At 59.0% G+C, this 55,787-nt stretch carries 55 protein-coding genes, 5 tRNA genes and 1 riboswitch (2 of these 61 running past the window's edge); of the genes, 25 read left to right on the top strand and 35 right to left on the bottom strand.

The window, feature by feature from the left end:
* Positions 1–924, top strand: the 3' portion of a protein-coding gene (locus NWP14_RS10935; protein WP_095095314.1) for an ABC transporter permease. The gene continues 183 nt to the left of window position 1, outside the view; only the last 924 of its 1,107 coding nucleotides appear in the window; its start codon lies beyond the left edge, outside the window; the stop codon is at positions 922–924.
* 65 nt (positions 925–989) lie between these two features.
* Here the strand turns inward: NWP14_RS10935 and NWP14_RS10930 are convergent, their stop codons facing one another.
* Entirely contained in the window at positions 990–1,427 is a 438-nt protein-coding gene (locus NWP14_RS10930; protein ID WP_095095307.1) for a YbhQ family protein, read from the bottom strand.
* 131 nt (positions 1,428–1,558) lie between these two features.
* On the opposite strand from NWP14_RS10930, the gene NWP14_RS10925 reads away from it, so the two are divergent.
* Genes NWP14_RS10925 through NWP14_RS10915 form a run of 3 tightly spaced genes read left to right on the top strand, consistent with a single transcriptional unit; the run spans position 1,559 to position 4,526 of the window.
* On the top strand, positions 1,559–2,320 hold the full coding sequence (locus NWP14_RS10925) for an endonuclease/exonuclease/phosphatase family protein (RefSeq protein WP_331835729.1): 762 nt from the start codon (positions 1,559–1,561) through the stop codon (positions 2,318–2,320).
* The gene (gene clsB / locus NWP14_RS10920; protein ID WP_095095304.1) at positions 2,317–3,561 is read left to right on the top strand and encodes a cardiolipin synthase ClsB; all 1,245 of its coding nucleotides are present in this window, start codon (positions 2,317–2,319) and stop codon (positions 3,559–3,561) included. Before NWP14_RS10925 ends, clsB begins: the two co-directional genes overlap by 4 nt.
* On the top strand, positions 3,561–4,526 hold the full coding sequence (locus tag NWP14_RS10915; protein WP_331835730.1) for a lysylphosphatidylglycerol synthase domain-containing protein: 966 nt from the start codon (positions 3,561–3,563) through the stop codon (positions 4,524–4,526). The genes clsB and NWP14_RS10915 overlap by 1 nt, the downstream gene beginning before the upstream one ends.
* 62 nt (positions 4,527–4,588) lie before the next feature.
* Here NWP14_RS10915 and NWP14_RS10910 read toward each other — a convergent pair whose 3' ends face one another.
* The 6 genes from NWP14_RS10910 to moaA form a co-directional block, all read right to left on the bottom strand.
* Positions 4,589–5,293: a Bax inhibitor-1/YccA family protein gene (locus tag NWP14_RS10910; RefSeq protein WP_095095297.1), complete on the bottom strand. Its 705-nt coding sequence runs from the start codon at positions 5,291–5,293 to the stop codon at positions 4,589–4,591.
* A gap of 44 nt (positions 5,294–5,337) precedes the next feature.
* A complete protein-coding gene (gene moaE, locus NWP14_RS10905) occupies positions 5,338–5,790 on the bottom strand; it encodes a molybdopterin synthase catalytic subunit MoaE (protein WP_095095294.1) in 453 nt (150 codons plus the stop codon).
* Position 5,791: 1 nt separating this feature from the next.
* Positions 5,792–6,040, bottom strand: a complete 249-nt coding sequence (gene moaD / locus NWP14_RS10900; protein WP_095095292.1) for a molybdopterin synthase sulfur carrier subunit — start codon at positions 6,038–6,040, stop codon at positions 5,792–5,794.
* The gene (gene moaC / locus NWP14_RS10895; protein ID WP_095095289.1) at positions 6,033–6,521 is read right to left on the bottom strand and encodes a cyclic pyranopterin monophosphate synthase MoaC; all 489 of its coding nucleotides are present in this window, start codon (positions 6,519–6,521) and stop codon (positions 6,033–6,035) included. Before moaC ends, moaD begins: the two co-directional genes overlap by 8 nt.
* A 3-nt stretch (positions 6,522–6,524) precedes the next feature.
* Positions 6,525–7,037 (bottom strand): molybdenum cofactor biosynthesis protein B, encoded by a 513-nt coding sequence (gene moaB / locus NWP14_RS10890; protein ID WP_095095286.1) that lies wholly within the window; start codon positions 7,035–7,037, stop codon positions 6,525–6,527.
* A gap of 22 nt (positions 7,038–7,059) precedes the next feature.
* A complete protein-coding gene (gene moaA / locus NWP14_RS10885; RefSeq protein WP_375215310.1) occupies positions 7,060–8,049 on the bottom strand; it encodes a GTP 3',8-cyclase MoaA in 990 nt (329 codons plus the stop codon).
* Positions 8,037–8,175: riboswitch (molybdenum cofactor riboswitch) on the bottom strand. Its footprint overlaps the gene before it by 13 nt.
* A gap of 209 nt (positions 8,176–8,384) precedes the next feature.
* Here moaA and yvcK point away from each other — a divergent pair.
* From yvcK to pmrB, 4 genes are all read left to right on the top strand, one after another.
* A complete protein-coding gene (yvcK, locus tag NWP14_RS10880; protein ID WP_095095277.1) occupies positions 8,385–9,290 on the top strand; it encodes a uridine diphosphate-N-acetylglucosamine-binding protein YvcK in 906 nt (301 codons plus the stop codon).
* Positions 9,291–9,402: 112 nt separating this feature from the next.
* Positions 9,403–11,049: a phosphoethanolamine transferase EptA gene (gene eptA / locus NWP14_RS10875; protein WP_331835732.1), complete on the top strand. Its 1,647-nt coding sequence runs from the start codon at positions 9,403–9,405 to the stop codon at positions 11,047–11,049.
* Positions 11,046–11,720: a two-component system response regulator PmrA gene (pmrA, locus tag NWP14_RS10870; RefSeq protein ID WP_375215309.1), complete on the top strand. Its 675-nt coding sequence runs from the start codon at positions 11,046–11,048 to the stop codon at positions 11,718–11,720. Before eptA ends, pmrA begins: the two co-directional genes overlap by 4 nt.
* A 2-nt stretch (positions 11,721–11,722) precedes the next feature.
* Positions 11,723–12,820 carry a two-component system sensor histidine kinase PmrB gene (gene pmrB / locus NWP14_RS10865; RefSeq protein ID WP_375215308.1) on the top strand — a complete coding sequence of 366 codons (1,098 nt, stop codon included), beginning with the start codon at positions 11,723–11,725 and terminating at the stop codon, positions 12,818–12,820.
* A 268-nt stretch (positions 12,821–13,088) separates the two neighbouring features.
* Here pmrB and uvrB read toward each other — a convergent pair whose 3' ends face one another.
* Positions 13,089–15,104, bottom strand: coding sequence for an excinuclease ABC subunit UvrB (uvrB, locus tag NWP14_RS10860; protein WP_095095262.1), 2,016 nt, complete (start codon positions 15,102–15,104; stop codon positions 13,089–13,091).
* 737 nt (positions 15,105–15,841) lie between these two features.
* On the opposite strand from uvrB, the gene NWP14_RS10855 reads away from it, so the two are divergent.
* Positions 15,842–16,564: an ABC transporter ATP-binding protein gene (locus NWP14_RS10855; RefSeq protein ID WP_095097988.1), complete on the top strand. Its 723-nt coding sequence runs from the start codon at positions 15,842–15,844 to the stop codon at positions 16,562–16,564.
* On the opposite strand, the gene bioD is transcribed toward NWP14_RS10855, so the two are convergent.
* The 4 genes from bioD to bioB are packed head-to-tail and all read right to left on the bottom strand — an operon-like array spanning position 16,506 to position 20,154.
* The gene (gene bioD / locus NWP14_RS10850; RefSeq protein WP_331835734.1) at positions 16,506–17,228 is read right to left on the bottom strand and encodes a dethiobiotin synthase; all 723 of its coding nucleotides are present in this window, start codon (positions 17,226–17,228) and stop codon (positions 16,506–16,508) included. The two genes, NWP14_RS10855 and bioD, sit on opposite strands and share 59 nt — an antisense overlap.
* The gene (bioC, locus tag NWP14_RS10845; protein ID WP_375215307.1) at positions 17,221–17,976 is read right to left on the bottom strand and encodes a malonyl-ACP O-methyltransferase BioC; all 756 of its coding nucleotides are present in this window, start codon (positions 17,974–17,976) and stop codon (positions 17,221–17,223) included. The genes bioD and bioC overlap by 8 nt, the downstream gene beginning before the upstream one ends.
* Positions 17,960–19,117, bottom strand: a complete 1,158-nt coding sequence (gene bioF / locus NWP14_RS10840) for an 8-amino-7-oxononanoate synthase (protein ID WP_375215306.1) — start codon at positions 19,115–19,117, stop codon at positions 17,960–17,962. Before bioF ends, bioC begins: the two co-directional genes overlap by 17 nt.
* On the bottom strand, positions 19,114–20,154 hold the full coding sequence (bioB, locus tag NWP14_RS10835; protein ID WP_159237248.1) for a biotin synthase BioB: 1,041 nt from the start codon (positions 20,152–20,154) through the stop codon (positions 19,114–19,116). The genes bioF and bioB overlap by 4 nt, the downstream gene beginning before the upstream one ends.
* Before the next feature lie 85 nt (positions 20,155–20,239).
* Between bioB and bioA the strand changes: the two genes are divergently transcribed.
* Together bioA and NWP14_RS10825 are read left to right on the top strand one after the other, a co-directional pair.
* Positions 20,240–21,529, top strand: coding sequence for an adenosylmethionine--8-amino-7-oxononanoate transaminase (bioA, locus tag NWP14_RS10830; protein ID WP_095095248.1), 1,290 nt, complete (start codon positions 20,240–20,242; stop codon positions 21,527–21,529).
* Positions 21,530–21,598: 69 nt separating this feature from the next.
* Positions 21,599–22,075, top strand: coding sequence for a kinase inhibitor (locus NWP14_RS10825; RefSeq protein WP_375215305.1), 477 nt, complete (start codon positions 21,599–21,601; stop codon positions 22,073–22,075).
* Positions 22,076–22,125: 50 nt separating this feature from the next.
* Here the strand turns inward: NWP14_RS10825 and NWP14_RS10820 are convergent, their stop codons facing one another.
* The 6 genes from NWP14_RS10820 to hutI all read right to left on the bottom strand — a co-directional run bounded on the left by NWP14_RS10820 (position 22,126) and on the right by hutI (position 29,971).
* The gene (locus NWP14_RS10820) at positions 22,126–23,514 is read right to left on the bottom strand and encodes an amino acid permease (protein WP_375215304.1); all 1,389 of its coding nucleotides are present in this window, start codon (positions 23,512–23,514) and stop codon (positions 22,126–22,128) included.
* A 100-nt stretch (positions 23,515–23,614) separates the two neighbouring features.
* A complete protein-coding gene (gene hutH / locus NWP14_RS10815; protein ID WP_375215303.1) occupies positions 23,615–25,147 on the bottom strand; it encodes a histidine ammonia-lyase in 1,533 nt (510 codons plus the stop codon).
* Between the two features lies 1 nt (position 25,148).
* Positions 25,149–26,834 carry a urocanate hydratase gene (gene hutU / locus NWP14_RS10810; RefSeq protein WP_045854530.1) on the bottom strand — a complete coding sequence of 562 codons (1,686 nt, stop codon included), beginning with the start codon at positions 26,832–26,834 and terminating at the stop codon, positions 25,149–25,151.
* A 142-nt stretch (positions 26,835–26,976) separates the two neighbouring features.
* Complete coding sequence (locus tag NWP14_RS10805; RefSeq protein ID WP_375215302.1) at positions 26,977–27,702, bottom strand: histidine utilization repressor; 726 nt, start codon at positions 27,700–27,702, stop codon at positions 26,977–26,979.
* Positions 27,703–27,758: 56 nt separating this feature from the next.
* Complete coding sequence (gene hutG, locus NWP14_RS10800) at positions 27,759–28,715, bottom strand: formimidoylglutamase (protein WP_375215301.1); 957 nt, start codon at positions 28,713–28,715, stop codon at positions 27,759–27,761.
* Positions 28,712–29,971, bottom strand: coding sequence for an imidazolonepropionase (gene hutI / locus NWP14_RS10795; RefSeq protein ID WP_375215300.1), 1,260 nt, complete (start codon positions 29,969–29,971; stop codon positions 28,712–28,714). Before hutI ends, hutG begins: the two co-directional genes overlap by 4 nt.
* Before the next feature lie 275 nt (positions 29,972–30,246).
* On the opposite strand from hutI, the gene NWP14_RS10790 reads away from it, so the two are divergent.
* The 4 genes from NWP14_RS10790 to NWP14_RS10775 all read left to right on the top strand — a co-directional run bounded on the left by NWP14_RS10790 (position 30,247) and on the right by NWP14_RS10775 (position 33,617).
* Entirely contained in the window at positions 30,247–31,530 is a 1,284-nt protein-coding gene (locus NWP14_RS10790; protein ID WP_095095229.1) for a putative acyl-CoA thioester hydrolase, read from the top strand.
* A gap of 203 nt (positions 31,531–31,733) precedes the next feature.
* On the top strand, positions 31,734–32,285 hold the full coding sequence (locus NWP14_RS10785) for a tetratricopeptide repeat protein (RefSeq protein ID WP_375215299.1): 552 nt from the start codon (positions 31,734–31,736) through the stop codon (positions 32,283–32,285).
* Positions 32,286–32,307: 22 nt separating this feature from the next.
* Positions 32,308–32,823 carry a sigma-70 family RNA polymerase sigma factor gene (locus NWP14_RS10780; RefSeq protein ID WP_375215414.1) on the top strand — a complete coding sequence of 172 codons (516 nt, stop codon included), beginning with the start codon at positions 32,308–32,310 and terminating at the stop codon, positions 32,821–32,823.
* Positions 32,820–33,617, top strand: a complete 798-nt coding sequence (locus NWP14_RS10775; protein ID WP_375215298.1) for an anti-sigma factor family protein — start codon at positions 32,820–32,822, stop codon at positions 33,615–33,617. Before NWP14_RS10780 ends, NWP14_RS10775 begins: the two co-directional genes overlap by 4 nt.
* Positions 33,618–33,706: 89 nt before the next feature.
* On the opposite strand, the gene pgl is transcribed toward NWP14_RS10775, so the two are convergent.
* Positions 33,707–34,702, bottom strand: coding sequence for a 6-phosphogluconolactonase (gene pgl / locus NWP14_RS10770; protein ID WP_346431863.1), 996 nt, complete (start codon positions 34,700–34,702; stop codon positions 33,707–33,709).
* Between the two features lie 173 nt (positions 34,703–34,875).
* On the opposite strand from pgl, the gene NWP14_RS10765 reads away from it, so the two are divergent.
* Positions 34,876–35,694 carry a pyridoxal phosphatase gene (locus tag NWP14_RS10765; protein WP_346431864.1) on the top strand — a complete coding sequence of 273 codons (819 nt, stop codon included), beginning with the start codon at positions 34,876–34,878 and terminating at the stop codon, positions 35,692–35,694.
* Here the strand turns inward: NWP14_RS10765 and modC are convergent, their stop codons facing one another.
* The 4 genes from modC to NWP14_RS10745 all read right to left on the bottom strand — a co-directional run bounded on the left by modC (position 35,695) and on the right by NWP14_RS10745 (position 38,507).
* Positions 35,695–36,753 (bottom strand): molybdenum ABC transporter ATP-binding protein ModC, encoded by a 1,059-nt coding sequence (gene modC / locus NWP14_RS10760; RefSeq protein WP_375215297.1) that lies wholly within the window; start codon positions 36,751–36,753, stop codon positions 35,695–35,697. It abuts the gene before it with no gap.
* Positions 36,754–36,755: 2 nt separating this feature from the next.
* Positions 36,756–37,445: a molybdate ABC transporter permease subunit gene (gene modB, locus NWP14_RS10755; RefSeq protein ID WP_095095212.1), complete on the bottom strand. Its 690-nt coding sequence runs from the start codon at positions 37,443–37,445 to the stop codon at positions 36,756–36,758.
* Entirely contained in the window at positions 37,442–38,218 is a 777-nt protein-coding gene (modA, locus tag NWP14_RS10750) for a molybdate ABC transporter substrate-binding protein (RefSeq protein WP_095095211.1), read from the bottom strand. The genes modB and modA overlap by 4 nt, the downstream gene beginning before the upstream one ends.
* A 139-nt stretch (positions 38,219–38,357) precedes the next feature.
* Positions 38,358–38,507 carry an AcrZ family multidrug efflux pump-associated protein gene (locus NWP14_RS10745; protein WP_041144659.1) on the bottom strand — a complete coding sequence of 50 codons (150 nt, stop codon included), beginning with the start codon at positions 38,505–38,507 and terminating at the stop codon, positions 38,358–38,360.
* Positions 38,508–38,659: 152 nt separating this feature from the next.
* Here NWP14_RS10745 and modE point away from each other — a divergent pair, with 152 nt between their 5' ends.
* From modE to gpmA, 7 genes are all read left to right on the top strand, one after another.
* Positions 38,660–39,448: a molybdenum-dependent transcriptional regulator gene (gene modE / locus NWP14_RS10740; protein ID WP_095095209.1), complete on the top strand. Its 789-nt coding sequence runs from the start codon at positions 38,660–38,662 to the stop codon at positions 39,446–39,448.
* Between the two features lie 67 nt (positions 39,449–39,515).
* On the top strand, positions 39,516–40,991 hold the full coding sequence (gene modF / locus NWP14_RS10735) for a molybdate ABC transporter ATP-binding protein ModF (RefSeq protein ID WP_375215296.1): 1,476 nt from the start codon (positions 39,516–39,518) through the stop codon (positions 40,989–40,991).
* 206 nt (positions 40,992–41,197) lie between these two features.
* Positions 41,198–42,214 (top strand): UDP-glucose 4-epimerase GalE, encoded by a 1,017-nt coding sequence (galE, locus tag NWP14_RS10730; protein ID WP_095095203.1) that lies wholly within the window; start codon positions 41,198–41,200, stop codon positions 42,212–42,214.
* 9 nt (positions 42,215–42,223) lie between these two features.
* The gene (gene galT, locus NWP14_RS10725) at positions 42,224–43,270 is read left to right on the top strand and encodes a galactose-1-phosphate uridylyltransferase (RefSeq protein WP_095095201.1); all 1,047 of its coding nucleotides are present in this window, start codon (positions 42,224–42,226) and stop codon (positions 43,268–43,270) included.
* 2 nt (positions 43,271–43,272) lie between these two features.
* Positions 43,273–44,421: a galactokinase gene (galK, locus tag NWP14_RS10720; RefSeq protein ID WP_095095200.1), complete on the top strand. Its 1,149-nt coding sequence runs from the start codon at positions 43,273–43,275 to the stop codon at positions 44,419–44,421.
* Positions 44,415–45,458 carry a galactose-1-epimerase gene (galM, locus tag NWP14_RS10715; protein WP_375215295.1) on the top strand — a complete coding sequence of 348 codons (1,044 nt, stop codon included), beginning with the start codon at positions 44,415–44,417 and terminating at the stop codon, positions 45,456–45,458. Before galK ends, galM begins: the two co-directional genes overlap by 7 nt.
* A gap of 334 nt (positions 45,459–45,792) precedes the next feature.
* On the top strand, positions 45,793–46,545 hold the full coding sequence (gene gpmA, locus NWP14_RS10710; protein WP_331850534.1) for a 2,3-diphosphoglycerate-dependent phosphoglycerate mutase: 753 nt from the start codon (positions 45,793–45,795) through the stop codon (positions 46,543–46,545).
* A 93-nt stretch (positions 46,546–46,638) separates the two neighbouring features.
* On the opposite strand, the gene aroG is transcribed toward gpmA, so the two are convergent.
* Complete coding sequence (gene aroG / locus NWP14_RS10705; protein ID WP_095095194.1) at positions 46,639–47,691, bottom strand: 3-deoxy-7-phosphoheptulonate synthase AroG; 1,053 nt, start codon at positions 47,689–47,691, stop codon at positions 46,639–46,641.
* Between the two features lie 318 nt (positions 47,692–48,009).
* Here aroG and NWP14_RS10700 point away from each other — a divergent pair, with 318 nt between their 5' ends.
* Together NWP14_RS10700 and zitB are read left to right on the top strand one after the other, a co-directional pair.
* On the top strand, positions 48,010–48,357 hold the full coding sequence (locus NWP14_RS10700; RefSeq protein ID WP_095095191.1) for a YbgS-like family protein: 348 nt from the start codon (positions 48,010–48,012) through the stop codon (positions 48,355–48,357).
* Between the two features lie 109 nt (positions 48,358–48,466).
* Positions 48,467–49,405, top strand: a complete 939-nt coding sequence (gene zitB / locus NWP14_RS10695; RefSeq protein ID WP_331850536.1) for a CDF family zinc transporter ZitB — start codon at positions 48,467–48,469, stop codon at positions 49,403–49,405.
* Here the strand turns inward: zitB and pnuC are convergent.
* The 11 genes from pnuC to tolA form a co-directional block, all read right to left on the bottom strand.
* Positions 49,402–50,121, bottom strand: a complete 720-nt coding sequence (pnuC, locus tag NWP14_RS10690) for a nicotinamide riboside transporter PnuC (protein ID WP_095095185.1) — start codon at positions 50,119–50,121, stop codon at positions 49,402–49,404. The genes zitB and pnuC overlap by 4 nt on opposite strands.
* A gap of 33 nt (positions 50,122–50,154) precedes the next feature.
* On the bottom strand, positions 50,155–51,198 hold the full coding sequence (gene nadA / locus NWP14_RS10685; protein WP_095095182.1) for a quinolinate synthase NadA: 1,044 nt from the start codon (positions 51,196–51,198) through the stop codon (positions 50,155–50,157).
* 311 nt (positions 51,199–51,509) lie between these two features.
* Positions 51,510–51,585: transfer RNA gene (locus NWP14_RS10680), tRNA-Lys, on the bottom strand.
* Positions 51,586–51,716: 131 nt separating this feature from the next.
* Positions 51,717–51,792 (bottom strand) — tRNA-Lys (locus NWP14_RS10675).
* Between the two features lie 144 nt (positions 51,793–51,936).
* A tRNA-Lys gene (locus tag NWP14_RS10670) sits at positions 51,937–52,012 on the bottom strand.
* A gap of 3 nt (positions 52,013–52,015) precedes the next feature.
* A tRNA-Val gene (locus tag NWP14_RS10665) sits at positions 52,016–52,091 on the bottom strand.
* A 140-nt stretch (positions 52,092–52,231) separates the two neighbouring features.
* Positions 52,232–52,307: transfer RNA gene (locus tag NWP14_RS10660), tRNA-Lys, on the bottom strand.
* A 162-nt stretch (positions 52,308–52,469) separates the two neighbouring features.
* Positions 52,470–53,267 carry a cell division protein CpoB gene (cpoB, locus tag NWP14_RS10655; protein WP_095095179.1) on the bottom strand — a complete coding sequence of 266 codons (798 nt, stop codon included), beginning with the start codon at positions 53,265–53,267 and terminating at the stop codon, positions 52,470–52,472.
* 9 nt (positions 53,268–53,276) lie between these two features.
* On the bottom strand, positions 53,277–53,801 hold the full coding sequence (gene pal, locus NWP14_RS10650; protein ID WP_004859700.1) for a peptidoglycan-associated lipoprotein Pal: 525 nt from the start codon (positions 53,799–53,801) through the stop codon (positions 53,277–53,279).
* A 34-nt stretch (positions 53,802–53,835) separates the two neighbouring features.
* On the bottom strand, positions 53,836–55,128 hold the full coding sequence (gene tolB, locus NWP14_RS10645; RefSeq protein WP_041144645.1) for a Tol-Pal system beta propeller repeat protein TolB: 1,293 nt from the start codon (positions 55,126–55,128) through the stop codon (positions 53,836–53,838).
* A 129-nt stretch (positions 55,129–55,257) separates the two neighbouring features.
* Positions 55,258–55,787, bottom strand: partial view of a cell envelope integrity protein TolA gene (tolA, locus tag NWP14_RS10640; protein WP_095095176.1) — the 3' end only. It continues 793 nt past the right edge of the window; 530 of the gene's 1,323 nt are visible here — the last part of the coding sequence; its start codon lies beyond the right edge, outside the window; its stop codon occupies positions 55,258–55,260.

The following is a 55,787-nucleotide window of genomic DNA, read 5'->3' as shown; positions in this document are numbered from 1 at the left end:
GTTGAGCTGACGCAGCGTTTTGCCCGAGCCAGGGCGTTCACCCATATCCTGATCCTCAAAAACCCGCAGGAGATCCAGCCCACCATTGATGAACAGAAGGCGCTGCTGCTGATCCGCTTCCCGGCGGATTTCTCGCGCAACCTCGATAACTATCAGACCGCCCCGCTCCAGCTGTTGCTGGACGGCCGCAACTCAAACAGCGCGCAAATCGCCGCCAACTACCTGCAGCAAATAGTCAAAGAGTATCAGCAGGAGCTGCTGGAGGGGAAAGCGAAGCCCAACAACAGCGAGCTGGTCGTACGCAACTGGTATAATTCCAACCTCGACTATAAGTGGTTCGTGGTGCCATCGCTGATCGCCATGATCACCACTATTGGCGTGATGATCGTCACTTCGCTATCGGTTGCCCGCGAGCGCGAACAGGGCACCCTCGATCAGCTGCTGGTCTCGCCGCTGGCGACCTGGCAAATTTTCGTCGGCAAAGCGATACCGGCGCTGATCGTTGCCACCCTGCAGGCCAGCATCGTGCTGGGGGTCGGGATCTGGGCCTACCAGATCCCCTTCGCCGGCTCGCTGCTGCTGTTCTACTTTACGATGCTGATTTACGGGCTTTCGCTGGTGGGATTTGGCCTGCTGATTTCATCTCTGTGCTCGACTCAGCAGCAGGCGTTTATTGGCGTATTTGTCTTTATGATGCCGGCAATCCTGCTCTCCGGCTACGTTTCACCGGTAGAAAACATGCCGCAATGGCTGCAGGACGTGACGTGGATAAACCCTATTCGTCATTTTACCGATATTACCAAGCAGATTTATTTGAAGGACGCGAGTCTGGAAATCGTGTGGGGAAGTTTGTGGCCGCTACTGGTCATAGCGGCCACCACGGGGTCAGCGGCGTATGCGATGTTCCGCAGAAAGATCGCCTGATCCCCGTCATCGTTCAGGCTGCCTCGGCGTTGGCTTGCCTTTCTTTGCCCCCGGCCACATAGCTATTATCTATGCTTCGGCGGGTTCGCGGCGCTGCCGCCCTGATGCAGTCCGAACGCTTTAGGGTAGCGATTTTTATCTTTCGCCAGCAGCGATACCACCGCCGGACCGGCCAGAATAACCAGCCCGGCGAGCGCCAGCAGCAGGTTATTGTGCAGCACTCGTGACAGCAGCCACAGCACGATAACCGCGGCGCCAAAGTACCAGGTGGTGGTGAGCTCCTCAAGGAAATCACCGACATCACGCCAGCGCTCTTCGTGGTGACGCTGTAAAAACAGCATCGACAGTAGCGTAACGCCGTACAGCACGCACAGCCCTAATCCGACGCGAACCAGCGCGCCGCCCATCCAACCCATCACCAGTACTGCCACGACCAGTAGATGCAACATAATCTGCCAGCAACTGAGGCCAGTTGCGACGCGTACACGTTGTTGCCACTTCATGGCTTCTCTCCTGAAGGATCTTTATCTGTAACTCAGAGTACCGCACTTTACGGAAAATTCCGTATCACCGCATCTTTTTGTGACAGCTACTACACTATTTCATTCAGGAAAGAGATGTTAACCGGAGAAATATGGCCGAGAAAAACCCTTTATTCTCAGTAAACGTGCTGACAATTAACACTCATAAAGGCTTTACGACGTTTAACCGACGCTTCATTCTGCCCGAACTCCGTGACGCGGTACGCAGCATCGGCGCCGACATTGTTTGCCTCCAGGAGGTCATGGGCGCGCATGAGATTCACCCGCTGCATATCGAAAACTGGCCGGACACCACACATTATGAGTTTCTTGCCGATGCGATGTGGAGCGATTACGCCTACGGGCGCAACGCGGTATACCCGCAGGGACATCACGGCAACGCCGTGCTCTCCCGATTCCCCATTGAATATTATGAGAATCTCGATATCTCCGTCGGTAAGAGCGAAAAGCGCGGCCTGCTCTACTGTCGGATCGTGGCGCCGGAAAGCGGCGTCAATCTGCATCTGATTTGCGCCCATTTAGGGCTCAGCGCGGGCCAGCGGCGAGCTCAGCTGGCGATGCTGGCTGAGCGGGTTAACAGCCTGCCGGCGGGAGAGCCGGTGGTGGTGGCGGGCGATTTTAACGACTGGCGCCAGCAGGCCAACCGTCCGCTCAAGGCGCTGGCCGGGCTGGAGGAGATCTTCACCCGCGCCCGCGGTCGCCCGGCACGCACGTTCCCGGCGCGCTTTCCGCTGCTGCGCCTTGACCGCATCTATGTCAAAAACGTCCACGCCGGTCAGCCACAGGCGCTGGATCTTCAGCAATGGCGTCATCTTTCGGATCACGCCCCGCTTAGCGTGGAGCTTCATCTGTGAAATGCAGCTGGCAAAATGGAAACCGGATCCAGCTTCTGGAGAACGGCGATAGCTACTATCCGGCGCTGTTTCGCGCCGTCGACCGCGCGCAGCGGAAGGTTACCCTTGAAACCTTCATCTGGTTCGAGGATGACGTGGGCTGGCAGCTCCATGCGGTGCTGCTGAAAGCCGCGCGCCGTGGCGTCGAGGTTGAGGTGCTGCTCGACGGCTACGGCTCCCCTGATCTGAGCGATCGCTTCGTTCACGAGCTCAGCTCGGCGGGAGTGATCTTTCGCTACTACGACCCGCGTCCGCGCCTGCTGGGGATGCGCACCAACCTGTTTCGCCGTATGCACCGTAAAATTGTCGTCGTGGATGAAACCACCGCGTTTGTCGGCGGGATTAACTACTCCGCAGAGCATATGACCAGCTACGGCCCGGAGGCTAAGCAGGACTACGCCGTGCAGGTGGAGGGGCCGGTGGTGCTGGATATTGCGCAATTTGTGCAGCAAAACCTGCCCGCCAGCGAAAGCGGACGCCGTCACTGGCGGCGACGTCGCCATCAGCCGGAGGTTAACCAGCATCCCGGAGAAGCGCAGGCGCTGTTCGTCTGGCGGGATAATTTCGATCATCGGGATGATATTGAGCGTCACTACCTGAAAATGCTGGCCAACGCGCGTCGGGAGGTGATTATCGCCAACGCCTATTTCTTCCCCGGCTATCGGCTGCTGCACGCGATGCGCAGCGCCGCCCGGCGCGGCGTGCGGGTGAAGCTTATCGTGCAGGGCGAGCCCGATATACCCATCGTCAAGGTTGGCGCTCGCCTGCTGTACAACTATCTGGTGAAGGGAGGCGTGCAGATTTTTGAGTATCACCGCCGCCCGCTGCACGGCAAAGTTGCCCTCGCGGATGACCACTGGGCCACCGTCGGCTCCAGCAACCTCGACCCGCTCAGCCTGTCATTAAACCTCGAAGCCAACCTGATCGTTCATGACCGGGATTTCAACCAAACCCTGCGGGATAATCTTAATACGCTGATCCAGCAGGATTGCAGGCAGGTAGACCGATCCATGCTGCCCAGGCGCAGCTGGTGGAATCTGGGCCGCAGCGTACTGGCCTTCCACTTCCTGCGCCACTTCCCGGCGTGGGTAGGCTGGCTGCCCGCCCATACGCCGAAAATGGCGCAGGTCAAACCGCCGGCGCAGCCGGAAATGGAAACTCAGGATCGGACGCAGACGGACAGCCCGGAGGTAAAATCCTGATGGCCAAATCTCATCCTCGCTGGCGGCTGGTCAAACGTATCCTCAGCGGGCTCTTTTTTATCGCCGTTGCCGGACTGCTGGTGGTCTATGCGCAAAAAATAGACTGGCCGGAGGTATGGAAAGTAATTCGCGGCTATAACCGCGTGGCGCTGCTCGGCGCGTTTGGCCTGGTCATCGTCAGCTATCTGATTTACGGCTGCTACGATCTGCTCGGGCGCGCGTACTGCGGGCACAGGCTGGCTAAACGCCAGGTCATGCTGGTGTCGTTTATCTGCTACGCCTTTAACCTGACCCTCAGCACCTGGATCGGCGGTATTGGGATGCGCTATCGCCTCTACTCTCGCCTCGGCCTGCGCGGCGGAACCATTACCCGCATCTTTTCGCTGAGCATTACCACCAACTGGCTCGGCTACGTGGTGCTCGGCGGGGTGATTTTCAGCGCCAATCTGGTGCAGCTTCCCGCGCGCTGGTATATCAGCCAGGAGTCGCTGCGCATCATCGGCATCGCGATGCTGCTGGTTTCGGCCCTCTATTTGTGGGCCTGCGCGTTCGCCAAACGCCGCCATTTAACAGTGAAGGGGCAGCGGCTGGTGCTTCCCTCCTGGCGATTCGCGCTGCTGCAGGCCGCGCTTTCCGGCGCTAACTGGCTGGTGATGGGGGTTATTATCTGGCTGCTGCTGGGTCAGGAAGTCAGCTATTTCCTCGTGCTCGGCGCGCTGCTGGTGAGCAGCATCGTCGGGGTGGTCGTGCATATCCCCGCCGGTATTGGCGTGCTGGAGGCGGTGTTTATCGCGATGCTCTCAGCGGAGCCGATCTCCCGGGGAGCGGTGATTGCCGCCCTGCTCGCGTACCGCCTGCTCTATTACTTCCTGCCGCTGGCTATCGCCACGATGGGCTATCTGATTCTGGAAAGTCAGGCCAAAAAGCTGCGGGAGAAAAATCAGCGCAAGCTGGCGGGCGGATGAAGAGAGAAGAAGAGAGAACAAGAAAACCCCGGCGGCGTAAGGCCTGCCGGGGTTTTTAGATCTTAACGGCGGTTGCCGAAAATACGCAGCAGCATCAGGAACAGGTTGATAAAGTCCAGATACAGCGTCAGCGCGCCGAGGATCGAGTATTTGCGCAGCGTCGAGGTATCGCGGGTGTCGATCTGTTCGCCGATATTTTTCAGCTTCTGGGTGTCATAGGCGGTGAGGCCCACGAACACAATGACCCCGATATAGGTCACCGCCCACATCAGCGCCTCGCTCTTCAGCCAGAAGTTCACCAACGAGGCCAGAACGATACCAATCAGCGCCATAAACAGCATATTACCAAAACCGCTGAGATCGCGTTTAGTGGTATAGCCGTAGAGGCTCATCGCGCCAAACATCCCGCCGCTGACCACAAAGGTGCTGGCAATCGACGAATAGGTGTAGACGATGAAAATGCTGGATAGCGTTAGCCCCGTCAGCGCCGAATAGAGCATAAATAGCGTCGTCGCCATGCCCGCGCTCAGACGCTGAACCATGCCGGAGAGCACGAATACCAGCGCCAGCTGGGCAATAATCAGCCCGAAGAAGGTAATTTTGCTGGAAAAAACAAACATCATTACCGCCGGAGTGTTGGCGGCGAACCAGGCGATAAACGCCGTTAGCAGCAGCCCAACCGTCATCCAGCCGTACACCTGGGCCATATAGGTTTGCAGGCCGCTGCGCGCCTGGACGATGGAATCGGAACGGGGGAATCTGTCCATGACTATCTCCTGATTAACGAAATTAACCCTCTAAGCGTATCATACTACCAGCGCTCTGCCGCCTGACGATCGCTGTCACGCGCGTCAACCCAACGATCGCCTTCCGGCGTGGCCTCACGTTTCCAGAACGGCGCGCGGGTTTTCAGATAATCCATAATGAATTCACCGGCGGCAAAGGCGCTGCTGCGGTGCGCGCTGGTGACGCCGACAAACACAATCTCTTCTCCAGGCCACATTTCACCGATGCGGTGGATCACCGTGACCCGCCCCAGCGGCCAGCGTTCCCGCGCCAGGTCGACAATCTCCGCCAGCGATTTTTCGGTCATGCCCGGGTAGTGTTCGAGGGTCAGCGCCTTAACGCTCTCGCCGAGATTGTGGTTACGCACTTTGCCGGTGAAGGTGACGACGGCGCCGTCCTCATCGCGCTCGGCAAGCCACGGATATTCGTCGCCAACGCGAAAACGCGCCGGGCTAACGATAATGCGGGTTTGCGTCATCTTAGCCTCCGGTGACCGGTGGAAAAAACGCCACTTCGTCGCCGGCGGTGACCGGATGGTCAAAGGCGGTCAGCGTCTGGTTCACCGCCGCCAGCAGCTTGCCCTCCTCCAGCGCCAGCGCCCAGCGGTCACCGCGGGTGATAAGCTGGCGGCGAACGGCTTCCACCGTCGAGGCTTCGCTCGCCTCGAGGGTTAACGTATCGGTACCCACCAGCTCGCGCACCTGGGCAAAAAACAGAACCTTAATCATGAGCCTCGTCCGCCTTAAAGTCGCCGGATTTGCCGCCGCTCTTCGCCAGCAGGCGCAGCGGGCCAATCACCATATCTTTCTGCACGGCTTTGCACATATCGTAAATCGTCAGCGCCGCCACGGAGGCCGCGGTCAGCGCCTCCATCTCAACCCCGGTTTTCCCGGTCAGCCGGCACAGGGATTCGATCCGCACCCGGCTATGTTCAGGCTGCGCCTGCAGGTTAACCTCCACCTTGCTCAGCATCAGCGGATGGCACAGCGGGATCAGCTCCCAGGTCCGCTTCGCCGCCTGGATCCCGGCAATGCGGGCGGTGGCGAAAACATCGCCCTTGTGATGGCTGCCGTCGATAATCATCGCCAGCGTGGTCGCCTGCATCTCGACAAAAACTTCAGCGCGCGCCTCGCGAACCGTTTCGGCCTTCGCCGAGACGTCGACCATGTGCGCCTCGCCGGCGGCGTTAATATGGGTCAGTTGTGACATAAATTATTTCTTCAAATGAGGGATAAAGTTACACGGGCGGGTGCGGGCATCGAGCTGGGGCGCAATGATATTTTCCCACGCGGTGCGGCAGGCTTTGGTCGAGCCGGGCATCGCAAAAATTAGCGTGCGGTTGGCCACGCCGGCAACGGCGCGGGACTGCAGCGTCGAGGTGCCGATCTCTTCAAAAGAGAGCATGCGGAAAACCTCACCAAAACCTTCAACTTCCCGGTCAAACAGCGGCAGCAGCGCTTCCGGGGCCTGATCGCCCTCGGTAAAACCGGTCCCGCCGGTAATGAGCACCACCTGAACGTCGTCGCTGGCGATCCACGCCGACACCCGGGCGCGAATGGCGTAGCGGTTCTCTTTAACAATCGCCTTATCAACAATCACGTGCCCCGCTTCCTGCGCCGCGTCGCGCAGCCAGTGGCCAGAGGTATCATCCTCTTCACCACGGCGGCTGGAAACGGTGAGAATAGCAATACGGGTCGGGATAAACTCAGCGCTGGCCTGACTCATCTGTTCGCTCCTTTAGAATCAATTATCCGCCAATATACGACAGGTTTTGCGTAATACCGGTGTTGCCCTGATGCAGGAAATGGGTTTGTTTTTTATGGGTTAACGCTTCGGAGATGCGCGCTTCCAGCACCGCCTGCTGACAGTCCTCGGCCAGCAGATCGCGTAAATCTACGCCGCCGTCGCCGAACAGGCACAAATGCAGCTTGCCCACGGAGGAGACGCGCAGGCGGTTGCAGGTGGCGCAGAAATCTTTTTCATAGGGCATGATTAGGCCGATCTCTCCGGCATAGTCCGGATGACAGAAGACCTGCGCCGGGCCGTCGCTGCGCTGGCTAATCTGGTGGATCCAGCCGCGTCGGAGCAGCTCATCGCGCAGCACCATGCCGGAGATATGATGCCGGCGGAACAGGTCGCTGCCCTCACCGGTTTCCATCAGTTCAATAAAGCGCAGCTGGATGCGGCGCGGTTGGATCCACGCGAGGAAGGTGTCGAGCTGATGGTGGTTAACATCGCGCATCAGCACGGTGTTGACCTTCACTTTCTCAAAGCCGGCGGCGAAGGCGGCATCGATACCGCCCATCACCTGCTGAAATTTATCCTGCCCGGTGATGGCGTGAAACTGGCGGGCGTCGAGGCTGTCCACGCTGACGTTGATTGCCGTCAGCCCGGCGTCGCGCCACCGCTCGACGTCCCGCGCCAGGCGATAGCCGTTGGTGGTGACCGCAATCTGCCGGATGGCGCTGTTTTCACGTACGGCGGCAATGACGTCGGTGAAATCACGGCGTAGCGAGGGCTCACCGCCGGTCAGACGAACCTTTTCGGTCCCGAGGGCGGAAAACGCGCGCGTCACGCGACGCACTTCATCTACGCTGAGAAAGCCTTTATTGGTCACCGCGCCGGGCTTGTAGCCGTCCGGGAGACAGTAGGTGCAACGGAAGTTACACACGTCGGTAATCGACAGGCGCAAGTAGTAAAACTTACGCGCAAATGCATCGGTAAGCTGTGAAGCCATATACACCTTTCCAAATACGGGAGACGCGGTCATTTCTTCCCACGCCCTGGTGACTAGCTGAGCAGTCACGGCCAAAGCACCATATCTTGCGACACAGGCACAGAGGCTAGAGTGTTAACTGGTTTATGCCGATAGTAGCGCGGAAACGGCTATTTCGCCATTTTCGATTTCGCTATATAATTATGTATATATCGCTACGATCGTGCATTTTCGTTACAGAATAGCCAAAATTCACAATTTTGCATTGATGTCGGTCAGTTTGTCAGGATGCGGGCATCGTCTTTTAGGGGTAGATCGGTTACTGTGAGCCCGTTCATTTGAGATAAGGAATTTGTATGCGCAATCGGACTTTCGCCGACCTCGATCGGGTAGTGGCACTTGGCGGAGGGCATGGTCTGGGCCGGGTGATGTCGTCACTCTCATCGCTCGGATCGCGCCTGACCGGCATCGTCACCACCACCGATAACGGCGGATCCACGGGGCGTATTCGCCGTGCTGAAGGCGGCATTGCCTGGGGGGATATGCGCAACTGTATTAACCAGCTGATCGCCGAACCCAGCGTAGCATCCGCCATGTTTGAATACCGTTTTGCCGGTAATGGCGAACTTTCCGGACATAACCTCGGAAATCTGATGTTAAAGGCCCTTGACCACCTCAGCGTCAGGCCCTTAGAGGCGATTAATTTAATCAGAAACCTGCTAAAAGTTGACGCGTTACTGATACCGATGTCTGAACAACCGGTGGATTTGATGGCGATTGACGACGAAGGTCACGAAGTTTATGGCGAAGTCAATATCGACCAGCTTCCCCGGGTGCCGCGTGAGCTGATGCTGACCCCGCCGGTTCCCGCCACTCGCGAAGCGGTTGCGGCGATCGCCGAAGCCGATCTGATCCTGATCGGGCCCGGCAGCTTTTACACCAGCCTGCTGCCTATTTTACTGCTCGACGAGATGGCGCAGGCGCTGCGCCGCACGCCGGCGCCGATGGTTTTTATCGACAACCTCGGCAAAGAGCACAGCCCGGCCGCCAGCCTGACGCTGGCAGACCGCATCGCGATCATGGAGCATTACGTGGGCAAGCGGGTGATTGACGCCGTGGTCATTGGGCCGAAAGCCGATACCCGCGGCCTTGAGAAGCGGATGGTGATCCAGACGCCGCTGGACGCCAGCGACGTGCCCTATCGCCACGATCGCCAGCTGCTGCGCAACGCGCTGGAAAAGGCAATTCAGATACCGGGCTAATTCCACACCGGTTGATACCGTGGGGAGCCTCCGCTCCCCACATTAAAATCTTAAGGTTGTCTTAAAATAGAAGTGGCAGCATAGCGAGCATGTTTTCACCAGGATTTTTGCTATGTCGTTATTTCCATTGCGTCGGCCGGTAGTGAGCCGTACGACTTACCTGCTTCTCTTTGCCGCCTACGTTGGGCTATGCCTCAATATCGCCTTCTACCGCCAGGTCTTCGTCCTGCTGCCGGTCAATAGCCTGCATAGCTGGCTGGTGTTTCTCAGCATGCCGCTGGTCGCCTTCAGCGTCATGAATATCCTCACCACCCTGGCCTCTTTCCTGAAGCTGGACCGCGTCGTTATCAGCCTGTTTATTCTGCTCAGCGCCTCAGCGCAGTATTTTATCTGGACCTTCGGCGTCATTATCGACCGGGCGATGATAACCAATATTCTTGATACCACGCCGGCGGAAAGCTTCGCCCTGCTGTCGGGCAGAATGGTACTGACCCTCGGCCTTTCCGGCGTGCTGGCGGTGGCGCTGGCCTGGTGGATCAAGGTGCGTAAGCCGAAAACGTTCGCGCGCGGCGTCGCCGTGCGGCTGCTGAACGTTGCGCTCTCGGCGATCCTTATCATGCTGATTGCCGCCCTGTTTTATAAAGATTACGCCTCGGTGTTCCGCAACAATAAAGAGCTGGTGAAGTCGCTGAGTCCGTCAAACAGCATCGTGGCGATCAACTCCTGGTATGCGCACAATAAGATGGACAATCTGCCGCTGGTCAAAATTGGCGAAGATGCGCTGCAGAAGTCGCAAATGCGCGACGGGCCGCGGAAAAACCTGACCATCCTGGTGCTGGGCGAAACCTCGCGGGCGGAAGATTTCTCCCTGGGCGGCTACCCCCGTGAAACCAACCCGCGCCTGCAGCAGGATAACGTTATCTATTTCCCCGATACCACCTCCTGCGGCACCGCGACGGCCGTCTCCGTTCCGTGCATGTTCTCCAACATGCCTCGCGCGCACTATGATGAAGAGCTGGCGCATCACCAGGAAGGCGTGCTGGATATTCTGCAGCGCGCCGGTATTCAGGTGCTGTGGAACGACAACGACGGCGGCTGTAAAGGCGCCTGCGATCGCGTGCCGCATCAGAACGTCACCGACCTGAAGCTGACGGGTCAGTGCATCGATGGCGAGTGCTACGATGAGGTCTTGTTCCATAATCTGGAAAGCTACATCGACAATCTGCAACAGGACGGCATTATCGTTCTGCACACTATCGGTAGCCACGGCCCGACGTATTACAATCGCTACCCGGCTGAATTTAAAAAATTCACCCCGACCTGCGATACCAATGAAATCCAGAGCTGCACGCAGCAGCAGCTGACCAACACCTACGACAACACCATTTTGTATGTCGATTACGTGGTGGATAAGGCCATAAAGCTGCTGCAGTCAAAGCAGGATAAATTTACCACCAGCCTGGTATATCTTTCCGACCACGGCGAGTCGCTGGGCGAAGACGGCGTTTATCTGCACGGGCTGCCGTGGTCCATCGCGCCGGATACGCAAAAGCACGTCCCGATGCTGATGTGGCTGTCGCAGGATTATCAGCGGCGCTACGGTATTTCCAGCGAATGCTTGCAGCAAAAAGCAAAAACGGCGCCCTATTCGCAGGATAATTTGTTCTCCACCCTGCTCGGCCTGTTCGGGGTCAATACCCGTGAATACCAGGCGACAGATGATATTTTAACGCCATGCCAAAGCGAGGCCGGCAGATGAAAATCTTAGTCATTGAAGACGACGCGCTCCTGTTACAGGGATTAATTCTGGCTATGCAGAGCGAGGGATACGCCTGCGACGGCGTATCCAGCGCTCATGAGGCCGCGCTATCTCTGGCCAGCAACCACTACAGCCTGGTGGTCCTCGACCTCGGGCTGCCGGATGAGGACGGCCTGCACTTCCTCGCACGGATGCGGCGGGAGAAATTCAGCCAGCCGGTGCTGATCCTCACCGCCCGCGATACCATCGAAGACCGCATTGACGGTCTCGATACCGGCGCCGACGACTATCTGGTGAAGCCCTTTGCGCTGGAAGAGCTCAACGCCCGCATCCGCGCGCTGCTCCGCCGCCACAATAACCAGGGCGATAGCGAAATGGTGGTAGGCAACCTACGCCTCAATATCACCCGCCGGCAGGTGTGGCTTGGCGGGGATTCGCTGGAGCTGACGCCGAAAGAGTACTCCCTGCTGTCGCGCCTGATGATGAAGGCAGGCAGTCCGGTACATCGGGAAATTCTCTACAACGATATCTACAGCTGGGATAACGAACCGGCGACCAATACCCTGGAGGTTCATATCCACAACCTGCGCGATAAGGTCGGTAAAGCGCGGATCCGCACCGTCAGGGGCTTCGGCTATATGCTGGTGAACAATACCGAATCGGAGTCATAAAGATGCCGCTATTAGCCACCGAAAAATGGACCATGCGCTTTCGCCTGCTGCTGACCATCGGCACGATTCTGGTGGTCTGCCAGATTATCAGCGTGTTCTGGCTATGGCATGAAAGCAAAGAGCAAATTCAGCTGCTGGTGGCCAGCGCCATCGATGGACACAACAACCAGAAGCACGTTGAGCACGAGGTGCGGGAAGCGGTCGCCAGCCTGCTGATCCCAAGCCTGCTGATTATCGGCCTCGCGCTGTATCTCAGCCTGCTGGCGGTGAAAAAGATAACCCGCCCGCTCTCCCGCCTGCAGGGCGAGCTGGAGAACCGCACCCCGGATAACCTCCAGCCCATCGAGCTCAGCGAGTCGGTGCCGGAAGTGACCGCCGTAACCACCGCGCTGAACCAGCTGGTATCGCGCCTGAACCTGACGCTCGACCGCGAACGCCTGTTTACCGCCGATGTGGCCCATGAGCTGCGCACGCCGCTTGCCGGACTGCGCCTGCACCTCGAACTGCTGGCCAAAGTGCACGGAGTCGGCGTCGATCCGCTTATTCAGCGCCTCGACCAGATGACCAACAGCATCTCCCAGCTCCTGCAGCTGGCCCGCGTGGGTCAGTCGTTTTCCGCCGGTAGCTACCAGCAGGTGCAGCTGATGGAGGATGTTGTAAAACCGCTTGAGGAGGAGCTGGAGGCGATGCTGGCGCCGCGCCGGCAAAAGCTTGAGATCGTCAGCCCGGACGAGGAGGTGATGGTTTCCGGCGACGCCACGCTGCTGCGCGTGGTGCTGCGGAATCTGGTGGAGAATGCGCACCGCTATAGCCCCACGGACTCAACGATCAGAGTCTCGATTCAGGCGGGGCCAACGCCGATCGTGGCGGTGGAAGATGAAGGTCCGGGAATTGATGAGGCGAAAAGCGGCGAGCTGAGCAAAGCTTTTGTCCGCATGGACAGCCGCTACGGCGGCATTGGCCTGGGATTAAGCATCGTCACCCGTATCGCCCAGCTGCACGATACCCAGTTTTTTTTGCATAACCGCCAGCCGGGTCCCGGCGTTCGCGCCTGGGTACTCTTTCCCAGGCCTTCACGTCAGAAGGTCAGCACCCACTGATGGAAGAAGGCGACGACGATAATAAAGGCGCAGGTGATGGCCAGATATTCGCGAAAGTGTAGTTTTTGCATGACGCTATCCTCATTAGAATGAAGATAGTGTCCCTGAACAAGATTAAGCGGATATTAAGATCCAGCCCCAGGGCTATTTTATTTGCCGTTTTGATCCGGGAAGCGCGCGCATCGTCACCTGCCGCCCGTACGCTGCGGCTGTTGCGCGCTGTCCGGGCCTAAACTGGCCGCAGCAAGAGGCGTGACGCGCGCCGGGCCTACGACGCGGCGATGAACAGGTCCCGCAGCTTATGCAGCTGGTCGCGGATCTCGGCAGCCTCTTCGAACTCCAGGTTCTGCGCATGCTGCATCATCTGCCCTTCCAGCTCGTGAATTCGCTGCTGCAGCGCTTTTGGCGTCAGCACTGGCGTATCCGCTTCAACCGGTGAACGCGACTTGCCGCGCCCCTTGGCCTTGGTCTTCGCCAGGCCGCTGCCCAGCGCCAGGATATCGACCACCTTCTTGTTCAGGCCCTGCGGGGTGATGCCGTGCTCTTCGTTATAGCGCTGCTGCTTCTCACGGCGCCGCTCGGTTTCACCGATGGCCTTCGCCATCGAGGCGGTGATCCTGTCGCCGTAGAGAATCGCCTTACCGTTGATGTTACGCGCCGCGCGGCCGATGGTCTGGATCAGCGAACGCTCGGAGCGCAGGAACCCTTCTTTGTCCGCATCAAGGATCGCCACCAGCGAAACCTCCGGCATATCCAGCCCTTCGCGCAGCAGGTTGATCCCGACCAGCACATCAAACTCGCCGAGGCGCAGGTCGCGGATAATCTCCATACGTTCGACGGTATCGATATCCGAGTGCAGGTAGCGCACGCGCTCGCCGTGCTCTTCGAGGTACTCGGTTAGGTCTTCGGCCATCCGCTTGGTCAGGGTCGTCACCAGCACGCGTTCGTTGATGGCGGCGCGCAGGCGAATCTCCGAAAGCAGATCGTCGACCTGGGTTCCCACCGGGCGCACTTCGATAACCGGGTCAAGCAGACCGGTCGGACGAACAACCTGATCGACCACCTCATCGCCGGATTTATCCAGCTCATAGGCGCCGGGCGTGGCCGAAACGTAAATGGTCTGCGGCGCCAGCGCCTCAAACTCTTCAAACTTCATCGGACGGTTATCCAGCGCCGACGGCAGGCGGAAACCATATTCCACCAGCGTCTCTTTACGCGCCCGGTCGCCACGATACATCCCGCCGATTTGCGGAATGGTGACGTGGGATTCGTCGATAACCAGCAGGCCATCCGCCGGCAGATAGTCGAACAGCGTCGGCGGCGGCTCGCCCGGCCCGCGCCCGGAAAGATAGCGCGAGTAGTTTTCAATGCCCGAGCAGTAGCCCAGCTCGTTCATCATTTCGAGGTCAAACTGGGTACGCTGGCTCAGGCGCTGCTCTTCCAGCAGCTTGTTGTTTTCCAGCAGCACTTTACGTCTGTCCGCCAGCTCGACTTTTATCTCTTCCATCGCCTGAACGATACGTTCGCGCGGAGTAACGTAGTGCGTTTTCGGGTAGATGGTATAGCGCGGAATGGACGATTCAACCTGCCCGGTAAGCGGGTCAAAGAGCGACAGGCGCTCAACCTCTTCGTCAAACAGCTCAATACGCAGGGCAATATCGTCCGATTCCGCCGGGAAGACGTCAATGACCTCACCGCGCACGCGGAAGGTCCCGCGCTGAAAAGCCTGATCGTTACGGGTGTACTGCAGCTCCGCGAGGCGACGCAAAATGGCCCGCTGGTCAATCAGCATGCCGGTAGTCAGATGCAGCATCATTTTCAGGTACAGGTCAGGGTCGCCCAGGCCATAAATGGCGGAGACCGAGGCCACCACGATGACGTCACGACGCTCCAGCAGCGCCTTGGTTGCCGACAGACGCATCTGCTCAATATGTTCGTTGACCGAGGCATCCTTCTCGATGAAGGTGTCCGAACTCGGCACGTAGGCTTCAGGCTGGTAGTAGTCGTAGTAGGAGACGAAGTACTCGACGGCATTCTCCGGGAAAAACTCCTTCATTTCGCCATACAGCTGAGCCGCCAGCGTCTTGTTAGGCGCAAGGACCATCGTCGGGCGCTGCAGGTCGGCAATGACGTTAGCGATGGTGAAGGTTTTACCCGACCCGGTTACCCCCAGCAGCGTTTGGTGCGCCAGGCCATCTTCCAGCCCCTCTTCGAGGCGGCGAATGGCTTCCGGCTGATCGCCAGAGGGACGGAAAGCGGAATGCAGCGTGAACGTTTTACTCATATGTCTGACCCTGAAGGAGGATGAAGCGCCCGGCGCGAGACGGCAGGTGTTTAATTCTACCCGTCGCCGTGGCTTTTGCCAATAAATAATACTGGATATAAAACCAGTATCGTATTATTGTTTGCCCTGTAAACCTTGCGCTATGCCGCCACATTTGGGCAAAAAAACGCCGCCTTGTGGAATAATCCGCCACTGTGTAAGGTTATCCCCAGAAAAATTTGTCATTTAACATTTGTCAAGCAAGGTGGTGAATCTTTTATGGCAGCAGGTGACACTTTCCTTACAGCCATTGATTTTATACAACCAATTGATATTAAATAGAATTTAATAAAAGACGGGTTTCGCGCCAATTCCGCCGCAGGCCGCGTAATCTCTAGCTTACCGCAAGTTCTCTAACTCTAATACACAAGGTTATCCACAGGAATAGTGGATAACTCGCTGCAGGCCATGACCTCTGCCACCCGGCAGAAATTGCCCGCCGTCGGAAAACGCGCCGCTAAAAAATATTATTGAATTATTTTTGATATTTATCAGCTAAGGGCGCCCGCCTTTTTGTTGCTTTCTGCACCACATTTCACGTCGTTTAGCACCGGGAAAGTGCAGCCGCTTCGCTGCCCCCTGCTCATGGTTCCAGCCGCGACCTGCTCTGGCGGAAAAATGCCGTCACTTCTTTTTCCTGGCAAGAGATTTGCAGAATGTTTGTCTCGCTCGCTATCGCCAAAAAGGAGAAAACGCCTATGTTGAGTCTACGCGCCGTCAATCAGTACTATGGAAGCCAGCACACGCTGTGGAACGTTGATCTTGAGCTCAGGCCAGGAGAGTGCACCTGCGTGATGGGAAGTCAGGGAATGGGGAAAACCACGCTGGTTAACTGCATTACCGGGAATCTCCCGGTCGCCAGCGGCAGCATCACCTGGCAGGAGCGCGGAGCGCCGCCCTGCGACCTGATGCCGCTCTCCGCTCATTCACGCAGCGTTATAGGTATCGGCTACGTGCCGCAGGACCGACGCATCTTTTCGCAGCTCAGCGTAGAAGAGAATCTGCATATTGCGCTGGCGGCCGGAGGAACGCCCGGCGCCGTGGTGAATAGCGAGATTTACGATCTGTTTCCGCAGCTGTACGCCCTTCGCCAGAGCAAAGGCGCCGCGCTCTCGGAAGACGACAGGTACCAGCTGGCGCTGGCGAGGGCGCTGATCGTCCGGCCGCGCCTGCTGATACTCGACGAGCCGTCGCGCGGCAGCGGACAGCACTTTATGCATAAGCTGGGGGACCTGCTGGTTCGCCTGAACCGGGATATCGGTTTAACGGTGCTGCTCGCCGAGCAGCACCTGCCGTTTATTCGCCGGGTGGCAGACCGCTTCTGCCTGCTGCACCGCGGGCGCAGCGTGGCGCAAGGCGACGTTATACAGCTGGATGAACCGCTGCTGGCGCAGTGGATGACGCCCGATCCAGCGCGCTAAGATCGAGATACCGGCCGAGATCCTCCCGCTGCGACGCCTCCTCCAGCCACGGGATCTCACCCAGCAGGGGCGCTGGCAGCAGCCGTTTGAGGGTCGCGAGGTATTCGCTATGCCGCTTCCCCGGCGGCTGGACGTCGTTGGCAACCCAGCCCACCAGCGGCAGCCCTGCCTGGCGCACCGCCTGAGCCGTCAGCAGGGCATGATTAATGCAGCCCAGCTTTATCCCCACCACCAGAATCACCGGCAGCCGCTCCTCCTGCACCCAGTCAGCAAAGCTCAGCGTTTCGGACAGCGGCGTAAACCAGCCCCCCGCGCCTTCCACCAGCAGCCATTCTGCCAGACTCTCCAGCTCGCGCAGCCCGGCGGAGAGCGCGGCGGCGGTAATGGGGCGGCCTTCATCGGCGCTGATAATATGCGGCGAAGTGGGTTCCGCAAAGGTTAACGGGTTAACCTGCTCATAGCTCAGCGGCACGCGGCTGTTGCGCTGCAGGGCCAGCGCGTCGTCGTTGCGCAGGCCCTGCTCCGTGTACTCACTGCCGGAGGCCACCGGCTTATAGCCGGCGCTTTTCAGGCCCCGCAGGTTCGCCGCCTGCAGCAGGGCGCAGCTGCTCACCGTTTTGCCGACTTCGGTATCCGTTCCGGTGACGAAATAACGTTTAATCACGTTCAATCACTCCTGTAAAAAGATGGTACGTCAGCGGGCACTGCCCGTGCAGTTTGGGCCACGCCAGCTGAAGCTGGCGCAGCTTCCCGCGGCTGAGGGGCGCCGCGCTGCGCCCCTCGTGTAAATGGGTGGCGCCGATGCCCTTCAGCGAACGCATCGCGCTCAGGGCGTCGGCGAACGGCAGCGTCACGGCATCAACCTGCGTCTCGACCCGCCGGCCGCTCAGCGCGCTCCGTACCGCCTGCTCGCTGAGGAAACGATTGGCGTGCGGATGCCGGTCAACCGCCACCCAGGCCTGATTGAGCTCGGGGAGCGAGCCGGCCAGCAGGGTGCTGAAGGCCACCCGCCCGCCGGGACGCACGACACGATACAGCTCATCAAGCGCGGCGCTGAGGTCGTCGCACCACTGCACGGCCAAATTACTCCACGCCAGGTCCACGCAGGCCTCCGGCAGCGGCAGGGATTCAATATCGCCCTCCACGTAGCCGTGCGCGGCCTGCTGACGCCGGGCCTCCGCCAGCATCTCGACGGAGATATCCAGCGCGGTGACGCGGCTGCCCGCCTCGCGCCAGTAGCGGCTCATGCCGCCGGGGCCGCAGCCCGCATCCAGAACTTCGGCAAAGCGCTGGCCGTTAAGCTGGCGCAGCAGCAGCTCGGCGCTGCGCCGCTGCAGCTCATCATGCTGCGTATAGCGGCTCGCCGCCCGGCCGAAGGCGGCGGCCACCGCGCGTTTATTCACCGCCGGCATGCAGAACCTCCAGCAGGCGATCGATATCCGCGGACTCATGCGCCGCGCTCAGGGTCAGCCGCAGCCGGGCGCTGCCGACCGGCACCGTCGGCGGGCGGATCGCCGTCGCCCAGCAGCCCTGCTCGCGCAGGCGCGCCGCCAGGCGCAGAGCCCGGGCGTTGTCTCCCACAATCAGCGGCTGAATGGCGCTGGTCGATTCGGTGAGCTGCCCCGGGCAGTCGCGCATACCGTCGCGGAACTGCGCAATGCGGCAGGCCAGCGCTTCCCGCCGCTGCTGGCCCTCATCGCCGCGGATAGTCCGCAGCGCGGCGCTGAGCGCAACGGCCTGGGCCGGCGGCATGGCGGTGCTGTAAATCAGGTGGCGGGCAAACTGCAGCAGGTAGTCCGCCAGCGCCTCGCTGCACAATACCGCCGCGCCGCTGACGCCAAAGGCCTTCCCGAAGGTCACCACCAGCAGTTCAGGGTGGACGTTTTGCGCATAGCAGCTGCCCCGCCCCTCGTCGCCCAGCACCCCAATGCCGTGGGCATCATCGACCAGCAGCCAGCCGCCGGCTTCGGTGGTCACCTGCTGGATCGGGCCGAGGGGCGCGCTATCGCCGTCCATGCTGAAGACGCCTTCGGTGATCGCCAGTTGCTGGCCCGCCAGCGGTTTCTCCAGCAGCGTTTTCAACTGCTGAACGTCGTTGTGCTGAAAGCGCCGCAGCTGCGCCGGGCTGAGGCTGGCCGCCTCCAGCAGCGAGGCGTGGCTCAGACGGTCCGCTACCGCGCGATCGTCCTTGCCGAGCAGGGCGGCAATCAGCGCCTGATTAGCGGCAAAGCCGGAGATAAACAGCAGCGCGCGCGGATAGCCCAGCCAGTCGGCCAGCGCCTCCTCCAGCTGGCGATGCGCGTCGCTGTAGCCGCTGACGTGACCCGAACCTCCGCTGCCGACGCCGTAACGTTCGGCGCCCTGCTGCCAGCCGGCAACGATCTGCGGATGCTGGCTCAGGCCGAGATAATCGTTGCTGGAAAAGTTGAGCCAGCGCTGCCCCTCGCGGGTCAGCCAACGCCCGGCACCCTGCGCTACCGGCTGACGAGAGCGAAAGGCATCCGCCTGCCGCCGTTCGCTCAGCGCCTGCTCGATGCGTTGCTGCCAGCTCATAGCACCGCCGCGTTGTAATATTCCTCGGTATCCGGGTTATTCAGCGCGTGCTCCAGGCGCTGCTGCTGCTCGTTATCGCCTTCCAGCACCGCCGTCTGCTGCGGATTAAGCCCCAGCTTGCGGAACAGCTGCAGGTCCTTATCCTCTTCCGGGTTCGGCGTCGTCAGCAGCTTGCAGCCGTAGAAAATGGAGTTGGCCCCGGCCATAAAGCACATCGCCTGGGTCTGTTCGTTCATCTGCTCGCGGCCGGCGGAGAGGCGCACGTAGGAGGTCGGCATCATGATCCGCGCCACCGCGATGGTGCGGATAAACTCAAACGCGTCGACGTCGTCGTTGTCCGCCAGCGGCGTGCCCTTCACCTTCACCAGCATGTTGATGGGCACGCTTTCCGGCGGCGTCGGCAGGTTGGCCAGCTGCAGCAGCAGTCCGGCGCGATCTTTTACCGTTTCGCCCAGCCCGACGATACCGCCGGAGCACACCTTAATTCCCGCGCCGCGCACTTTACCAAGGGTATCGAGGCGCTCCTGGTAGGTACGGGTGGTGATGATATTGCCGTAGAACTCCGGCGAGGTATCCAGGTTGTGGTTGTAGTAGTCGAGGCCGGCACCGGCGAGGCGCTGCGCCTGGCTATCGGTGAGGGTGCCGAGGGTCATACAGGACTCCAGCCCCAGCGCCTTAACCCCTTTGACCATCTGCTCAAGATACGGCATATCGCGTTCGTGCGGATTCTTCCACGCCGCGCCCATGCAGAAACGGGTCGAACCGGCATTTTTAGCCTGTCGCGCCGACTCCAGCACCTGTTCAACTTCCATCAGGCGCTCGGACTCCAGGCCGGTTTTATAGCGCGCGCTTTGCGGGCAGTATTTACAATCTTCCGGGCAGGCGCCGGTCTTAATCGACAGCAGCGTGCTGACCTGAACCTGGCGCGGGTCAAAGTGCTGGCGGTGGACCTGCTGGGCTTCGAACAGCAGATCCAGCAATGGTTTATTAAATAACTCAGTGACTTGCGACATTGTCCAGCGTGCGTGGTGAGCCATTGGCTTCTCCAAAGGGTTTTGTTAACTGTCGGTTCGGTTTATACTCGTAAACCTAAATGTTTTCAAAATGGTTTACAAGTCACTTATGACAATGGACGATCTCGCCTTCGATCGACGCCACATCTGGCACCCCTACACTTCCATGACCTCCCCCCTGCCGGTTTACCCGGTGGCGGCCGCTCACGGCTGCGAGCTTTCTCTGGCCGGCGGCGAACGGCTGATTGACGGCATGTCGTCATGGTGGGCGGCGATCCACGGCTATAACCACCCGCGGCTGAATGCGGCGATGAAAGCGCAGATCGACGAGATGTCGCACGTGATGTTTGGCGGGATAACCCACCCGTCGGCGGTCGCGCTCTGCCGCCAGCTGGTGGCGATGACGCCGGAATCGCTGGAGTGCGTGTTCCTCGCCGACTCGGGGTCCGTGGCGGTCGAAGTGGCGATGAAAATGGCTCTGCAGTACTGGCAGGCAAAGGGCGAACCGCGCCGGCGTTTTCTCACCTTCCGCAACGGCTATCACGGCGACACCTTCGGCGCGATGTCGGTGTGCGACCCGGACAACTCCATGCACAGCCTGTGGCAGGGCTATCTGCCGGACAACCTCTTCGCGCCGGCGCCGCAAAGCCGCTTTGACGGCGAGTGGGACGAGCTGGATATGGTGCCCTTTGCGCGCCTGATGGCCGCCCATCGCCATGAAATTGCGGCGGTGATCCTTGAGCCCATCGTACAGGGCGCCGGCGGGATGCGGATGTACCATCCCGAGTGGTTAAGGCGCATCCGTAAGATGTGCGATCGCGAAGGTATCCTTCTGATTGCCGATGAGATTGCCACCGGCTTTGGCCGTACCGGTAAGCTGTTTGCCTGTGAACATGCGGGCATTGCGGCGGATATACTGTGCCTCGGCAAAGCGCTGACCGGCGGGACCATGACGCTCTCCGCGACGCTGACGACCCGCTCTGTCGCGGAAACCATCAGCAACGGGGAGGCCGGCTGCTTTATGCACGGCCCGACCTTTATGGGCAACCCGCTGGCCTGCGCGGTGGCCGCAGAGAGCCTGAACCTGCTGGCAAGCGGCGAGTGGCAGGCCCAGGTTGCCGCCATAGAAGCGCAGCTGAAAGCCGAGCTGGCTCCCGCGCGCGACTCCGCGCTGGTGGCCGACGTGCGCGTGCTTGGCGCCATTGGCGTGGTTGAAACCCGTCGGCCGGTGAATATGGCCGCCCTGCAGCGCTTTTTCGTCGAGCAAGGCGTGTGGGTCCGCCCGTTCGGCAAGCTTATCTACCTGATGCCGCCGTATATCATTACCTCAGAACAGCTGACGCGCCTGACCCGGGCGGTTAACGCGGCGGTGCTGGAAGAAACATTTTTTAGCGATTAAGAGACGGTAATGCCGCGCCTCACGCGCTACACTTCTTTGCGAATCAGTAGATTAACTTGAGGAGAGACGATGAAACTCATCAGTCATGATTTGCAGGATGGTGAAAAACTGCCCAATCGTCATGTATTCAACGGCATGGGCTACGCGGGGGACAATATTTCACCGCATCTGGCGTGGGATGATGTTCCGGCGGGCAGCAAAAGCTTTGTGGTGACCTGTTACGACCCGGACGCGCCGACCGGCTCCGGCTGGTGGCACTGGATCGTGGCGAATCTCCCTGCCGATACGCGCGTGCTGCCCCAGGGCGCCGGTTCCGGCCTCGCGGCGCTGCCGGAAGAGGCGGTTCAGACCCGGACCGATTTCGGCCAGGCGGGTTACGGCGGCGCGGCGCCGCCGAAGGGTGAAAGCCATCGCTATATCTTTACCGTGCACGCGCTGGACGTCGACAAAATTGACGTCGATGAAGGCGCAAGCGGTGCGATGGTCGGTTTTAACGTGCATTTCCACAGCCTCGGCAGCGCCTCGATAACCGCCCTGTTTAGCTAACTTCGGAACATCCCCGGGCCGGGGCTCACGCCTGACCCGGGGATGTCTGATTACTGCTCCGTCACCGCGATGACCGCGCTTTTTCGCACCCGCGCATACCACACCACGGTCAGCAGGCCCAGCCAGACCAGGCCGGCGATCAGCGCAATACGCGTCTCTTCCACCATCCCCAGCACCGCAATCACCAGCCCCATAAACAGCAGGGTCAGCAGCGGCGCCAGCGGCCAGAACGGCACCGGGAACTCGATATTGCGCCGCTCTTGCGCCGACAGGCCCCGGCGCATCGCAAAGTGGGCCAGCAGGATCATCAGCCAGACCCATACCGTGGCAAACGCCGCCAGCGAGGCGATTAGCACGAAGATCTGCTCCGGCATCAGGTAGTTCAGCACTACCGCCGCCAGCAGCGCCACGCCCATCACCACCACCGTCATCCACGGCACGCCGTTGCTGGCGATACGCTGGAAGCTTTTCGGCGCCATGCCCTCTTTCGCCATGCCGTACATCATGCGCCCCGCGCCAAATATATCGCTGTTGATGGCCGAAATGCTGGCGCTAATGACGATAATATTGAGGATGGTCGCCGCCGCCGGAATCCCCAGCCCGCTGAAGATCAGCACGAACGGGCTGCCCTGCTCGCCAAAGCTGTTCCACGGGAAAATAGCCATCAGGATCGCCAGCGTGCAGACGTAGAACAGCACGATGCGCAGCGGGATGGTATTGATTGCCTGCGGAATAACCTTTTTCGGGTCCTGCGCCTCCGCGGCGGTGACGCCAATGATTTCGACCCCGCCGAAGGCAAACATCACAATCCCCAGCGAAGCGATAATCCCCAGCCAGCCGTTGGGGGCAAATCCGCCGTGGCTCCACAGATTTTCCAGCCCCGTCGCCGGAAACGCGTGGCCGAAGCCAAAGAAGATGATGCTGCCGCCGGCAACGATCATCGCAATAATGGCCACCACTTTAATCAGCGAGAGCCAAAACTCCATCTCACCAAAAATTCGCACGTGGCACAGGTTCATCGCGCCGATGAAAAAGATAATGCTCAGCACCCAAATCCAGCGCGGCACGTCGGGGTACCACAGCCCCATATAAATCCCAAACGCGGTCACGTCGGCGAGGGCCACAATCACCATTTCGAAAGTGTAGGTCCAGCCGGTGATAAACCCGGCCAGCGGGCCGAGATACTGCCGCGCGTAGCTGCCGAAGGAGCCGGAGATGGGGTTGCGCACCGCCATTTCTCCCAGCGCCCGCATCACGATAAAGACCGCCGCGCCGCCGATAAGATAGGCCAGCAGCACCGCAGGACCGGCGGCCTTAATGGCGGCGGCCGATCCGTAGAACAGCCCGGTGCCGATGGCGGAACCGAGCGCGATAAAGCGAATATGGCGAGCGTTCAGCCCGCGCAGCAGATGTGGCTTTTGTTGCGATTGTTGTTGCATATGCAAGTGTCCTGATAATTTTTATACGACGACAAATATGCGTGTAGGACGGCCGGGGGGAAGGTATCCCCCCGACGCGGGTACAGAGAACAGCGAATGGTTAGTTGTGATCGGGCAGTACGGCAGGCAGCAGTCGCGTCAGGTGACGCGCGGCCAAAAGCTCAATAGCGTTTTCAATATCCGGCGCGAAGAAGCGGTCTTCGGTGTAATGCGGCACGCGTTCGCGCAGCAGATGGCGCGCCTTTTCCAGCAGCGGGCTGCTGGCAAGGCCCTCGCGCATATCCAGCCCCTGGACGGAAGCCAGCCACTCGACCGCCAGCACGCCGCGCGTATTTTCAGCCATCGCCCACAGGCGGCGACCTGCGGCCGGCGCCATCGAGACGTGATCCTCCTGGTTTGCTGAAGTCGGCAGGCTATCAACGCTATGCGGGTGCGAAAGCGCTTTGTTTTCGCTGGCTAATGCCGCCGCGGTCACCTGGGCGATCATAAAGCCGGAGTTGACGCCGCCGTTTTTCACGAGGAACGGCGGCAGCTGCGACATATGGCTGTCCATCATCAGCGCGATGCGACGCTCCGACAGCGAGCCGATTTCGGCTATCGCCAGGGCGATGTTGTCCGCCGCCATCGCCACCGGTTCGGCGTGGAAGTTACCGCCGGAAATCACCTCATTCTCGCTGGCGAACACCAGCGGGTTGTCGGAGACCGCGTTGGCTTCAACCAATAAAACTTCCGCCGCCTGACGGATCTGCGTCAGACAGGCGCCCATCACCTGCGGCTGACAGCGCAGAGAGTACGGGTCCTGCACCTTGGTGCAGTCGTGGTGCGACTGAGAAATCGCGCTATCGTCGGTCAGAACGTGGCGATAGAGCGCGGCGGCGTCAATCTGCCCGCGCTGGCCGCGAGCCTCATGGATACGTGAGTCAAACGGACGACGCGAGCCCAGCGCCGCTTCGGTCGTCAGCGCGCCGCACACCACCGCCGAGGTAAACAGATCTTCGGCTTCAAACAGGCCGCGCAGCGCGAACGCCGTCGAGGCCTGCGTGCCGTTAAGCAGCGCCAGCCCCTCTTTGGCCGCCAACGTAATCGGCTTGAGGCCCGCTTTTTCCAGCGCCTGCGCGGCCGGCATCCACTCCCCCTGCCAGCGGGCTTTCCCTTCCCCCAGCAGCGTCAGCGACATATGCGCCAGCGGCGCCAGGTCGCCGGATGCCCCAACGGAGCCTTTCGCCGGGATCCACGGCGTAACGCCTTTATTCACCAGCTGCGCCAGCGCCTGAATGACGCTCAGACGAATGCCGGAAAAGCCGCGGGAGAGGCTGTTAATCTTCAGCACCATAATCAGCCGCGCCATCGCCTCATCCAGCGGCTCGCCGATGCCGGCGGCATGGGACAGCACCAGCGAGCGCTGGAGGTTTTCGAGGTCCTCGGTTGAGATACGGGTTTGTGCCAGCAGGCCAAAACCGGTGTTAATACCGTAAGCGGTGCGCCCTTCCGCGAGGATCGCGTTGACGCAGGCCACGCTCTCGTCAATCGCCGCAAAGGCGCTCTCATCGAGCACGACGTTCAGCGGATGGCTATAAATATCGCGCAGCTGCGTCAGGCTCAGCTGGCCGGGAATAAGAGTTAAAGTTTTCATTTCAGCGTTGCCCCTGCGTTGCTGACACCATAGGAAGATTCAGTCCTTGTTCCGCTGCGCATTCAATCGCAATCTCATAGCCCGCATCCGCGTGACGCATCACGCCGGTTGCCGGGTCGTTATGCAGAACGCGAGCGATTCGCGCGGCCGCTTCGTCGGTCCCGTCGCAGACGATAACCATCCCGGAGTGCTGAGAGAAGCCCATGCCTACGCCGCCGCCGTGGTGCAGCGAAACCCAGGTCGCGCCGCTGGCCGTATTCAGCAAGGCGTTGAGCAGCGGCCAGTCGGAAACCGCATCAGAACCATCGCGCATCGATTCGGTTTCACGGTTCGGGCTGGCAACCGACCCGGAGTCAAGGTGGTCGCGACCGATAACGATCGGCGCGGAAACTTCGCCGCTGCGAACCATTTCGTTAAAGGCCAGACCCAGCTTCTGGCGCCACTCGAGGCCAACCCAGCAGATACGCGCCGGCAGGCCCTGGAAGCTGATGCGCTCGCGCGCCATATCCAGCCAGTGGTGCAGATGCTTGTCGTCTTTGACAATCTCTTTCACTTTGGCATCGGTCTTATAAATATCCTGCGGGTCGCCGGAGAGCGCCACCCAGCGGAACGGGCCGATACCGCGGCAGAACAGCGGGCGAATATAGGCGGGAACGAAGCCCGGGAAGTCGAAGGCCTTGTCGACGCCCATTTCCTGGGCCATCTGGCGAATGTTGTTACCGTAGTCGAAGGTCGGAATGCCCATCTCATGGAAGGCCAGCATGGCCTGAACGTGGTCGGCCATCGAGCGTTTGGCGGCCTGAATAGTGCCCTGCGGGTCGGAGACCGCTTTTTCCTGATACTCTTCCCAGCTCCAGCCTTTCGGCAGATAGCCGTGCAGCGGGTCGTGGGCGCTGGTCTGGTCGGTGACCATGTCCGGGCGCACGCCGCGTTTCACCATTTCCGGCACGATGTCGGCGGCGTTACCGCACAGCGCGATCGAGACGGCGCGGCCTTCGGCGGTATATTTCTTGATTCGGGCCAGGGCGTCATCCAGCGACGTCGCCTGCTCGTCAACGTAGCGGGTACGCAGGCGGAAATCGATACGGCTCTGCTGGCACTCAATGTTCAGCGAGCAGGCGCCCGCCAGGGTCGCGGCCAGCGGCTGCGCGCCGCCCATGCCGCCCAAGCCGGCGGTCAGGACCCAGCGCCCTTTCAGGCTGCCCTCGTAGTGCTGGCGCCCGGCTTCGACGAAGGTTTCGTAGGTGCCCTGCACGATGCCCTGGCTGCCGATATAAATCCAGCTCCCGGCGGTCATCTGGCCGTACATGGCCAGGCCTTTGGCGTCGAGTTCGTTGAAGTGTTCCCAGGTCGCCCAGTGCGGGACCAGGTTAGAGTTGGCGATCAGCACGCGGGGTGAGTTTTCATGGGTTTTAAATACCCCCACCGGCTTGCCGGACTGCACCAGCAGGGTCTCATCGTTCTCCAGGTTTTTCAGCGCCTTCACGATAGCGTCATAGCATTCCCAGTTACGCGCCGCGCGCCCAATGCCGCCGTAAACCACCAGCTCATGCGGGTTTTCGGCGACGTCCGGATCGAGGTTATTCATTAACATACGCAGCGGCGCTTCGGTCAACCAGCTCTTCGCACTCAGCGTGGTGCCTCGCGGTGCACGTACGTCCAGCTGGCGGTATTTGCTTTGCGACATCGGGGTTTCTCCTGACTATTAACGTTGTTTACGTAGATACATATACTTGTCTATACAACTCTACGCAAGCCAGGATTTAACAGAAATGATACAATTTTGTTATATTGCGTCAGCAATCACGCTTTTGCCGACGCGCGGAGGATCAGGATCCGAAGCGTCCCTGCAGGCGATAGCGGCTGCCGGGAAACAGCAGGCGGGCGTGGGAAACAATATGCGTCGTCGACCAGGTGCGGCGGCGAATCATCAGGCAGGGATCGTGGGCATGAATGCGCAGCAGCTCGCACTCCTTCGCGCTCGCCTGCACCGCTTCGACAATATGCTCCCCCTCGGTTAGCGGGGCAATTAGCGACAGGTAGTCGTGCGGCGTGGTGGCGGTGTAGTCCTGGCGTAAATAGTCCGGCACCACGGTGGCATTGACGCAGCGGTCCTCAATTTGTACCGGAACGTCGTTTTCAAAATGCACCATCAGGGAGTGAAATATCCGCGTGCCTTCGGCGACGTTGAGCGCCGCCGCCTGAATAAGATCGGCCTGGGTCTCTTCCAGCAGCAGCACCTCACAGCGGTGCTGGTGCTGGCGGGAGACGATTTCATCGGCGATGCTGCGGACTTCAAACAGCGCCGACTGTCCTTTCGGCTCCGCCACAAAGGTCCCCACGCCCTGCAGGCGCACCAGCAGGCCTTCATCGGTAAGCTCGCGAAGCGCCCGGTTGATGGTCATCCGGCTAAACCCAAACTGCGCCACCAGCTCCGCTTCCGAAGGGATGCGATCGTGCGGGCGCCAGACGCCGCTTTGGATCTTTTCGCTGATCGCCTGCTTCACCTTTTCATAGAACGGTGCCGGCGCGGAGAGAGATTGCTGTGAAAACATAGCCTGGCTTTCCTTATACTCAATGGGCGGCGAAACGATCAGAATATACTGAATCGTCAGCGCCACCAATGGGCGATTTGCCACGTCAGCCGGGCCGCCGTGCGGGCCCCCCGGCTATCGAGGTCAAACTGCGGATTAAACTCCACCAGATCCACCGCCTGCAGCTTGCCGCTGCGGCACAGCGGCTCGACGATGCGCAGCAGCGTCGTCAGCGGCACGCCCAGCGCAGCAGGAGCCGACACCGCCGGCATTTCAGCCGCCGGCATGACGTCAAGGTCGATGGTCAGGTAGAGGCGATCGTAGAGGGCTATCTGGCGCGCGATTTCCGGCGCAACCCGTTCTTCATAGGCCTGCAGCACGTCCAGATCCTCAATGACCCGCACCTCGCGACGCGCCGCCTCATCCCACAGGGCCTGGGTATTCGCCGCCCGGCTGGCGCCGATGCAGGCGTAGTGAAAACCGCGCCCCTGCGCTTCACACTCCAGCGCCAGCTGGCGGAACGGCGTTCCCGAGCTGGCCCGGTCGGCAAAGCGTAAATCGAGATGGGCGTCGAGGTTGATAATGCCGACCTTTTCGTCGGGGAACGCGTCCAGCACGCCGGCGCCGTGGCCAAAGGCGGTTTCGTGGCCGCCGCCCAGCACCAGGGTGCGTTTGCCGGCGCGCTGGCAGGCAGTTACCGCCTCGCGCAGCGCCTGCTGAGCCTCTTCCAGCGCGTCGCCCATCACGCTAATGCTGCCCATATCCACGCAGCGGTCGTGGCCGTCGTGGCTGGCCATATTCGCCAGCGCCCGCCGCAGCGTCTCGGGCCCCTTTTCCGCCCCGGTGCGCCCGCGGTTGCGCCGCACGCCCTCGTCGCAGGCAAACCCCAGCAGCGCAATCTCGCCCGGCTGCTCGTCGGGAGCGAAACGGTCCACCCGCGCTATCGTCTGAAACAGGCGCAGCGCGTTGGCGGCTTCGCCGCTGTCATCACGTCCTTGCCACAGCCCGGCGGGCGTCGGTTGCCACAGCTTCATTGCATCTCTCCTCGAACCACGCGATGCCAGAGCGGGCTGCGCCCCGGTTCATAAACCATCTCTACCGGATGTTCGGCGTCCCAGATGGCAAAATCGGCGACGAATCCCGCCGCCAGCTGGCCGTGGCTCGCCTGGCGCCCCAGCGCCCGGGCCGCGTGGCGGGTCACGCCGGCCCATGCCTCCTCCGGCGTTAAGCCGAACTTGACGCAGGCCATATTCATCGCCAGATGCAGGCTGGCGAACGGGCTGGTGCCCGGGTTGTAGTCGGTGGCGACAGCTATCGGGACCCGGTGCTGGCGCAGCAGTTCTACCGGCGGCCGGCGGGTCTCGTTGAGGAAATAAAACGCCCCGGGCAGCAGCACTGCGACCGTCCCGCTGTGGCTCATCGCCGCCACGCCCTCTTCCGTCAGATATTCGATATGGTCAGCAGAGAGCCCGCGATAGCGGCTGACCAGTTCGGCGCCGCCGAGGGAGGAGAGCTGTTCGACGTGCCCCTTCACCGGGATTCCGCGGGCCTGCGCCGCCTGGAATACCCGTTCGGTCTGCTGCGGACTGAAGCCGACGTTTTCACAGAACACGTCGACGCTTTCAAACAGCCCCTCTTGCCACAGCGTCGGCAGCAGGGTTTCGCAGACCAGCGCGATGTAGCCGTCCGGGTCATCTTTATACTCCGGCGGCGTGGCGTGGGCGGAGAGCAGCGTGGCCGACAGCTCCACCGCGTTGCTTTCGCTCAGCTTTTGCGCCACGCGCAGCATCTTGCGTTCGTTTTCCAGATCCAGCCCGTAGCCGGACTTAATTTCAACCGTGGTCACCCCTTCACGCAGCAGGCGATCCAGGCGCTGCTGCGCCAGCGCCAGCAGCTGCGCTTCGCTGCTCTCGCGGGTGGCGCGCACCGTCGAGTTAATTCCCCCGCCGTTAGCGCTAATCGTCTGGTAAGAGACGCCGTTTAGCCGCTGCTCCCACTCCTGCGCCCGGCTGCCGCCGAAGATCAGGTGGGTATGGCAATCAATCAGCCCCGGCGTCAACAGCCTGCCGCCAAGGTCAATACTCCGCCCGGCCGGGGCGTCGCTTTCAGGGATCACGGCCTCAATCCGGCCATCGCGCACCAGCAGCGCGTGGCGATCCAGCAGGCCATAAGGCCGCGAGTGGTGAGGGTTCAGCGTGGCGAGGCGGGCGTTTCGCCAGATAACGAGATCGGAAGTGGCTTTAGTCATACCAGTCAACTTGTCATGGGTTGTATAGATATTTATTTTCATTCCACCGAGAATGTCAATAAAAGCAGGCGGAATTGTTATTTTTTTGTGACTGCGAGCGGCCCCGCTTCAGGATGCAAAACAGCATTACGCTAACTTTTTAGCTCAGCGTCTTCCCGTTTTGCTCAACTTAGTATAAAAAAGCAGGTTTTAAAGAGCTTATCTATTCACACACCCCAAATAATTCGGCCCGTATCGAGATGGCAGGCGCACGCTGCCAGCAAAGAAGCGGCTTGAAGTATGGCGGGTATAGCTAATTGATTCTTGCCCGGAGCAACATGAACACATTCTCAGTTTCCCGACTGGCGCTGGCGCTGGCCTTCGGCGTGACGTTATCCGCCTGCAGCTCAACCCCTGCCGATCAGCAACCCTCTACCCAGGCAGCGCCGGGTACCGCCTCTCGCCCGGTTTTAAGCGCCGATGAAGCGAAGAACTTCCTGCCGACGAGCTATTTCCAGTCGCTGGACCCGAACGCCGCAGCGTGGAAGCCGGCAGCCATTGCCGTGCCGGCCCAGCCTGACTTCGTCGTCGGGCCTGCGGGCACTCAAGGCGTTACCCACACCACGATTCAGGCTGCCGTCGATGCGGCAATCGCCCGCCATTCCGACCGCCGTCTGTTCATTGCGATTATGCCGGGTGAATATACCGGTACCGTCTATGTTCCGGCCGCCCCCGGCGCGCTGACCCTGTACGGTACCGGCGAGAAGCCGCTGGATGTGAAAATTAGCCAGGCGATCGATTCTGAAATGGACGTCACCAGCTGGCGCCACCTGGTCAATCCGGCCGGAAAATATATGCCAGGCAAACCGGCGTGGTATATGTTCGACAACTGCCAGAGCAAGCGTACGGCCACCGTTGGCATGATGTGCTCTGCGGTCTTCTGGTCGCAGAATAACGGTCTGCAGCTGCAGAACCTGACCATAGCTAACAACCTCGGCGATAGCGTTGATGCCGGTACCCACCAGGCCGTAGCCCTGCGCAGCGATGGCGACCAGGTCCAGATTAACAACGTCAATATTTTGGGCCGCCAGAACACCTTCTTCGTGACCAACAGCGGCGTGCAGAACCGCCTGCAGAACGATCGCCAGACCCGCACGCTGGTCAGCAACAGCTATATTGAAGGCGACGTCGATATCGTTGCCGGCCGCGGCGCCGTCGTATTTGATAATACCGATTTCCGCGTCGTGAATTCCCGCACGCAGAAAGAGGGCTACGTTTTTGCTCCGGCTACGCTGAAGAGCGTCACCTACGGCTTCCTTGCCATCAACAGCCGCTTCACCGCTTCCGGCGACGGCTTCGCTCAGCTGGGCCGCTCTCTGGACGTTGATAGCAACACCAACGGTCAGGTTGTTATCCGCGATAGCGTGATTAACGAAGGCTTTAATGTCGCTAAGCCGTGGGCCGACGCGGCAGTATCTAACCGCGCATTCAGCGGTGATACCGGCGCGGTGGACGCTAAAGGCGTTGCGCAGCGTAATCTCAACGACAACGGCTTCAACCGCATGTGGGAATACAACAACCGCGGCGTGGGAAGCTTTATCGTAGCCGAGCCTAAGCAGTAACCGCCGCAGCTTAAAAGGGGGACGCCGCTCCCCCTTTACTTCCCCCTCTTCCCGACGGGCTTTCCCGGCCGCAAAAAAATACGCTTTTTAGGCGAATAAAAACTCCCGCTGGCGCGTTTACACCATGCAAGACCATGACGGCGCTTAACCCTTGCGGTTCGCCTGTACGCCCGGTCGCGCATTCGCCCACTCTGGAGACTAAAATGAACGCACTTTCCTCTGCATTACGCCCCGCTTCGCGCCGCATGGCCGTTCCGGCACTGCTATTTTTCCTGTCCGTGCCGCCGGTTTTTGCCATGGGCGATAATAGTACCGAGAGTAAAACTCCGGACTGCCCGAGCGGGCAGGTTTACAACAGCGCCACCAAACAGTGCGTGCCGGAGAAAACCAGCAGCCTCAGCGACCAGGATAAAACCAACTACGCTTACCATCTGGCGAAAAAAGGCGAGTACCAGACGGCGCTGAACCTGCTGGATTCGTTAAAAAACGGTAATACGGCCGAGGCCTGGAACTACCGCGGCTATGCAACCCGCAAGCTCGGCCGCACGGACGAAGGCATCGGCTATTATCAGCGTTCGCTGGCGCTTGAGCCGAATTATGCCAAAGCGCGGGAGTATCTGGGTGAAGCCTGGATGATAAAAGGTCGTCCGGATCTCGCGAAGGAGCAGCTGAAGGTGATTGCCGGGATCTGCGGCCAGGGCTGCGAGGAGTATCGCGATCTGCAGGTGGCCATTAACGGACATCCCGAATCCTGAATATCGTCACGAGGGTAAGAAAATCACAACCAGTGAAGTTCGCTCACAGCTTGCCGCGCATCTGGCCCGCCTTTGGCGCTACGGGCTGGTACTGTCGCGCAGCCGCGATGTAGCCGAAGAGTTGGTACAGTCCACCTGCGTACGCGCGCTCGAAAAGAGCGCGCAGTATACGCCGGGCACGCGTATCGACAGATGGCTGTTTTCTATTCTCCACTCAATCTGGATCTCAGAGCTGCGCGCGCGCCACGTGCGGATGGGGCAAGGATTCGTTGACAGCGAAGAGCTGGTTGCGCCGGATTCCCGTGAAATGGAGGAAGATAGCCTGCAGTACCGGCAAATTATGCGGCGCGTGGGCGCGCTGGCGGAAGCGCAGCGCAATGCCGTATTTTTGGTGTATGTCGAAGGCTTTACCTATCAGGAGGCGGCGGACACCCTGTCGGTGCCGGTTGGTACCATTATGAGCCGGCTGGCGGCGGCAAGGCTGACGCTGGCAAAATCGATAGCTACCCCGCCCTCTGCGAAGGAGAAACGCTCTTGAAATCCTTAAGTTTTACGCCTCCCTATAACGATGAGGCCATCGTTGCCTGGCTGGATGGCGAGATGAGCGACGCCGACGCCCGCAGGTTCGAATCCGCGTTCAAGAGCGATGGGCAGCTTGCCGCCCGCACCGCCGAGCTGATGAGCAGCAATCAGAACTATCGGCAGGCCTTCGCTCCCTTACTCGATGAGGCTCCGCTGGAGCGCATGCAGGCAAGGCTGGAAGCGCAGCTGGCGGAGGACGAGGATAGCCGCGCGCCACGGCCGTCGTTTAGCCGCCGCTCGATGATTGCCGCCTCGCTCAGCTTTTTGCTGATTGGCTCCGGGTTAGGCTATCTGGCGCGCGCTCCGGCGGGCGAGCCCGACGAGAGCGAAAATATTCGCGATCTTGAAGCCCGCTACATGTCGCTCTACAGCGCCGAAACGCTGCTCGATCTCGACAGCTCGTCGCCGCTGCTGCAGCGCGGCCTGACGCGCACCGCCGAGGATATCGGCCTGCATCTCAATGAACATCAGCTCAGGCTGCAGGGTGCGGAGCTTAAAATGGTCCGCATACTGCGCTACGACAGCACCTCGATAGCGCAGATTGCCTGGATGCATGCCGAATATGGCCCCATGGCGCTGTGCATCTCTCCGCTGCGCCAGCAGGGCAGCGCGGAGATTAGCAGCGAGCAGCGCCACGGGATGAATCTCGCCTGGTGGCACGATCGGGGATATCAGTTCGTATTAATTGGCCGCAACCCTGGCCCACAGCTGCACAATAGCGCCCGGGCGCTACAGGCGGCGCTGTCATAAGCGCCATACCGCCCGCTCGGAGGGCAGCTTAAGTCTGCTCGACGCATAAAAAAACCTCGCCGCAGCGAGGTTTTATCAGCCTCTGCGGCTTAGTGAGCGTTAACCACAACCCACATCGGCCCCTGACCTACGGCATAGCGCCCTTTCTCCTGCAGCAGGCCCTGCTCGCCGCTAATTTCATATACCGCGACGTGGTGGGATTTCTGCCCGGCGGCAATCAGGTACCTGCCGCTGTGATCGAGGTTAAAGCCGCGCGGCTGGGCCTCGGTCGGCTGGTAGCCTTCAATCGCCAGCACGCTGCCGTCTTCGGAGACGCTGAAGATGGTGATAATGCTGGCAGTACGATCGCAGGCGTACAGATGACGGCCGTCCGCAGTCAGGTGGATATCCGCCGCCCAGCGCACGCCGGTAAAGTCGGCAGGCATCATATCCAGCGTCTGCACGCACTCAATTTTGCCGTGCGGGTCCTTCAGCTCCCAGACGTCGACGGAGCTGTTCAGTTCGTTAACGCAGTAGCCGTACTGCTGGTTCGGATGGAACACCATATGACGCGGGCCGGCGCCTTCAACGGTGGTGACTTCCGCCGGCTCCTGCGCCGCCAGGAAACCGTCATCGCTGAGGGTAAACAGACAGATGCGATCCTGCTTCAGCGCCGGTACCCACAGCGTGCGGTTATCCGGGGCAATATTGGCCGAGTGGCAGCCTTCCAGCCCTTCAACCACGGCCACCGTTTCACCCGGCAGACCGTCGGTCAGCGGCGTGACGCTAACGCAGCCCGAATTGTAGGAGGCGCTGAACACGAAGCGGCCCAGCCTGTCGGTCGAAATATGCGTCGGGCTCCCCGGCAGCGCGGCTTCACCGGCGAAAGTCAGCGCCCCATTATCTGGCGCAATGCGGTAAGCCAGTACGCGAAACTCCGGACGCACGCCGACGTAGAGATACTCTTTATTCGGGCTAACCACCATCGGCTGCACCTGACCCGGGGCGTCAACAACCTGTACCAGGGTCAAATTTCCCGCAAGATCCAGACTCCAGACGTGAATCTGCTGGCTTTCCGGGCTGGCGGTATAAACGGTTTGTTTCATGAATACTCCTTTCCTCACTGCGCATGGAAAACTTATACATTTCATTCAGCAAGCTGCTTGTTCGATGCAATGTATAGACTCTTTTAACGGTAGATGCTGAAAAATTTGCCCCTGAGGCACAGCGGTGTACCATCATGGCCTGCTCACTTTTCACCATTAACCGGAAACAACACATGACCTCACGCGTGATTGCCCTGGATTTAGACGGCACCTTATTGACCTCAAGCAAGACGATCCTGCCCGCCTCACTTGAGGCGCTGGCGCGTGCCCGCGCGGCCGGTTACCAGGTGATCGTCGTCACGGGTCGACATCACGTCGCGATCCATCCTTTTTATCAGGCACTGGCTCTGGATACACCTGCAATTTGTTGTAATGGCACTTATTTGTATGATTATCAGGCAAAAAAGGTTCTGCAAGCCGATCCGATGGCGGTCGATAAGGCGCTAAGCCTCGCCGGGATGCTGGCCGACCACGACGTTCACGGCCTGATGTACGTCGACGACGCCATGCTCTACGAGCAACCGACCGGGCACGTCATCCGTACCGCCCGCTGGGCAGAGTCGCTGCCGCCGGAACAGCGTCCGGTCTTCACCCAGGTTGACTCTCTGGCGCAGGCGGCGCGCGAGGTGAAGGCGGTGTGGAAGTTTGCCCTCACCGATGAAAACATTCCCAAACTGCAGCAGTTCGCGCAGCACGTCGGCCAGACGCTGGGGCTGGAGTGCGAATGGTCGTGGCACGATCAGGTCGATATCGCCCGCGCCGGCAACAGCAAAGGCAAGCGCCTGGCGCAGTGGGTTGAAGCCCAGGGGCTGTCGATGCAGGACGTGGTGGCCTTCGGCGACAACTATAACGATCTCAGCATGCTGGAAGCCGCCGGTACCGGCGTGGCGATGGGTAACGCGGTCGACGAAGTCAAAGCGCGCGCGAACGTGGTGATTGGCGAGAACGAAAGCAACAGCATTGCCGACTTTATCAACCGCAACCTGCTGTGATCAGGCGGTAATCGACACGCTCTTAATTTGCGCGTACAGCCACTGACCTGGCGTAACCCCCAGGTCATCTCTGGCCCACGGGCTGATGCGCGCCCATAGAGTGCGGCCGCTGACCTCCAGCTGCACCTCAATCTGTCCGTTGGTTTCAATACACTGCACCACCTGCGCGCGTAAAATATTACGAATGCTGGTTCGCTGCGGGAGCTCCAGCACCAGCGACACGTCGGACGCCTGAACGCGAATGCGCGCCGACTCGCCCAGCGGCCGCTCGAGCTGGTTGACCCACAGCCGCTGCTCGCCGAGGGCCAGCGCGGTCATCGCATACTGCGGATGCTGGGCGACAACCGAAACGTTCAGTATCGTACTCTGCTGGTCCTGCGGCAGCCACGGGTGCATCACGCTGCTGCCCCACACCTCTTCGAGATCGCCAAACGCCTTCACGCTGCCGTTTTCCAGCACCAGCACTTTATCCGCCAGATGCTGGATCTCATCCAGCGAATGGCTGACGTACAGCATCGGGATATTGATTTCGCGCGCCAGCCGCTGCAGGTAGGGCAGCAGCTCACGCTTACGGGGAATATCCAGCGATGCCAGCGGCTCATCGAGCAGCAGCAGCTCAGGGGCGGTCAGCAGCGCCCGGCCGATGGCCACCCGCTGCTTCTCGCCGCCGGAGAGGCCGCCCGGCAGGCGCTCGAGCAGAGGCTCAATCCCCAGCAGCGCCACCAGCTTATCGAACTGACCGGCCATATTCTTCGCCATGCCGTACTGCAAATTGCCGCGCACTTTGTAGTGCGGGAACAGACGGGCATCCTGGAAAACGTAGCCAATCCGCCGTTTTTCCGGCGCCAGGCAGATGCGCTTTTCGACATCATTCAGCACCCGGCCGTTGAGCACGATCCGTCCTTTCTGCGGTCGGGTCAGGCCGCTGATGGCATTGATGAGCGAGGTTTTACCGGCTCCGGATACGCCAAATACCGCGGTAATACCGCTGGCGGGCAGCGTCTCCTGAATGTTCAGGCAGTGGGTTCCCAGCGTCTGGGTAAAATCGAGTTCAAGCATCGTTATTTACCCATCCGCGCGCGGCTGAGGCGAGCCAGCCATTCGGAAACCAGCAGCGAGATCAGCGCCAGGACGATCGAAATTAAGCATAAACGCGCGGCGGCGCCCTCGCCGCCCGGCGTTTGGATCAGGGTATACATTGCCGAGGGGATCGTGCGCGTTTCGCCGGGGATATTGGAAACGAAGGTGATGGTCGCGCCAAACTCGCCCAGCGAGCGGGCGAAGGCCAGCACGGTGCCGACAATAATGCCCGGCAGCGTCAGCGGCAGGGTGATGGTAAAGAACACCCGCCAGCGCCCGGCGCCGAGGGTTCGCGCCGCCTGCTCCAGCTTGATATCGACCCCTTCAAGCGCCAGGCGAATCGCCCGCACCATCAGAGGAAACGACATCACCGCCGCCGCCAGCACCGCGCCGCGCCAGCTAAAGGCAAACGTCAGGCCGAACCAGTCGTACAGCCAGCTGCCGATGAAACCGCGTCTTCCCATCGCAACCAGCAGTAAATAGCCGACCACCACCGGCGGCAGCACCAGCGGGAGGTGGAGAATACTGTCGAGCAGCGCTTTTCCGGGGAAGCTGCGCCTGACCAGCAGCCAGGAAAAAAAGATCCCAAAAGGTAAGCTAAACACCACCGCCAGGGATGATACTTTGAGGCTCAGCAGCACCGCCTGCCATTCGGGATCGCTTAAAATCATTGGCGCGTGGTAAATCCGTATTGTTTGAAGATAGCTGACGCCTCAGGCCCTTTCAGGTAGTCATAGAATGCGCTGACGGTTGCATTTTTATGCCCGTCAATAATGGCCAGCGGATACTCAACCTTCTTATGCGAATCTTCCGGGAAGGTGCCCACTACTTTAACACCTTTGCTGGCAACCGCATCGGAGCCGTAAACGATGCCCAACGGCGCTTCGTCACGTTCAACCAATGCCAGCGCCCCGCGCACGTCTTCCGCCGGAGCCAGTTTTGCTGACAAGGTGTCCCATGCCCCCAGCTTTTGCAGCGCTTCTTTAGCATAAATCCCGGCCGGTACATGTTCCGGGTCGCCCACCGCCAGACGGCCGCCCTTCAGCAGGCTGGTCCAGTCAGTCTTGCTGTTGATGGTAATATCGCCCTGCGCGCTGGCCTTTGGCGCAACGACAACCAGGCTGTTTCCCAGCAGCGTTTCGCGTGAGGCGGTATCAATCGCTTTTTTCTCAACCGCGTAATCCATCCATTTCTGGTCTGCGGAGATAAACAGGTCAGCAGGCGCGCCCGCTTCAATTTGCCGTGCCAGCGTTGAAGAGGAGGCAAAGGATGAGACTACATCAACCTTTTTCTCCTGCTTATACGCCTTAGCGATATCCTGCATCGCGTTGGTTAATGAAGCCGCCGCGAAGACCGTTATCTTCCCCTCTTCTGCCAGCGCCTGCCCGGCGACGGAGAGCGTTAACGTTGCTCCGACAAAAAAACGTAACCATTGACGTGCCATCTGAAACTCCTGTGCGTGCGTTATGTACGGAACAATATAACGATGTGAACAGGGTTTTCCCAGTGCGAATTGGTGGTAAATAGAGAAGGATCAAAAGGAAGGGATAAAAAAACGCCCGGAGAAACCGGGCGTCAGGAAATCAGTTTTTTTGCTGGCCGCGATCTTTATGACCGACGCCGGAGAAGATGTTGAACACTTCGCCCAGACCGTAAATCAGACCGAGGATGATAGCCATCACCACCGGGACCATGACCACGGCAAAAACCAGACTTTTCAATAGCTCTAACATAGTTGGCTCCAGAAAGTACGAATGCTTAATTGTAACCGTTTCAGCAGGAAAAACACGCCCCATTTGTGCGATGCCTCGCCGACTACGGTCATAGATCTATCTTGCAAGATGCTCGCTATCGGTCACAATACCCTTTTTGCCAGGATATTATTATGCAGGCCGAAATTCTCCTCACCCTGAAATTACAGCAGCGCCTGTTCGCCGACCCTCGCCGCATCTCCCTGCTGAAACAGATTGACCAGACGGGTTCAATTAGCCAGGGCGCGAAAAATGCCGGCATCAGCTATAAAAGCGCGTGGGATGCTATTAACGAAATGAATCAGCTCAGCGAGCAGGCGCTGGTTGACCGCGCGACCGGCGGTAAAGGCGGCGGCGGCGCGGTGCTGACCCGCTACGGCCAGCGGTTGATTCAGCTTTACGATCTGCTGGCGCAGATTCAACAGAAAGCTTTTGACGTCCTGAGCGACGACGACGCGCTGCCTCTCGACAGCCTGCTCGCCGCCATCTCCCGCTTCTCCCTGCAAACCAGCGCCCGTAACCAGTGGTTTGGCACCATCACCGGCCGCGACCATCAGCAGGTGCAGCAGCATGTGGAGGTTTTGCTGGCCGACGGACAGACCCGCTTTAAAGTCGCGATCACCGCCCAAAGCGCCGAACGGCTCGGCCTGGATGAAGGCCAGGAGGTGCTGGTTTTGCTGAAAGCGCCGTGGGTCGGTATGACCCAGGACCCGGCGGTGGCCGCAGAAGCGGACAACCAGCTCACGGGACGGATCGGCCATATCGAATACGGGCCGGAGCAGTGCGAAGTGCTGATGACGCTGCCGGACGGCCAGAACCTGTGTGCGACACTTCCTCGGGAGCAGATTCGCGATCTGGCTGAAGGTGCCGAGGCGATCGCCTATTTCAATGCCGATCGCATCATTCTTGCCACCTTGTGCTGACGGGATTGACATTATCCGCCTGAAGACGTATCCCTGAAGCACTTTGCTGCAAAAAGTGGGATACACAATGTCATCATTGCAAATATCGCAAGGCACGTTCCGCCTGAGCGACACAAAAACGCTAAATATTGAACACCTCACCGTTGGCGCCGGCGAAAGCTGGGCATTCGTCGGTAGCAACGGCAGCGGTAAATCCGCGCTGGCCCGCGCGCTATCCGGCGAACTCACCCTGCTCTCCGGCCGGCGTGAAAGTGATTTTACCCGCATCACCCGCCTCTCCTTTGAACAGCTACAGAAGCTGGTCAGCGACGAGTGGCAGCGCAACAACACCGATCTGCTCAGCCCTGGCGAAGAAGATACCGGCCGCTTTACGCATGAGATAATCCAGGATGAATATAAGGATGCCGCCCGCTGTGCTCATCTTGCCGGGCTGTTTGGCATTTCCAGCCTGCTGCAGCGCCGTTTTAAATATCTCTCCACCGGCGAGACGCGCAAAACGCTGCTGTGCCAGGCGCTGATGGCCAAACCGGATTTACTGATCCTTGATGAGCCTTTCGACGGCCTTGACGTGGCCTCCCGCCACCAGCTGGCCGAACTGCTGGCAACCCTGAACGGAGAAGGCATCACCCTCGTGCTGGTACTCAACCGGTTCGATGAAATCCCCGCATTCGTCCAGTTTGCCGGCGTGCTGGCGGACTGTACGCTAAGCGAGATCGGTGAGAAACAGACCCTGCTGCAGCAGGCGCTGATCGCCCAGCTGGCCCACAGCGAGCAGCTTGACGGGATCGCGTTACCGGAACCGGATGCGCCCGCCGCCCGCAACTCTCTCGCTGCCGATATGCCGCGCATTATCCTCAACGATGGCGTGGTGTCATACAACGACCGGCCAATCATCAATCACCTCAGCTGGCAGGTAAACCCCGGCGAGCACTGGCAGATAGTCGGGCCCAACGGCGCCGGGAAATCGACGCTGCTCAGCCTGATCACCGGCGACCATCCCCAGGGATACAGCAACGATCTGACCCTTTTTGGCCGCCGTCGCGGCAGCGGTGAAACCATCTGGGATATCAAAAAGCATATCGGCTACGTCAGCAGCAGCCTGCACCTGGAGTATCGCGTCAGCACCACCGTGCGCAACGTCATTCTGTCGGGCTATTTCGACTCGATCGGCATCTATCAGGCCGTTTCCGATAAGCAGCGCAAGCTGGTACAAACCTGGCTGGATATTCTGGGTATTGACGGCCGCACCGCCGACGCCCCGTTCCACAGCCTGTCGTGGGGCCAGCAGCGTCTGGCGCTGATTGTCCGCGCGCTGGTGAAACACCCGACGCTGCTGATCCTCGACGAGCCGCTGCAGGGTCTCGACCCTCTCAACCGCCAGCTGGTACGCCGCTTTGTTGACGTGCTGATTAGCGAAGGGGCCACCCAGCTGCTGTTTGTTTCCCACCATGCCGAAGACGCCCCGGACTGCATCACCCACCGCCTGGAGTTTATTCCGAGTGGAGACGGTTACACTTACCGGATCGGTCCGCTGGCAAAATAAACCAATCCAGGGGTCTGCGGATCCCTGTATTTTTTCAGATAAAGTTCAAAAATAACCATTAACATAATGTTTTAAAACAGTATTTATTTAAACATCGCGTTTGTGTATTTTAGTGTAAGCGATACCACCAATTTGGTCTGTGTCACACTTTTTCGTTCTTTGATATGCTATCGTCTTCACATACGATAAGCCTATTGGAGCGAGTCATGAAAGTATTGGTTACAGGTGGTAGCGGTTACATTGGAAGTCATACCTGCGTACAGCTGCTGCTGCAGGGACATGAAGTGATTATTCTCGACAACCTCTGCAACAGTAAGCGCAGCGTGCTGCCGGTGATTGAGCGTCTTGGCGGGAAAAAAGCGACCTTTGTTGAAGGCGATATCCGCAATGAAGCGTTGATGACCGAGATCCTGCACGATCACGCCATTGAGGCGGTGATCCACTTTGCCGGACTGAAAGCCGTCGGCGAATCCGTCGCTAAACCACTGGAATACTACGACAATAATGTGACCGGCACGTTAAAGTTAGTTTCCGCCATGCGCGCCGCCGGCGTTAAAAACTTTATTTTCAGCTCCTCCGCTACCGTCTACGGCGACCAGCCAAAGATCCCTTACGTTGAAAGCTTCCCGACCGGCACTCCGCAAAGCCCGTATGGCAAAAGCAAGCTGATGGTCGAACAAATTCTTACCGACCTGCAGAAAGCCCAGCCCGAGTGGAGCATTGCGCTGCTGCGCTACTTCAACCCGGTTGGCGCTCACCAGTCCGGGGATATGGGCGAAGATCCGCAGGGCATCCCCAACAACCTGATGCCGTACATTGCGCAGGTGGCGGTGGGCCGTCGCGAATCGCTGGCGGTATTCGGTAATGACTATCCGACCGAAGACGGCACCGGCGTGCGCGACTATATCCACGTTATGGACCTCGCGGACGGTCACGTTGCGGCGATGGAAAAACTGGCCGGTAAGTCAGGCGTGCACGTTTATAACCTTGGCGCAGGCGTTGGCAGCAGCGTCCTTGACGTCATTAATGCCTTCAGCAAAGCCTGCGGCAAACCGATTAACTACCACTTCGCGCCGCGCCGTGAAGGCGATCTCCCGGCCTACTGGGCTGACGCCGAAAAGGCCGACCGTGAACTGAACTGGCGCGTCACGCGCAACCTTGACGAGATGGCACAGGACACCTGGCACTGGCAGTCCCGTCATCCGCAGGGTTACCCAGACTAAGGAACCGTCATGAGCGTATTTAACCCCGTCGACCATCCGCACCGTCGCTATAACCCGTTAACCGGGCAGTGGATTTTGGTTTCCCCGCATCGCGCCAAGCGCCCCTGGCAGGGGGCGCAGGAAACGCCGGCAAAACTGACATTGCCAGCGCACGATCCGGACTGTTTCCTGTGCCCGGGTAACACCCGCGTCACCGGTGATACCAACCCGAATTACGCCGGCACGTACGTGTTTACTAACGACTTTGCGGCCTTGATGACCGATACTCCGGATGCACCGGAAAGCGACGATCCCCTGATGCGCTGTCAAAGCGCGCGCGGGACCAGCCGGGTCATCTGCTTCTCGCCAGACCACAGCAAAACGCTGCCTGAGCTGAGCGTTGAAGCCCTGGACGGCGTGGTTAAAGCGTGGCAGGAACAGACGGCCGATCTTGGCCAGCACTACCCGTGGGTGCAGGTGTTTGAGAATAAAGGCGCCGCGATGGGTTGCTCCAACCCGCATCCGCACGGCCAGGTCTGGGCCAACAGCTTCCTGCCGAACGAAGCCGAACGCGAAGATCGCCTGCAGAAGGCGCACTACGCCGGGTACGGTTCGCCGATGCTGGTGGATTACGCCCGGCGTGAACTCGCCGACGGCAGCCGCACGGTTGTCGAAACTGAACACTGGCTGGCCGTTGTTCCCTACTGGGCGGCCTGGCCATTTGAGACCCTGCTGCTGCCGAAAGCGCACATCCTGCGCCTGACCGATTTAACCGCCGCACAGCGCACCGACCTTGCGCTGGCGCTGAAAAAGCTGACCAGCCGTTACGACAACCTGTTCCAGTGCTCGTTCCCCTACTCTATGGGCTGGCACGGCGCGCCGTTTAATGGTGAAGACAATAATCACTGGCAGCTACACGCCCACTTTTATCCGCCGCTGCTGCGTTCCGCTACGGTACGCAAATTTATGGTCGGCTACGAAATGCTGGCCGAAACCCAGCGTGACCTGACGGCGGAGCAAGCCGCCGAGCGTCTGCGCGCGGTCAGCGACGTTCATTTTCGCGAATCCGGAGAATAACAATGAGTCTGAAAGAAAAAACCCAAGCCCTGTTTGCCGAGAAATTTGGCTACCCTGCCAGCCACACCATTCAGGCTCCGGGTCGCGTTAATTTGATCGGCGAACATACCGACTATAACGACGGTTTCGTGCTGCCCTGCGCCATTGATTATCAAACGGTCATCAGCTGCGCGCCGCGCACGGACCGCGTGGTACGCGTGATCGCCGCGGATTATGAAAATCAGTCCGACGAGTTTTCGCTGGATGCGAAAATTGTCAGCCACGATAGCCAACAGTGGTCCAACTACGTGCGCGGCGTGGTGAAGCATCTGCAGAAGCGCAACAGCCATTTCGGTGGCGCGGATCTGGTCATTGCCGGAGACGTTCCCCAGGGCGCCGGCTTAAGCTCCTCGGCGTCGCTGGAGGTTGCCGTTGGAACCGTATTCCAGCAGCTCTATCATCTGCCGCTGGACGGCGCGCAAATCGCGCTGAACGGTCAGGAGGCGGAAAACCAGTTCGTCGGCTGTAACTGCGGCATTATGGACCAGCTGATCTCCGCGCTGGGCAAGAAAGACCACGCCCTGCTGATTGACTGCCGCACGCTGGGCACCAAGGCCGTCTCGATGCCGAAAGGCGTGGCGGTGGTGATTATCAATAGTAATTTTAAACGCACCCTGGTCGGCAGCGAATACAATACCCGCCGCGAACAGTGCGAAACCGGCGCGCGCTTCTTCCAGCAGCCGGCGCTGCGTGACGTTACCCTTGCCGAATTCAACGCCGTGGCCGCTGAGCTGGACCCGATCGTTGCTCAGCGCGTTCGCCACGTGCTGACCGAAAACGCCCGCACCGTCGAAGCCGCCAGCGCGCTGGAGAAAGGCGACCTGAAGCGTATGGGCGAACTGATGGCCGAGTCTCACGCCTCGATGCGCGATGATTTTGAAATTACCGTCCCGCAAATTGACGCCCTGGTCGAGATCGTCAAAGCCGCCATCGGCGACAAAGGCGGCGTACGCATGACCGGCGGCGGCTTCGGTGGCTGCATTGTGGCGCTGGTGCCGGAAGAGCTGGTGGATACCGTTCAGCAGGCCGTTGCCGCGCAGTATGAAGCGAAAACCGGTATTAAAGAGACCTTCTACGTTTGCAAACCTTCGCAGGGAGCCGGACAGTGCTAAATCAAACAACAGAACGCGCGCCGGATGGCCAGCCGTGGCAGCTCATTACCTTGCGCAATGACGCCGGGATGGTGGTCACGCTGATGGACTGGGGCGCTACGCTGCTCTCCGCCCAGGTCACTCTGGCTGACGGCAGCGTCCGCGAAGCCCTGCTCGGCTGCGCCTCGCCGGAACAATATACCCGCCAGGCGGCCTATCTCGGCGCCTCGGTCGGTCGCTATGCCAACCGCATCGCCAACAGCCGGTTTGTTCTCGATGGCCATACCGTCAACCTGGTGCCGTCCAATGACGCTGGTCACCAGCTGCACGGCGGGCCGGACGGATTTGATAAGCGCCGCTGGCAGATAGTCAGCGCCGACGAACGCCAGGCGCTGTTTTCACTCTCTTCCGCCGACGGCGACCAGGGATTCCCCGGAGATCTGCAGGCTACGGCGCGCTATCGCCTGACCGACGATAACCGTATTGCCATCGAATATCGCGCCACCGTCGATCGGCCCTGCCCGGTGAATCTGACCAACCACGTCTACTTCAACCTTGATGGCCAGCAGACCGACGTTCGTCAGCATCGGCTGCAGCTCTTCGCCGACCGCTATTTGCCGGTAGAGAGCGACGGCATCCCCGGCGGCGATCTGCGCGACGTTAGCGAAACCAGCTTTGACTTCCGCGAACCTCAGGTGCTGGCGGAGCGGTTCCTGAGCGATGACGATCAGCGCAAGGTGAAAGGCTACGATCATGCGTTTCTGCTGCAGGCGCAGGGCGATGCCGGCCAGCCTGCGGCCCACGTCTGGTCGCAGGATGAAAAGCTGCAGATGACGGTGTACACCTCCGCCCCGGCGCTGCAGTTTTATTCCGGCAACTACCTCGGCGGCACGCCGTCGCGCACGGAACAACCGTACGCAGACTGGCAAGGCCTGGCGCTGGAGAGCGAATTCCTGCCCGACTCGCCAAACCACCCGCACTGGCCGCAGCCGGATTGCGTATTACGCCCGGGCGAGGAGTACGTCAGCCTGACGGAATACCAGTTCATCGCCAGATAATGCCCCCGCCCTCCTGATGGAGGGCTTTTTTTCGCCACTTTGGCGTAAATTACGCCACCTGCCGACAAAAATATAACCGCTGATTTACAAGCATCTTACACTGAGCCACTATTTTCGCTATGGTTAGGGATAAGCGTTGCCGTGAGGTAAATCACAGCAATATAATGAGAATAGTTATCAATCAATAAACGCATACACCGCAGCATTCGGGTTGTATCGATTCGGCCGCTGAGTGAGTCCCGCAAAACATAGTCTCGCTATGCTCGCAGGGGGAACGAAGGCGGCCGCTGAGCCACAGCGCGAAGGACGGCGTGTTGTATTGAGGAGTGAGAGAATGGCTGTAACTAAGCTGGTACTGGTCCGTCACGGCGAAAGCCAATGGAACAACGAAAACCGTTTCACCGGTTGGTACGATGTCGATCTGTCCGAAAAAGGCGTGGGTGAAGCAAAAGCGGCAGGTAAACTGCTGAAAGAGGAAGGCTTCAGCTTCGACTTTGCTTATACCTCTGTGCTGAAACGTGCCATCCATACCCTGTGGAACGTGCTGGACGAACTGGATCAAGCCTGGCTGCCGGTTGAGAAATCCTGGAAACTGAACGAACGTCACTACGGCGCTTTGCAGGGTCTGAACAAAGCCGAAACCGCTGAGAAATACGGTGACGAGCAGGTTAAGCAGTGGCGCCGTGGTTTTGCCATTACGCCGCCAGAGCTGAGCAAAGACGACGAGCGCTTCCCGGGCCACGATCCGCGTTATGCGAAACTGACCGATGCCGAGCTGCCGGTCACTGAAAGCCTGGCGCTGACCATCGAGCGCGTGGTGCCTTACTGGAATGAAACCATTCTGCCGCGTCTGAAAAGCGGTGAGCGCGTCATTATTGCCGCTCACGGTAACTCCCTGCGTGCGCTGGTGAAGTACCTCGACAACATGGGCGAAGAAGAGATCCTCGAACTGAATATCCCGACCGGCGTGCCGCTGGTATATGAGTTCGATGAAAACTTTAAGCCGATCAAACATTACTATCTGGGCAATGCTGATGAAATCGCTGCCAAAGCGGCGGCGGTAGCGAACCAGGGTAAAGCGAAGTAATTTTCGCCGGTATAAAAAAAGCGTGGATTGCTCCACGCTTTTTTATTTGCCCTTAATCCCGACGTCGCGACGCGCGGTCGGGCAATGAACACGCTACCCGCGGCGGGCTTTCACCGCATCCGCCAGCTGGCGCAGGATAATATCCGTGTCTTCCCAGCCAATGCAGGCATCGGTCACGCTCTTACCATAGGTCAGCGGCTCTCCGCTCTCCAGGCTCTGGCTACCTTCCACCAGGTGGCTTTCAATCATCACGCCCATGATCGCCTGCTCGCCGCCGGCAATCTGCTGGCAGACATCGCTCCCCACGTCCATTTGTCTTTTAAACTGTTTGCTGGAGTTGGCGTGGCTGAAATCGATCATGATCTGCGCCGGCAGACCCGCTTTCGCCAGCCCAACCTTCACTTCAGCAACGTGCTTCGCGCTGTAGTTTGGTTCTTTACCCCCGCGCAGAATGATATGGCAGTCGCTGTTGCCGCTGGTGTTCACAATCGCCGAATGACCCCACTTGGTCACCGACAGGAAGCAGTGCGGCGCGCCGGCGGCGTTGATGGCATCAATAGCGACTTTAATCGTCCCGTCGGTACCGTTTTTAAAGCCAACCGGGCATGAGAGGCCTGAGGAGAGCTCGCGGTGAACCTGTGATTCGGTGGTACGCGCGCCGATTGCGCCCCAGCTCATCAGGTCAGCGACGTACTGGGGGGTGATCATATCAAGGAATTCGCCCGCCGCCGGCAGACCGCTGTCGTTAATCTCCAGCAGCAGCTTACGCGCAATGCGCAGACCGTCGTTGATGCGGAAGCTGTTATCCATATGCGGATCGTTGATCAGCCCCTTCCAGCCGACGGTAGTGCGCGGTTTCTCGAAATAGACGCGCATCACCACTTCCAGCTCGCCTTTCAGCTCTTCTCGCAGGGTCAGCAGGCGCTCAGCGTACTCTTTCGCCGCCGCCGTATCGTGAATAGAGCAGGGCCCAATAACAACCAGCAGACGATCGTCGTTGCCCTTGAGGATCTGGTGGATCGCTTTACGAGCATGCGCCACGGTATTAGCAGCATTTTCGGTCGCGGGGAATTTTTCGAGAAGCGCAACGGGAGGGAGTAATTCGTTGATCTCTTTAATGCGTAAATCGTCGTTCTGATAATTCATTTTCTTTCCAGCTCTGCCATCTTATCTATTTAAATGCAATCCCCCCAATCTATCTCTTCATTCAAAAAGTGTAAACGTGATTTTACAGTGACAACAGATTAATCCTGAAAATAGATTAAAAAACGCAATAAAGCAGCGAAAAACAGGTCATGAACTACAATTTTTAACTGTTAAGACCAATCTTCACGCCACTAATCAGTATTCCGTGCTGATGTAACTTATTGATGTGAAGCTTTTAACCGTAGAGAGCGCGTGAACTCTGGCACATGCACTGTTGGAAGAGGTTATCCGACATATCGACCATAACAGGAGCATCCTATGAAAATGACCATCCTCACCCCACTCTTTTTAGCCGCTACCCTTGGCCTGAGCAGCGCCGCCGCGCTGGCAGCAGATACGGGCGCCCAGTCCAACAACGGACAGGCCAACGCTTCCGCCGATGCCGGACAGGTCGCGCCTGATGCCCGCGCCAACGTCGCGCCAAACAAGGTTGATAACGATAAGATCAACTCTGGCGACAAGATGCTCAACTCCGACGGTTCAACCATGAACCATGACGGAATGACCAGCGACGAAGCCCATAAAAATGCGATGTGCAAGGACGGCCGCTGCCCGGAAAGCACCCCAGGCGATAACGGTAGCAAAACGGACGGGACGACGCAGTAGCATCCGCGCCTGAAAACAGGGGGAGCCGCGGCTCTCCTTTTTTATTTTATTCACCGAAAATCGGTATGATGTCATACAGTAATAATGAGAATAATCAGGGGATGACACCATGGCGCACTCGCATAATTCACCTCAGCAGCCGCAGGATAATAACGCTCGCCGCCTGCTGCTGGCCTTTATCGTCACCGCCGGCTTTATGGTGGTTGAAGCCGTTGGCGGCGCGCTCTCAGGCTCTCTGGCGCTGCTGGCCGACGCCGGCCATATGCTGACCGACTCCGCCGCCCTGCTCTTCGCCCTGCTGGCCGTCCGTTTTGCCAGCCGTCCACCCAACGCCCGGCATACTTTTGGCTGGCTGCGTCTGACGACCCTCGCCGCCTTCGTTAACGCCATCGCGCTGGTAGTCATTACCATCCTTATCGTATGGGAAGCGATTCAGCGCTTTAATCATCCGCAGCCCGTCGCCGGGGCGGCCATGATGATCATCGCCGTTGCCGGGCTGCTGGCCAATATTCTGGCCTTCTGGATCCTTCACCGCGGCAGCGAGGAGCGCAACCTTAACGTTCGCGCCGCGGCGCTGCACGTGCTGGGCGATTTACTTGGTTCGGTGGGCGCGATTATCGCCGCGATAGTGATTTTAACCACCGGCTGGACGCCGATTGACCCGATTTTGTCGGTGCTGGTTTCCTGCCTGGTGCTGCGCAGCGCCTGGCGGCTGCTGCAGGAGAGCCTGAACGAGCTGCTGGAGGGGGCGCCGCGTTCGCTGGATGTTGACGGTCTGAAGCGTGATTTACGCCGTTCGGTTGCCGAGGTCCGCGACGTGCACCATGTTCACGTCTGGCTGGTCGGGGAAAAAACGGTGATGACGCTGCACGTACAGGTCGTCCCTCCGCACGATCACGACGCCCTGCTGAATCGTATCCAGGCATTTTTGCACCACAAGTACGACGTTGAGCACGCGACCGTGCAGATGGAGTATCAGCCCTGCAGCGGCCCGGAATGCCGTCTTAACATGACTCACTCCGGGCACGCCCATCAGCATCATCACTAGCGAGAAAACGCGTGAGAACCCCGCTCACGCGCGCTGTTGATCCACATCCGGCTGCCGTTGACGGCTATAAAGGTCAGCAGCAGGTATTCCAGCGACATCGCGTAGACGCCCTGCCGCGCAAAAATGACCACGCTGATCACGTTAATAATCACCCACAGCAGCCAGTTCTCAACGTATTTGCGGGTCATCAGGATCATGGCTGCGATCGACAGCACCATCATGCAGGAGTCCCAGAACGGGAAGGCATCCGGCTGTAGCTCCGGCATGGCGACCTGCAGTCCCAGCCCCTGCATCAGCGTCACCGCCACCCGCGTCAGGAACGCGAATACCGGATCGATAAATACCGTCATCAGGCCAATCGCCACCACGCACGCCGCCAGCCAGCCCAGCGCTTTGGGTAGCGGTAGCCAGCGGATTTGCAGCGCGGCCTCATGGCTGCTGGTCTGCCGCGACCAGGCGTACCAGCCGTAGACGTTAGCCACGAAGAAAAATACCTGCAGCAGCAGGCTGGCATAGAGCTGGATCTGAAAGAAGATAATGGCGAACAGGGTGACGTTAATCAGCCCAAAGGCATAGTTGCCGATCTTTTCCAGACTCGCCAGCCAGATGCACAGCAGCCCGGCAATCGTCCCTATGGCCTCAATCCAGGATAAGTCATATCCCCCGGCGCCAATGGGTATATGTACCAAAATATTCTGTGTACTTAAAAAATCCATCTTTTCCCCAGAGCGTATTGCACGCGTTGTCGGTTATCCCCGTAGTGTAGCCGCAAAATCCAGCATTCTGTTAAGCGGAATTAATGCGCCGGTACGCAGCTGTTCATCAACCTGAATCTCGTGCGCTGCTCCGCCATGTTCCAGACCTTCAGCAATCGCCTTCAGACCGTTCATCGCCATCCACGGGCAGTGGGCGCAGCTGCGGCAGGTTGCCCCTTCGCCGGCCGTCGGCGCTTCCAGCAGCTCTTTCTCCGGCACTGCCTGCTGCATTTTATAGAAGATACCGCGGTCGGTGGCGACAATCAGCTGGCGCTGAGGTAGCGTTCTGGCCGCATTGATTAGCTGGCTGGTTGACCCCACGGCATCGGCCATATCCACAATCGACTGCGGCGATTCAGGATGAACCAGCACCGCGGCGTCAGGGTACAGCGCCTTCATTCTGCTCAGCGCCTGGGTTTTAAATTCATCGTGCACAATACAGGCGCCCTGCCAGCACAGAACGTCTGCGCCCGTCTGTTTCTGTACGTAATTGCCCAGGTGGCGGTCCGGCGCCCAAATGATTTTTTCGCCCAGGCTATCAAGATGCTCGATCAGCTCAACCGCAATGCTGGAGGTCACCACCCAGTCAGCGCGGGCTTTAACCGCCGCGGAGGTATTGGCGTAGACCACCACGGTGCGGTCAGGATGCGCATCGCAAAACTGACTGAACTCATCAATGGGACAGCCCAGATCGAGGGAGCACTCGGCGTGAAGCGTCGGCATCAGGATCGTTTTTTCCGGGCTAAGGATTTTTGCCGTTTCGCCCATAAAACGCACGCCGGCAACCAGCAGCGTCGATGCCGGGTGGCGGGCGCCAAAGCGCGCCATTTCAAGAGAATCAGAGATGCACCCGCCGGTCTCTTCCGCCAGCTGCTGAATTTCAGGGTCGGTATAGTAGTGGGCAACCATGACCGCATCCCGTTCGCGCAGCAGGCGCTTGATCTTTTCACGATAAAAGTGCTTTTCATCGCGGTTCAACGGCATCGGCTTGGGCGGGAAAGGATAAATCGCCGTTTCAGGGTCAAACATTACGCTCATCATGCAATCTCGTTTTACTGGCTTAACTCAAAGACCGTTAAAATGCCTTCACGCGGCACCGGGACGGCCGTAGTGTTTTATATGCTAAACAAGATAGCCGATTGTACAGAAAATGTCGTGGGGAATTTATCTGCGGGAAAAGGGATAAAGCTGCGGGTTGAATATTATAAATTGCCGATAGCAAAAAGGCGCCTTTAGGGCGCCTTTTTACACTGGAGGGTCGTGCAGGATGACTCGCTTGCGCTCGCCCTACTGGCCGTTGCCGTGCAACGTTATCCTTCACGCTTAACATCTGAGTAAGACATTAAAATTGGTGGGTCGTGCAGGATTCGAACCTGCGACCAATTGATTAAAAGTCAACTGCTCTACCAACTGAGCTAACGACCCCTTGCGGGTTTACTACTTTAAATCATTCAGGTTGGTGGGTCGTGCAGGATGACTCGGCTTTGCCTCGCCCTTCGGGCCGTTGCCGCGCAACGTTATCCTTCACTTTCTCTACCGCTAAATACCTTAAGCGTTGGTGGGTCGTGCAGGATTCGAACCTGCGACCAATTGATTAAAAGTCAACTGCTCTACCAACTGAGCTAACGACCCGCTCGGGTACTACCTGAATCATTCTTCACTCGTCACCAATAAAAATTGGTGGGTCGTGCAGGATGACTCGCTTGCGCTCGCCCTACGGGCCGCTGCCGTGCAACGTTATCCTTCACGCTTAACATCTGAGTAAGATGCTAAAATTGGTGGGTCGTGCAGGATTCGAACCTGCGACCAATTGATTAAAAGTCAACTGCTCTACCAACTGAGCTAACGACCCGAGTGGTGGGTGATGACGGGATCGAACCGCCGACCCCCTCCTTGTAAGGGAGGTGCTCTCCCAGCTGAGCTAATCACCCGATACTACGCTGGATACTGCTACTAACTAAGCGAGTTAGTGGTGGGTCGTGCAGGATGACTCGGCTTCGCCTTGCCCTACGGGCCGTTGCTAATGCAACGTTATCCTTCACGTTTTACTATCGCGTTCCACCAGAACGATTGGTGGGTCGTGCAGGATTCGAACCTGCGACCAATTGATTAAAAGTCAACTGCTCTACCAACTGAGCTAACGACCCACTTTTTTCGTCGCTTCAGGCTTGTTCGATATCCCGTGGCAACGGCGGCATATATTACTGATTTAAGAATTCAGCGCAACAAGTATTTCGATAAAAAACATCTGACTGCTTAGGATTCATGCGACACGACCAGAAATACTGCAATTTCTGGTCATGGCATAATCATCCGAGCGCGTTAAGACGTTTCTGAGCTTGTTTCGCGCCATCGGTACCGGGAAATTTACCGACTACCTGCTGGTAAACTGCCTTCGCTTTTGCGGTATCACCTTTGTCCTGCATGATCACGCCGACTTTAAACATCGCATCCGGCGCTTTTGGGGATTTCGGGTAATTCTTCACCACCGAAGCGAAATAGTAGGCCGCATCGTCCTTTTTCCCCTTGTTGTAATTCAACTGACCGAGCCAGTAGTTGGCGTTCGGTTGATACGTTGAGTCCGGGTACTTTTTGACGAAATTCTGAAACGCAGCCATGGCGTCATCCTGGCGGGACGAATCCTTCACCAGCGCAATAGCGGCGTTGTAATCGGTGTTCGCATCTCCGGTCAGCGCCGGAACGCCAGAGTTCGCCGCTGGTGCCGCCGTAGCGGCCGCTGCGCCCTGCCCGTCGCCAGACGATGCCGCCGGCGTCTGCGCATCCGTCGCCGCCCCGCCGCTGCTCATCCCGTTAATTTGCAGCAGGATCTGTTTCTGGCGCTCAACAACCTGATTAAGCTGATACTGACTTTCCTGAATCTGACCGCGCAGGGAATCAATATCGTTCTGGTTATCGGAGAGCTGTTGCTGAAGTTGGGTTAAAAGCTGACTGTGAGCATTAGAAATACGCTCGAGTTGAGTGACGCGGTCTTCGACCGAGCCTGAGCCGACACTACTGATTGGCGCCTGAGCAAAAGCGGCCCAGGGGGCCGCTATGCCAACCAGTAACGACAGACTCAACAGATGATGTCTGAAGTTACTGCTCATGCAATTCTCTTAGTAAACCAGTACGGCGCGACGGTTTTTAGCGTAAGCCGCTTCGTCATGGCCCAGTACTGCAGGTTTTTCTTTACCGTAAGAAACGATGGAGATCTGGTCAGCAGAAACACCTTTGCCCTGCAGATACATCTTAACGGCGTTAGCACGACGCTCGCCCAGAGCGATGTTGTATTCCGGAGTACCGCGCTCATCCGCGTGACCTTCAACGGTCACTTTATAGGACGGGTTGCTACGCAGGAAGTTAGCGTGCGCATCCAGCATTGCAGCGAAGTCAGAACGGATATCGTACTTGTCCAGATCGAAGTAAACGATGTTGTTCTGCTGCAGCTGCTGCATTTGCAGACGAGCTTGCTCTTCAGAAGACATGTTGCCGCCGTTAGCGTTAGCATCCATACCAGTGCCGGCACCCAGCATGCCTTCACCGCTCTGGTCGTTGCTGGCGTTCTTGTTGGAAGAACACGCCGCGATTGCCATAACCGGCAGAGCGATCATCAGCCCTTTCAGCACTTTGTTCAGTTGCATTTCTTTGATTCCTTTAATAATCAATTATTTATTATCACAGATACGGAGACCAGGCAGGGAATTTTACCTGTCCATCAGTCGCCGGAAGACGCGCTTTGAAACGCCCATCTGTAGAAACCAGATTCAGCACGGATCCCATCCCCTGAGAAGAGCTGTAGATAACCATAGTGCCGTTAGGTGCCAGACTTGGCGTTTCATCCAGGAACGTTGACGACAGAACTTGTACGCCACCCGCTACCAGATCTTGTTTGGCAATGTGCTGCTGGCCGCTGGCCGAGCTCACCATTACCATAAATTTACCGTCGCTGCTGACATCCGCATCCTGGTTTTGCGAACCTTCCCAGGAAATACGCTGCGGAGTACCGCCGCCGACGCTGACTTTGTACACCTGCGGACGACCGGCCTGGTCAGAAGTAAAGGCCAGGTTCTGGCTGTCCGGGAACCAGGTTGGTTCGGTGTTGTTGCTGCGACCGTTGGTCACCTGACGAATCTGACCAGAGCCCAGATCCATTACGTACAGGTTCAGGCTACCGGTTTTCGACAGAGCGAAAGCCAGCTTGCTACCGTCCGGCGAGAATGCCGGTGCGCCGTTATGCTGCGGGAACGAGGCAATCTGACGCACCGCTCCGTTGGCCAGAGTCTGCACTACCAGCGCAGAACGACCGCTTTCGAAAGTGACGTAAGCCAGTTTAGAACCGTCTGGAGACCATGCCGGAGACATCAGCGGCTGCGGAGAACGGTGGACGACAAACTGGTTGTAGCCGTCGTAGTCGGAGACGCGCAGCTCATACGGGAACTGGCCGCCGTTGGTCTGGACAACGTAAGCAATACGGGTACGGAACGCGCCCTTAATCGAGGTCAGCTTCTCAAATACCGCATCGCTGGCGGTATGACCCGCATAGCGAAGGTACTGTTTAGTCACCTTATAGGAGTTCTGCGCCAGAATCGTGCCCGGCGCACCGCCGGTGTCGACCAGCTGGTAGGCTACGTTGTAAGAACCGTCCGGGTTTGGCGTAACCTGGCCGACGACTACGGCGTCAATGCCCAGCGCGGACCATGCGGCAGGTTGAACTTCCTGCGCGGTTCCCGGCTGCTGAGGCAGACGCGAGCGATCCAGCGGGTTGAATTTACCGCTGTTGCGCAGGTCAGCCGCCACCACACCGCCAATATCTTCAGGTGCAGCACCCGGCCCGGCCCACTGGAACGGTACAACGCCGATCGGGCGTGCCGAGTCCACCCCTTGGGTGATCTCGATACGTACTTCTGCGTGCAGCACAGCCGCCCACAGCATTAAAAAACCAAATGCTACTCGTAATGCCTGCTTCATCATATCTCCCTTATCCGGGCGGAAAGCCCACGATAATTTAGCAGAATGTTAACAAACTCAAATACACAAAACTACCAAAACCCGGTGACAACCATAGATTGTTTTGCCCCGTTTGCACGGGGAAAACTATTACAGTTTAAAGTCTAGTTTGGCATCTTTTATTTTCTCATAAACTGCCTGGCTAGGTGGTTTCGGAATCCTCGCCGTTTTGGCCGCCGTCAATGCAGCCTGGCAAAGAGCCGGATCCCCACCTTCCTGTTGTATATCAAGCAATTGACCATCAGGCCCCAGCTTAATATGCAGCACACAAGACTTTCCTGCATACAAATCAGCACCGTACAAACGGCTCTGAATAGCATTACGAATCTGCGACGCGTAGCCGCTGATATCTGCGCCAGACGCCCCGCCGTTGCTGCCCGAAGTGCCGGTTGCATTCGCCGGCTGCCCCTGACCTTTCGCTCCGCCACCTTTCGGCGCATTCTTACCCGAGCTCAGATCGCCGAGCAGGTCGTCAACGCCGTCAGCTTCTTTAGCTGCCGCGGCTTTCTTCGCGGCGGCGGCTTTACCGGCTGCGGCCTTCGCTGCGGCGGCCTTAGCCGCTTTTTCTGCGGCAGCTTTTTCCGCGGCCTCGGCTTTGGCTGCCGCTGCTTTCTCTGCAG

Source organism: Klebsiella sp. C349492, assembly GCF_042055345.1.
Lineage (GTDB): Bacteria > Pseudomonadota > Gammaproteobacteria > Enterobacterales > Enterobacteriaceae > Klebsiella > Klebsiella scottii.
This window is presented reverse-complemented; position numbering and strand designations above follow the sequence as displayed.

What these genes read in the sequence shown, in the direction of transcription:
- gpmA (WP_331850534.1), top strand. Translation starts at nt 45,793, where the DNA reads ATGGCTGTAACTAAGCTGGTACTGGTCCGTCACGGCGAAAGCCAATGG.
- NWP14_RS10785 (WP_375215299.1), top strand. Translation starts at nt 31,734, where the DNA reads ATGAACGCACTTTCCTCTGCATTACGCCCCGCTTCGCGCCGCATGGCC.
- modA (WP_095095211.1), bottom strand. Translation starts at nt 38,218, where the DNA reads ATGGCACGTCAATGGTTACGTTTTTTTGTCGGAGCAACGTTAACGCTC.
- nadA (WP_095095182.1), bottom strand. Translation starts at nt 51,198, where the DNA reads ATGAGCGTAATGTTTGACCCTGAAACGGCGATTTATCCTTTCCCGCCC.
- moaC (WP_095095289.1), bottom strand. Translation starts at nt 6,521, where the DNA reads ATGTCACAACTGACCCATATTAACGCCGCCGGCGAGGCGCACATGGTC.
- zitB (WP_331850536.1), top strand. Translation starts at nt 48,467, where the DNA reads ATGGCGCACTCGCATAATTCACCTCAGCAGCCGCAGGATAATAACGCT.
- NWP14_RS10910 (WP_095095297.1), bottom strand. Translation starts at nt 5,293, where the DNA reads ATGGACAGATTCCCCCGTTCCGATTCCATCGTCCAGGCGCGCAGCGGC.
- NWP14_RS10700 (WP_095095191.1), top strand. Translation starts at nt 48,010, where the DNA reads ATGAAAATGACCATCCTCACCCCACTCTTTTTAGCCGCTACCCTTGGC.
- moaA (WP_375215310.1), bottom strand. Translation starts at nt 8,049, where the DNA reads ATGGCTTCACAGCTTACCGATGCATTTGCGCGTAAGTTTTACTACTTG.
- NWP14_RS10825 (WP_375215305.1), top strand. Translation starts at nt 21,599, where the DNA reads ATGAAACTCATCAGTCATGATTTGCAGGATGGTGAAAAACTGCCCAAT.
- NWP14_RS10765 (WP_346431864.1), top strand. Translation starts at nt 34,876, where the DNA reads ATGACCTCACGCGTGATTGCCCTGGATTTAGACGGCACCTTATTGACC.
- NWP14_RS10925 (WP_331835729.1), top strand. Translation starts at nt 1,559, where the DNA reads ATGGCCGAGAAAAACCCTTTATTCTCAGTAAACGTGCTGACAATTAAC.
- cpoB (WP_095095179.1), bottom strand. Translation starts at nt 53,267, where the DNA reads ATGAGCAGTAACTTCAGACATCATCTGTTGAGTCTGTCGTTACTGGTT.
- yvcK (WP_095095277.1), top strand. Translation starts at nt 8,385, where the DNA reads ATGCGCAATCGGACTTTCGCCGACCTCGATCGGGTAGTGGCACTTGGC.
- NWP14_RS10790 (WP_095095229.1), top strand. Translation starts at nt 30,247, where the DNA reads ATGAACACATTCTCAGTTTCCCGACTGGCGCTGGCGCTGGCCTTCGGC.
- pmrB (WP_375215308.1), top strand. Translation starts at nt 11,723, where the DNA reads ATGCCGCTATTAGCCACCGAAAAATGGACCATGCGCTTTCGCCTGCTG.
- pnuC (WP_095095185.1), bottom strand. Translation starts at nt 50,121, where the DNA reads ATGGATTTTTTAAGTACACAGAATATTTTGGTACATATACCCATTGGC.
- NWP14_RS10820 (WP_375215304.1), bottom strand. Translation starts at nt 23,514, where the DNA reads ATGCAACAACAATCGCAACAAAAGCCACATCTGCTGCGCGGGCTGAAC.
- moaE (WP_095095294.1), bottom strand. Translation starts at nt 5,790, where the DNA reads ATGACGCAAACCCGCATTATCGTTAGCCCGGCGCGTTTTCGCGTTGGC.
- pmrA (WP_375215309.1), top strand. Translation starts at nt 11,046, where the DNA reads ATGAAAATCTTAGTCATTGAAGACGACGCGCTCCTGTTACAGGGATTA.
- pgl (WP_346431863.1), bottom strand. Translation starts at nt 34,702, where the DNA reads ATGAAACAAACCGTTTATACCGCCAGCCCGGAAAGCCAGCAGATTCAC.
- bioB (WP_159237248.1), bottom strand. Translation starts at nt 20,154, where the DNA reads ATGGCTCACCACGCACGCTGGACAATGTCGCAAGTCACTGAGTTATTT.
- hutI (WP_375215300.1), bottom strand. Translation starts at nt 29,971, where the DNA reads ATGAAAATAAATATCTATACAACCCATGACAAGTTGACTGGTATGACT.
- eptA (WP_331835732.1), top strand. Translation starts at nt 9,403, where the DNA reads ATGTCGTTATTTCCATTGCGTCGGCCGGTAGTGAGCCGTACGACTTAC.
- NWP14_RS10745 (WP_041144659.1), bottom strand. Translation starts at nt 38,507, where the DNA reads ATGTTAGAGCTATTGAAAAGTCTGGTTTTTGCCGTGGTCATGGTCCCG.
- galT (WP_095095201.1), top strand. Translation starts at nt 42,224, where the DNA reads ATGAGCGTATTTAACCCCGTCGACCATCCGCACCGTCGCTATAACCCG.
- hutU (WP_045854530.1), bottom strand. Translation starts at nt 26,834, where the DNA reads ATGTCGCAAAGCAAATACCGCCAGCTGGACGTACGTGCACCGCGAGGC.
- uvrB (WP_095095262.1), bottom strand. Translation starts at nt 15,104, where the DNA reads ATGAGTAAAACGTTCACGCTGCATTCCGCTTTCCGTCCCTCTGGCGAT.
- NWP14_RS10805 (WP_375215302.1), bottom strand. Translation starts at nt 27,702, where the DNA reads ATGTTTTCACAGCAATCTCTCTCCGCGCCGGCACCGTTCTATGAAAAG.
- NWP14_RS10930 (WP_095095307.1), bottom strand. Translation starts at nt 1,427, where the DNA reads ATGAAGTGGCAACAACGTGTACGCGTCGCAACTGGCCTCAGTTGCTGG.
- modB (WP_095095212.1), bottom strand. Translation starts at nt 37,445, where the DNA reads ATGATTTTAAGCGATCCCGAATGGCAGGCGGTGCTGCTGAGCCTCAAA.
- bioA (WP_095095248.1), top strand. Translation starts at nt 20,240, where the DNA reads ATGACAATGGACGATCTCGCCTTCGATCGACGCCACATCTGGCACCCC.
- pal (WP_004859700.1), bottom strand. Translation starts at nt 53,801, where the DNA reads ATGCAACTGAACAAAGTGCTGAAAGGGCTGATGATCGCTCTGCCGGTT.
- galK (WP_095095200.1), top strand. Translation starts at nt 43,273, where the DNA reads ATGAGTCTGAAAGAAAAAACCCAAGCCCTGTTTGCCGAGAAATTTGGC.
- hutG (WP_375215301.1), bottom strand. Translation starts at nt 28,715, where the DNA reads ATGAAGCTGTGGCAACCGACGCCCGCCGGGCTGTGGCAAGGACGTGAT.
- moaB (WP_095095286.1), bottom strand. Translation starts at nt 7,037, where the DNA reads ATGAGTCAGGCCAGCGCTGAGTTTATCCCGACCCGTATTGCTATTCTC.
- bioC (WP_375215307.1), bottom strand. Translation starts at nt 17,976, where the DNA reads ATGCCGGCGGTGAATAAACGCGCGGTGGCCGCCGCCTTCGGCCGGGCG.
- bioF (WP_375215306.1), bottom strand. Translation starts at nt 19,117, where the DNA reads ATGAGCTGGCAGCAACGCATCGAGCAGGCGCTGAGCGAACGGCGGCAG.
- aroG (WP_095095194.1), bottom strand. Translation starts at nt 47,691, where the DNA reads ATGAATTATCAGAACGACGATTTACGCATTAAAGAGATCAACGAATTA.
- NWP14_RS10855 (WP_095097988.1), top strand. Translation starts at nt 15,842, where the DNA reads ATGTTGAGTCTACGCGCCGTCAATCAGTACTATGGAAGCCAGCACACG.
- modF (WP_375215296.1), top strand. Translation starts at nt 39,516, where the DNA reads ATGTCATCATTGCAAATATCGCAAGGCACGTTCCGCCTGAGCGACACA.
- moaD (WP_095095292.1), bottom strand. Translation starts at nt 6,040, where the DNA reads ATGATTAAGGTTCTGTTTTTTGCCCAGGTGCGCGAGCTGGTGGGTACC.
- tolB (WP_041144645.1), bottom strand. Translation starts at nt 55,128, where the DNA reads ATGAAGCAGGCATTACGAGTAGCATTTGGTTTTTTAATGCTGTGGGCG.
- modE (WP_095095209.1), top strand. Translation starts at nt 38,660, where the DNA reads ATGCAGGCCGAAATTCTCCTCACCCTGAAATTACAGCAGCGCCTGTTC.
- modC (WP_375215297.1), bottom strand. Translation starts at nt 36,753, where the DNA reads ATGCTTGAACTCGATTTTACCCAGACGCTGGGAACCCACTGCCTGAAC.
- hutH (WP_375215303.1), bottom strand. Translation starts at nt 25,147, where the DNA reads ATGAAAACTTTAACTCTTATTCCCGGCCAGCTGAGCCTGACGCAGCTG.
- NWP14_RS10915 (WP_331835730.1), top strand. Translation starts at nt 3,561, where the DNA reads ATGGCCAAATCTCATCCTCGCTGGCGGCTGGTCAAACGTATCCTCAGC.
- galE (WP_095095203.1), top strand. Translation starts at nt 41,198, where the DNA reads ATGAAAGTATTGGTTACAGGTGGTAGCGGTTACATTGGAAGTCATACC.